This window comes from Serratia sp. CY40230 (assembly GCF_052168835.1).
Taxonomy (GTDB): domain Bacteria; phylum Pseudomonadota; class Gammaproteobacteria; order Enterobacterales; family Enterobacteriaceae; genus Serratia; species Serratia nematodiphila.
The window spans coordinates 285,046-341,326 of sequence record NZ_JBJNLX010000002.1; the positions used below are offsets into that span (position 1 = coordinate 285,046).

53 protein-coding genes and 1 pseudogene (2 of these 54 running past the window's edge) are annotated in these 56,281 nt (G+C 60.4%); 27 read left to right on the forward strand and 27 right to left on the reverse strand.

Features of this window, described 5'->3' with window-relative positions; all coding sequences use genetic code 11:
- Positions 1–1,293: the 3' portion of a TerC family protein gene (locus tag ACJ8IJ_RS08475; protein WP_004938908.1), read on the forward strand. Its footprint begins 291 nt before the window's first position; only the last 1,293 of its 1,584 coding nucleotides appear in the window; its start codon lies off the left edge, out of view; its stop codon occupies positions 1,291–1,293.
- 31 nt (positions 1,294–1,324) lie between these two features.
- On the opposite strand, the gene dcuC is transcribed toward ACJ8IJ_RS08475, so the two are convergent.
- The 5 genes from dcuC to udk form a co-directional block, all read right to left on the reverse strand.
- Positions 1,325–2,677, reverse strand: a complete 1,353-nt coding sequence (dcuC, locus tag ACJ8IJ_RS08480; RefSeq protein ID WP_015377222.1) for an anaerobic C4-dicarboxylate transporter DcuC — start codon at positions 2,675–2,677, stop codon at positions 1,325–1,327.
- A 215-nt stretch (positions 2,678–2,892) separates the two neighbouring features.
- Complete coding sequence (locus ACJ8IJ_RS08485) at positions 2,893–3,999, reverse strand: acyltransferase family protein (RefSeq protein ID WP_234721190.1); 1,107 nt, start codon at positions 3,997–3,999, stop codon at positions 2,893–2,895.
- Between the two features lie 357 nt (positions 4,000–4,356).
- Positions 4,357–6,189: an outer membrane assembly protein AsmA gene (asmA, locus tag ACJ8IJ_RS08490; RefSeq protein ID WP_033633707.1), complete on the reverse strand. Its 1,833-nt coding sequence runs from the start codon at positions 6,187–6,189 to the stop codon at positions 4,357–4,359.
- A gap of 44 nt (positions 6,190–6,233) precedes the next feature.
- Positions 6,234–6,815, reverse strand: a complete 582-nt coding sequence (gene dcd, locus ACJ8IJ_RS08495; protein WP_004938917.1) for a dCTP deaminase — start codon at positions 6,813–6,815, stop codon at positions 6,234–6,236.
- A 125-nt stretch (positions 6,816–6,940) separates the two neighbouring features.
- Positions 6,941–7,582: a uridine kinase gene (gene udk / locus ACJ8IJ_RS08500; RefSeq protein WP_004938922.1), complete on the reverse strand. Its 642-nt coding sequence runs from the start codon at positions 7,580–7,582 to the stop codon at positions 6,941–6,943.
- 233 nt (positions 7,583–7,815) lie between these two features.
- Here udk and ACJ8IJ_RS08505 point away from each other — a divergent pair, with 233 nt between their 5' ends.
- Positions 7,816–8,445: a phosphatase PAP2 family protein gene (locus tag ACJ8IJ_RS08505; protein WP_049187364.1), complete on the forward strand. Its 630-nt coding sequence runs from the start codon at positions 7,816–7,818 to the stop codon at positions 8,443–8,445.
- A gap of 45 nt (positions 8,446–8,490) precedes the next feature.
- On the opposite strand, the gene apbC is transcribed toward ACJ8IJ_RS08505, so the two are convergent.
- Entirely contained in the window at positions 8,491–9,603 is a 1,113-nt protein-coding gene (apbC, locus tag ACJ8IJ_RS08510) for an iron-sulfur cluster carrier protein ApbC (RefSeq protein WP_004938926.1), read from the reverse strand.
- Positions 9,604–9,762: 159 nt separating this feature from the next.
- Here apbC and metG point away from each other — a divergent pair, with 159 nt between their 5' ends.
- The 8 genes from metG to sanA all read left to right on the forward strand — a co-directional run bounded on the left by metG (position 9,763) and on the right by sanA (position 19,520).
- Positions 9,763–11,790, forward strand: coding sequence for a methionine--tRNA ligase (gene metG, locus ACJ8IJ_RS08515; RefSeq protein ID WP_325962105.1), 2,028 nt, complete (start codon positions 9,763–9,765; stop codon positions 11,788–11,790).
- Between the two features lie 224 nt (positions 11,791–12,014).
- On the forward strand, positions 12,015–13,082 hold the full coding sequence (locus ACJ8IJ_RS08520) for a sugar ABC transporter substrate-binding protein (RefSeq protein WP_015377218.1): 1,068 nt from the start codon (positions 12,015–12,017) through the stop codon (positions 13,080–13,082).
- 131 nt (positions 13,083–13,213) lie between these two features.
- Positions 13,214–14,428 carry an MFS transporter gene (locus ACJ8IJ_RS08525; RefSeq protein WP_004938935.1) on the forward strand — a complete coding sequence of 405 codons (1,215 nt, stop codon included), beginning with the start codon at positions 13,214–13,216 and terminating at the stop codon, positions 14,426–14,428.
- Between the two features lie 138 nt (positions 14,429–14,566).
- A complete protein-coding gene (locus tag ACJ8IJ_RS08530; protein ID WP_004938939.1) occupies positions 14,567–14,974 on the forward strand; it encodes a CidA/LrgA family protein in 408 nt (135 codons plus the stop codon).
- Positions 14,971–15,666, forward strand: a complete 696-nt coding sequence (locus ACJ8IJ_RS08535; RefSeq protein WP_004938941.1) for a CidB/LrgB family autolysis modulator — start codon at positions 14,971–14,973, stop codon at positions 15,664–15,666. The genes ACJ8IJ_RS08530 and ACJ8IJ_RS08535 overlap by 4 nt, the downstream gene beginning before the upstream one ends.
- Positions 15,667–15,803: 137 nt before the next feature.
- Complete coding sequence (cdd, locus tag ACJ8IJ_RS08540; protein ID WP_044031601.1) at positions 15,804–16,688, forward strand: cytidine deaminase; 885 nt, start codon at positions 15,804–15,806, stop codon at positions 16,686–16,688.
- Between the two features lie 221 nt (positions 16,689–16,909).
- Positions 16,910–18,607 (forward strand): NAD-dependent malic enzyme, encoded by a 1,698-nt coding sequence (locus ACJ8IJ_RS08545; protein WP_004938945.1) that lies wholly within the window; start codon positions 16,910–16,912, stop codon positions 18,605–18,607.
- 169 nt (positions 18,608–18,776) lie between these two features.
- Positions 18,777–19,520, forward strand: a complete 744-nt coding sequence (gene sanA / locus ACJ8IJ_RS08550; RefSeq protein WP_004938948.1) for an outer membrane permeability protein SanA — start codon at positions 18,777–18,779, stop codon at positions 19,518–19,520.
- 66 nt (positions 19,521–19,586) lie between these two features.
- Here the strand turns inward: sanA and mglC are convergent, their stop codons facing one another.
- From mglC to ACJ8IJ_RS08585, 7 genes are all read right to left on the reverse strand, one after another.
- Positions 19,587–20,597 carry a galactose/methyl galactoside ABC transporter permease MglC gene (gene mglC, locus ACJ8IJ_RS08555; protein ID WP_004938953.1) on the reverse strand — a complete coding sequence of 337 codons (1,011 nt, stop codon included), beginning with the start codon at positions 20,595–20,597 and terminating at the stop codon, positions 19,587–19,589.
- Positions 20,598–20,608: 11 nt separating this feature from the next.
- Entirely contained in the window at positions 20,609–22,117 is a 1,509-nt protein-coding gene (gene mglA, locus ACJ8IJ_RS08560) for a galactose/methyl galactoside ABC transporter ATP-binding protein MglA (protein ID WP_004938959.1), read from the reverse strand.
- Between the two features lie 99 nt (positions 22,118–22,216).
- Positions 22,217–23,209 carry a galactose/glucose ABC transporter substrate-binding protein MglB gene (mglB, locus tag ACJ8IJ_RS08565; protein WP_004938962.1) on the reverse strand — a complete coding sequence of 331 codons (993 nt, stop codon included), beginning with the start codon at positions 23,207–23,209 and terminating at the stop codon, positions 22,217–22,219.
- Between the two features lie 264 nt (positions 23,210–23,473).
- A complete protein-coding gene (galS, locus tag ACJ8IJ_RS08570; protein ID WP_004938964.1) occupies positions 23,474–24,511 on the reverse strand; it encodes an HTH-type transcriptional regulator GalS in 1,038 nt (345 codons plus the stop codon).
- 127 nt (positions 24,512–24,638) lie between these two features.
- Complete coding sequence (gene yeiB / locus ACJ8IJ_RS08575) at positions 24,639–25,811, reverse strand: DUF418 domain-containing protein YeiB (protein WP_004938966.1); 1,173 nt, start codon at positions 25,809–25,811, stop codon at positions 24,639–24,641.
- A 79-nt stretch (positions 25,812–25,890) separates the two neighbouring features.
- Complete coding sequence (folE, locus tag ACJ8IJ_RS08580; RefSeq protein ID WP_004938969.1) at positions 25,891–26,556, reverse strand: GTP cyclohydrolase I FolE; 666 nt, start codon at positions 26,554–26,556, stop codon at positions 25,891–25,893.
- Positions 26,557–26,800: 244 nt separating this feature from the next.
- Positions 26,801–27,958 carry a YbfB/YjiJ family MFS transporter gene (locus tag ACJ8IJ_RS08585; RefSeq protein WP_442518528.1) on the reverse strand — a complete coding sequence of 386 codons (1,158 nt, stop codon included), beginning with the start codon at positions 27,956–27,958 and terminating at the stop codon, positions 26,801–26,803.
- Positions 27,959–28,063: 105 nt separating this feature from the next.
- Between ACJ8IJ_RS08585 and ptrR the strand changes: the two genes are divergently transcribed.
- Genes ptrR through fghA form a run of 3 tightly spaced genes read left to right on the forward strand, consistent with a single transcriptional unit; the run spans position 28,064 to position 30,995 of the window.
- Positions 28,064–28,984: a putrescine utilization regulator PtrR gene (gene ptrR, locus ACJ8IJ_RS08590; RefSeq protein ID WP_004938975.1), complete on the forward strand. Its 921-nt coding sequence runs from the start codon at positions 28,064–28,066 to the stop codon at positions 28,982–28,984.
- A gap of 29 nt (positions 28,985–29,013) precedes the next feature.
- On the forward strand, positions 29,014–30,138 hold the full coding sequence (locus ACJ8IJ_RS08595) for an S-(hydroxymethyl)glutathione dehydrogenase/class III alcohol dehydrogenase (RefSeq protein WP_004938977.1): 1,125 nt from the start codon (positions 29,014–29,016) through the stop codon (positions 30,136–30,138).
- Positions 30,139–30,152: 14 nt separating this feature from the next.
- Positions 30,153–30,995, forward strand: a complete 843-nt coding sequence (gene fghA, locus ACJ8IJ_RS08600; RefSeq protein WP_015377214.1) for an S-formylglutathione hydrolase — start codon at positions 30,153–30,155, stop codon at positions 30,993–30,995.
- A gap of 36 nt (positions 30,996–31,031) precedes the next feature.
- On the opposite strand, the pseudogene ACJ8IJ_RS08605 reads toward fghA, so the two are convergent.
- The 8 genes and pseudogenes from ACJ8IJ_RS08605 to ACJ8IJ_RS08640 form a co-directional block, all read right to left on the reverse strand.
- Positions 31,032–31,354: pseudogene (locus ACJ8IJ_RS08605) on the reverse strand (CcdB family protein).
- 2 nt (positions 31,355–31,356) lie between these two features.
- Positions 31,357–31,599, reverse strand: a complete 243-nt coding sequence (locus tag ACJ8IJ_RS08610; protein WP_080116084.1) for a type II toxin-antitoxin system CcdA family antitoxin — start codon at positions 31,597–31,599, stop codon at positions 31,357–31,359.
- Positions 31,600–31,680: 81 nt separating this feature from the next.
- Positions 31,681–32,589, reverse strand: coding sequence for a glutathione ABC transporter permease GsiD (gene gsiD / locus ACJ8IJ_RS08615; protein ID WP_004938994.1), 909 nt, complete (start codon positions 32,587–32,589; stop codon positions 31,681–31,683).
- Positions 32,590–32,598: 9 nt separating this feature from the next.
- Positions 32,599–33,519 carry a glutathione ABC transporter permease GsiC gene (gene gsiC, locus ACJ8IJ_RS08620; RefSeq protein ID WP_004938995.1) on the reverse strand — a complete coding sequence of 307 codons (921 nt, stop codon included), beginning with the start codon at positions 33,517–33,519 and terminating at the stop codon, positions 32,599–32,601.
- A gap of 52 nt (positions 33,520–33,571) precedes the next feature.
- The gene (gsiB, locus tag ACJ8IJ_RS08625) at positions 33,572–35,107 is read right to left on the reverse strand and encodes a glutathione ABC transporter substrate-binding protein GsiB (RefSeq protein ID WP_265261207.1); all 1,536 of its coding nucleotides are present in this window, start codon (positions 35,105–35,107) and stop codon (positions 33,572–33,574) included.
- 23 nt (positions 35,108–35,130) lie between these two features.
- Positions 35,131–37,005 carry a dipeptide ABC transporter ATP-binding protein gene (locus tag ACJ8IJ_RS08630; RefSeq protein WP_442518529.1) on the reverse strand — a complete coding sequence of 625 codons (1,875 nt, stop codon included), beginning with the start codon at positions 37,003–37,005 and terminating at the stop codon, positions 35,131–35,133.
- Positions 37,006–37,024: 19 nt separating this feature from the next.
- The gene (locus ACJ8IJ_RS08635; protein WP_197752886.1) at positions 37,025–37,981 is read right to left on the reverse strand and encodes an isoaspartyl peptidase/L-asparaginase; all 957 of its coding nucleotides are present in this window, start codon (positions 37,979–37,981) and stop codon (positions 37,025–37,027) included.
- 358 nt (positions 37,982–38,339) lie between these two features.
- On the reverse strand, positions 38,340–38,876 hold the full coding sequence (locus ACJ8IJ_RS08640; protein ID WP_442518645.1) for a DUF924 family protein: 537 nt from the start codon (positions 38,874–38,876) through the stop codon (positions 38,340–38,342).
- Positions 38,877–39,033: 157 nt separating this feature from the next.
- On the opposite strand from ACJ8IJ_RS08640, the gene moeA reads away from it, so the two are divergent.
- Both moeA and moeB read left to right on the forward strand, forming a co-directional pair.
- Positions 39,034–40,272: a molybdopterin molybdotransferase MoeA gene (moeA, locus tag ACJ8IJ_RS08645; protein ID WP_197752887.1), complete on the forward strand. Its 1,239-nt coding sequence runs from the start codon at positions 39,034–39,036 to the stop codon at positions 40,270–40,272.
- 2 nt (positions 40,273–40,274) lie between these two features.
- Positions 40,275–41,030 carry a molybdopterin-synthase adenylyltransferase MoeB gene (gene moeB / locus ACJ8IJ_RS08650; protein WP_004939002.1) on the forward strand — a complete coding sequence of 252 codons (756 nt, stop codon included), beginning with the start codon at positions 40,275–40,277 and terminating at the stop codon, positions 41,028–41,030.
- Between the two features lie 51 nt (positions 41,031–41,081).
- On the opposite strand, the gene ACJ8IJ_RS08655 is transcribed toward moeB, so the two are convergent.
- Both ACJ8IJ_RS08655 and ACJ8IJ_RS08660 read right to left on the reverse strand, forming a co-directional pair.
- Complete coding sequence (locus ACJ8IJ_RS08655; RefSeq protein ID WP_004939011.1) at positions 41,082–42,674, reverse strand: ABC-F family ATPase; 1,593 nt, start codon at positions 42,672–42,674, stop codon at positions 41,082–41,084.
- A 136-nt stretch (positions 42,675–42,810) separates the two neighbouring features.
- A complete protein-coding gene (locus tag ACJ8IJ_RS08660; RefSeq protein WP_004939015.1) occupies positions 42,811–43,038 on the reverse strand; it encodes a tautomerase family protein in 228 nt (75 codons plus the stop codon).
- Positions 43,039–43,101: 63 nt separating this feature from the next.
- Here ACJ8IJ_RS08660 and ACJ8IJ_RS08665 point away from each other — a divergent pair, with 63 nt between their 5' ends.
- Positions 43,102–43,569: a winged helix-turn-helix transcriptional regulator gene (locus tag ACJ8IJ_RS08665; RefSeq protein ID WP_156865363.1), complete on the forward strand. Its 468-nt coding sequence runs from the start codon at positions 43,102–43,104 to the stop codon at positions 43,567–43,569.
- Between the two features lie 58 nt (positions 43,570–43,627).
- Positions 43,628–44,059, forward strand: a complete 432-nt coding sequence (locus ACJ8IJ_RS08670; protein WP_033640893.1) for a hypothetical protein — start codon at positions 43,628–43,630, stop codon at positions 44,057–44,059.
- Here ACJ8IJ_RS08670 and cynR read toward each other — a convergent pair.
- Complete coding sequence (gene cynR / locus ACJ8IJ_RS08675; RefSeq protein WP_442518530.1) at positions 43,983–44,933, reverse strand: transcriptional regulator CynR; 951 nt, start codon at positions 44,931–44,933, stop codon at positions 43,983–43,985. The genes ACJ8IJ_RS08670 and cynR overlap by 77 nt on opposite strands.
- Before the next feature lie 111 nt (positions 44,934–45,044).
- Here cynR and ACJ8IJ_RS08680 point away from each other — a divergent pair, with 111 nt between their 5' ends.
- The 4 genes from ACJ8IJ_RS08680 to ACJ8IJ_RS08695 all read left to right on the forward strand — a co-directional run bounded on the left by ACJ8IJ_RS08680 (position 45,045) and on the right by ACJ8IJ_RS08695 (position 47,248).
- A complete protein-coding gene (locus tag ACJ8IJ_RS08680; protein ID WP_197752890.1) occupies positions 45,045–45,698 on the forward strand; it encodes a carbonic anhydrase in 654 nt (217 codons plus the stop codon).
- A gap of 19 nt (positions 45,699–45,717) precedes the next feature.
- Positions 45,718–46,188, forward strand: a complete 471-nt coding sequence (gene cynS / locus ACJ8IJ_RS08685; RefSeq protein ID WP_004939029.1) for a cyanase — start codon at positions 45,718–45,720, stop codon at positions 46,186–46,188.
- A gap of 233 nt (positions 46,189–46,421) precedes the next feature.
- On the forward strand, positions 46,422–46,679 hold the full coding sequence (locus tag ACJ8IJ_RS08690; RefSeq protein WP_004939031.1) for a YjhX family toxin: 258 nt from the start codon (positions 46,422–46,424) through the stop codon (positions 46,677–46,679).
- Positions 46,680–46,741: 62 nt separating this feature from the next.
- A complete protein-coding gene (locus ACJ8IJ_RS08695; RefSeq protein WP_442518531.1) occupies positions 46,742–47,248 on the forward strand; it encodes a GNAT family N-acetyltransferase in 507 nt (168 codons plus the stop codon).
- Positions 47,249–47,572: 324 nt separating this feature from the next.
- On the opposite strand, the gene ACJ8IJ_RS08700 is transcribed toward ACJ8IJ_RS08695, so the two are convergent.
- A complete protein-coding gene (locus ACJ8IJ_RS08700) occupies positions 47,573–48,469 on the reverse strand; it encodes a LysR substrate-binding domain-containing protein (RefSeq protein ID WP_442518532.1) in 897 nt (298 codons plus the stop codon).
- Positions 48,470–48,601: 132 nt separating this feature from the next.
- On the opposite strand from ACJ8IJ_RS08700, the gene ACJ8IJ_RS08705 reads away from it, so the two are divergent.
- Complete coding sequence (locus tag ACJ8IJ_RS08705; RefSeq protein WP_442518533.1) at positions 48,602–49,333, forward strand: isochorismatase family protein; 732 nt, start codon at positions 48,602–48,604, stop codon at positions 49,331–49,333.
- Between the two features lie 32 nt (positions 49,334–49,365).
- On the opposite strand, the gene ACJ8IJ_RS08710 is transcribed toward ACJ8IJ_RS08705, so the two are convergent.
- Complete coding sequence (locus tag ACJ8IJ_RS08710) at positions 49,366–49,713, reverse strand: antibiotic biosynthesis monooxygenase family protein (RefSeq protein ID WP_442518534.1); 348 nt, start codon at positions 49,711–49,713, stop codon at positions 49,366–49,368.
- A 175-nt stretch (positions 49,714–49,888) separates the two neighbouring features.
- Here ACJ8IJ_RS08710 and ACJ8IJ_RS08715 point away from each other — a divergent pair, with 175 nt between their 5' ends.
- From ACJ8IJ_RS08715 to ACJ8IJ_RS08735, 5 genes are all read left to right on the forward strand, one after another.
- Positions 49,889–50,572 carry an ArsR/SmtB family transcription factor gene (locus ACJ8IJ_RS08715; protein ID WP_442518535.1) on the forward strand — a complete coding sequence of 228 codons (684 nt, stop codon included), beginning with the start codon at positions 49,889–49,891 and terminating at the stop codon, positions 50,570–50,572.
- A gap of 74 nt (positions 50,573–50,646) precedes the next feature.
- Positions 50,647–51,354: a glutathione S-transferase N-terminal domain-containing protein gene (locus ACJ8IJ_RS08720; protein WP_280630762.1), complete on the forward strand. Its 708-nt coding sequence runs from the start codon at positions 50,647–50,649 to the stop codon at positions 51,352–51,354.
- 131 nt (positions 51,355–51,485) lie between these two features.
- Positions 51,486–52,913: an alkaline phosphatase gene (gene phoA, locus ACJ8IJ_RS08725; RefSeq protein ID WP_442518536.1), complete on the forward strand. Its 1,428-nt coding sequence runs from the start codon at positions 51,486–51,488 to the stop codon at positions 52,911–52,913.
- Between the two features lie 460 nt (positions 52,914–53,373).
- The gene (locus tag ACJ8IJ_RS08730; RefSeq protein WP_280630763.1) at positions 53,374–54,954 is read left to right on the forward strand and encodes a malate:quinone oxidoreductase; all 1,581 of its coding nucleotides are present in this window, start codon (positions 53,374–53,376) and stop codon (positions 54,952–54,954) included.
- 205 nt (positions 54,955–55,159) lie between these two features.
- Positions 55,160–55,618 (forward strand): helix-turn-helix domain-containing protein, encoded by a 459-nt coding sequence (locus ACJ8IJ_RS08735; protein WP_280630764.1) that lies wholly within the window; start codon positions 55,160–55,162, stop codon positions 55,616–55,618.
- Positions 55,619–55,693: 75 nt separating this feature from the next.
- Here the strand turns inward: ACJ8IJ_RS08735 and ACJ8IJ_RS08740 are convergent, their stop codons facing one another.
- Positions 55,694–56,281, reverse strand: the 3' portion of a protein-coding gene (locus ACJ8IJ_RS08740; RefSeq protein WP_048322570.1) for a fimbrial protein. Its footprint extends 453 nt past the window's final position; the window shows 588 of its 1,041 coding nt (coding positions 454–1,041); its start codon lies off the right edge, out of view; the stop codon is at positions 55,694–55,696.

Below are 56,281 nucleotides of genomic sequence, written 5' to 3' on the forward strand. Positions count from 1 at the left end.
CTGTTCAAAGCCACCATGGAGCTCAATGAGCGGCTGGAGGGCAAGGACGAAGAGCAGCACGGCGCGCGCAAAGGCGCACGTTTCTGGCCGGTCGTGGCGCAGATCGTGGTGCTGGACGCCGTTTTCTCGCTCGACTCGGTGATCACCGCGGTGGGGATGGTCGATCACCTGGCGGTGATGATGATCGCGGTCTGTATCGCCATCGGTCTGATGCTGCTGGCCAGCAAACCGCTGACGCGCTTCGTCAACGCGCACCCGACTATCGTTATCCTGTGCCTGAGCTTCCTGCTGATGATTGGCTTTAGCCTGGTGGCGGAGGGCTTCGGCTATCACATTCCTAAAGGCTACCTCTACGCGGCGATCGGCTTCTCAGTCATGATCGAGGCGCTGAACCAGCTGGCGCAGTTCAACCGCCGTCGCTTCCTGTCGAAGGTGCGGCCACTACGTGAACGCACCGCCGAAGCGGTGCTGCGCATGCTGAGCGGCAAACATGAAGAAGCGGAGGTCGACAGCCATTCCGCCAACCTGCTGGCGGACAGCGACAGCGAAAACGGCGAGATCTTCAATCAGCAAGAGCGGCGCATGATCGAACGCGTACTCGGCATGGCGCAGCGTACGGTCAGTAGCATCATGACCTCGCGTCACGACGTCGAATACCTTGAGCTGAACGATCCGCAGGAAAAGCTGACGCAGTTGCTGGAACGTAATCAGCACACGCGCATCGTGGTGGTGGAAAGCAGTGCCAGCGACGAACCGCTGGGCGTGATCCACACCATCGACGTCCTCAAACAGCAACTGGCGCAGGCGCCGCTGGATCTGCGTGCGCTGATACGCCAACCGTTGATCTTCCCGGAGCAGCTCACGCTGTTAAGCGCCCTGGAGCAATTCCGCCAGGCGCAGACGCATTTTGCCTTTGTGGTCGATGAGTTCGGCTCGGTCGAAGGTATCGTTACCCTGACAGACGTGATGGAAACCATCGCAGGCAACCTGCCGGAGGCCGGCGAAGAGGTGGACGCACGCCATGACATTCAGCAAAACGAAGACGGCAGCTGGATCGCCAACGGCTATATGCCGCTGGAAGATCTGGTGCTGTACCTGCCGATGCCGCTGGAAGACAAGCGCGAATACCACACGCTGGCGGGGCTGTTGATGGAACACAGTCAGCGCGTGCCGCAAGAAGGCGAACAAATCAAGATCGGTGACTACCTGTTCGAACCATTGGAGGTCAACAGCCACCGCATCCTGAAAGTGAAGATCACCCCGCCTCCTCCACCGGAGGAGTACGAGGTTTAACATCGAGGCCGGGCATCGCCCGGCCTTCCTTTTACTGGGGAACCAGCAGCTCCGTCGCCACGATCACCACCACCAACCCGACAATTACCGGCACTGAAGTACGCTTCACCACATCAAACGGCGAGATTTTCGCCATGCCGGAAACCGCCACCACCACGCCGGAGACCGGCGACAGCGTGCGGCCGAGATTCGAGGCCTGCAGCATCGGGATCACCAGATAGGCAGGATTCACGCCCATCTGTGCCGCCAGTTTCGGGATCAGTTCGACAAACGCATAGAACGGCGCATTGCCGGAGCCGGTGGTCATGGCCGCCAGCATGGTGATCACCACCAACACCAGCATCATGATCAAACCGCCGGTACCGAACGACTGCGCCAACCCGATCAAGCCGCTGATAAAGCCGACGGTGCTCAACCCTTGCGCGAAGACACCCGCGGCCACCAACAGCATCACCACGCTGGCGAAAGCGTCCGCCATACCGCGATACGCCACTTCCAGACCGCTGAATACCTGTTTGGCGCTGAAGCTGCGTACAAACTCGATCGCTGCCGCCAACAGTATGCACCCTACCAGCACGGTAATAATGTGCAGCTCCGGCCCCCATTTGCCGTCGAAGATCAGCACGCCGAGGATCGGCGTAAACGGCAAAATCGCATAGAACCCCGGCGCATGCGTTTTTATTTCACTGACGTCCATAATGTGGTGCTGTTCATCACTCTTCTTATCGAGATAACGCTGCCAGAAAAAGTGCGCCACGGCCATGCAGACGATGGCGGCAATCGAGATAGGCAGCGTGGTTTTGAACGCGAAGTCCACCAGCGGCATTTCCGCCGCCTTGGCTGCCAGTACCACGTCGCCGGAAGTCGGCGCCAGGATAATCGCCGCCGGCGAAGCGCAAATGGCCGCCGCGGCGCCGCGGCTAATGCCAACGTTCACCATCAATGGGAACAGCGTCGCCATCAGCAATACGCCGAGCCCGGTAGCGGAAGAGACCGCCAATGACATCAGGCAAGCAACAAAATAGGCCGCCACCATCAGCAGATAAGGCGAATTGATCATCTGCAATGGGCGCGAGGCCAGCTTGACGACCACGTCGTTGGCGCCGATATGCGTCATATAGGCGGCGAAACCGCACAGCATCATGATCATCATGCCCAGATCGCCGCCGCGGCTCATCAGCAAAATCTTGACGTACTCGATCATATCGGTCGCGCGCCAGCCGGTAGATGCGGCGCCGGACGGCAACAGCGTTTTCCCCATCAGGGCGCTGATACCAAGCAGCAGCAGCCCTCCCACCATCAAGACGCCCGTGGCGGAATACCCTTTGATGATGTAACGGCCCACGCCCGCCGCCACCGCCGCGCCAATAAGAAGCTCTATCATGTTTCCTCAATCTATTTTTCATGTTGTGGAAGTCTGCCACGAACGCAGAATTTGCGGTTGACTCTGCCTAAACATCGCACGAAAGGACATGACATTCATCAAGTTGCGGCGGGAAATGATTCAGGGAAGTCAAAAAATTGCGGCGTTCACTATCTTGCCCGATGGGCAAGATAGTTTTCTCTGCGAGCGCAGAAACCTCAGCCAGAAGCGCGCTGTTAGGTCAGCGCGGAGGAGGCCTGACGCTCTTTGCTTGCTGTCAGGCGTTTACCTAAAGCAATAAACGGTTTTTCGATGACGGTATATGTCATGTATGACAGCACGATCGAAATGATGACGGTGGCGCCTGGCACAACGACGTAACTCAGCCAACCCTCAATCCCGAGTTGATTTGCCACATAGAGAACGAAATACAATACGATCATATGAATCATATATACAGAGTAAGAGATCCGGCCCAAGAACAGAATAGGCTTACTATCAAGAATTCGAGTAAATAGGGAATCAGAGAAATACTGCTGTTTAGAAATCGCCACGTTAAAGGCGACAAGCCAAATAACGACAGGGATCGCATCTTTTTTCAACATCAACACCGCGATAATCGACGTCGCGACAAAAATGGCACGACTCTTCCCTTTTGATAAACCGGGTTGAACATCTCGATAATAGAAGAATGAGATAAAGCCGATACAGAAGGCCAGCAAGTTATTACCCACGTAGCCACCAGTTAATATAAACCCACCGGCAATCAAGATGACAAATATAGCGACTAATGCGATCAGGTTTTTCTTCTCTTGCATTCCATTTATCAAGATAAAAAGCAAAGGTGCGATAAGGTAAAATTGCCATTCCACTGAAACGCTCCAGGCTTGCCCGATGATGGTATATGGCGCATCCTGCAAGATGGAACCGGGAATCAGCCCCTGAAGAAGTGAATAGTGGGCAAGGCTGTGCCATACGGGTTGCTGCAGGAAAGCATCAATGAGCTCAAGACGGTGAGCCGTCGAGGGGGATTCAGGAGAGCTGATAAGAACGCTTTGGGAGAAATGGATTAATAAGATAGAGACCGTCAACGCAAAAATATATACTGGGAATATTCTAAAGAAACGCTGAGTCAAATAAACACCGTAGCTTTGCTTTTTATTATTTATCATAAAGAAAATAACAAAGCCGCTCAGGATAATAAAAACATCTACGGCATATGAGTTTAGTATAGCCGGAGGGATTTTGTGCGAAATAAGAGGTAAAGCAGCCAATGCATGCCCCAGTACAACCCACAAGGCCATGCAACCTCGCAATCCCTCCAGTTCTTTAATATAGCGCATATAACCTACACAAATGAGAGTTGATAATCTTCAATGTTATATCGACATAAAGGAATTAACAATGACGTCATTAAAAATAAGAATTAACCTAGTTAACCCCGCCCATTCATCAAAAGCCCCCCCTGGACAGTCGGCACCGGCCGGTCGCTATGGAGATTTGCTGCATCATCAAAGTTTGGTGTCGAACGGCTTAATAGATTAAAAATATCGCTAAGCTTTGATTCCCACTGTTGGTAAGAAAACTGAAGTATTCCGTGGCAATTGTCCTCGCGGTTATAACCTCAAGGACAATTACCACCACCCCGAAAAATAATTTAGGCTTACAATAAAAACGACAAAAGCCCATTCTCGATAATATTACAGCTTGTCGAGCAGCTTTTTCAGATCCTGACCCTCGCGTGAATCCTTGTTCTTTTCAGCCCATTTGTTCAGCGCATCTTTGGCCCGATCGTGCAGCGTTTTACGCAGCACCTGATCGACCTGCAGTTGGTAATTCAGCTGTTGCCAGGGCCCATAGACCCGCAGCGGGATCGGCGTTTTTTGCAGTTGCTCGATCAGTTCGCCGCGCCCTTGCCAACCGCCAGTGACGCGCACATTAAGCGCCATATCGCACTGTTTTCCCGGCATATCGATACTGCCGGCGCCGGTCAGCGCCAGCAACGGCGAATCCGCCGTCAGGCTGCTGAGCTTGACAGTGCCTTGGCTCAGGCTGGCCCGCGCCGAGACGCTTTTGACTTCGGTATAGCGCTGATAGCTGTCTTGCCCGCGCACGCTGTTATCGTTGCGCGCCACCGCCTGTTGGATCAATTGCTGAATGTTCAGGCCGTGCAGCTGCGCATCCTGCATCGCCAGCTGCGCCGTACCGCTCCAACGGTGCTCAAATGACTCTGAAGAAAGACGATCGCCGGTCAAATCCCCTTTCATGCTGAATTTTCCGGTCAGCATCTGCGGCATCTCGAAGGCTTTGAGCACCGCGCCGAGCTCAACCTGGTTCAGGGTCGGCTGCACGTTTATCACCGGTTTATTGCCGCGTGCGTCGAGCGATCCCGGCAAGGAGAAATCACCGCCGGCCAATTGCCCGGCAAGTTTATGCAGCGTCAGCAGGCCGCGTTGATTATCTGCCGCGACGGCTAATTGGGTAACGTTCATACCGCGGTAGGTCAACTGCGCCGCCTGCAGATTCAACTGTGCATTGAAATCGCGCAGCGCTTCCAGGTTCTGCTGCCGATCGTCGACCTGGCTGGCGATCACCGGCGCGGCGGTCACGGCGGGCTGTTCGGCGGTATTGGTGCTGGATTGCCAACCGGAAAGCGCGTCGAGATCGAGATTAGCCGAATTCAGGTTCACCACATAGCCGGGCACCGCTCCCAGGCTGGCGCTGATATCGCCAGTCAACTGGCTGTTGTTGGCGCTGACGTTCAGCTGGGTGACGGCAATGTGCGCCGGCGTCTGTTGATAGACCACCTGAGCATTCCCCTCGCCTTGAATACCGCCGTTCGGAATATCTGCTCCCACCAATTGGTAATTGAACTGGGTCACCTTGGCGCCGATCTGGTGCGGGAACTGCTGCAGATCGATATCGGCCGCCATGCTGAAGGCCAGGTCGCGCTGATCGCGGTTGACCCGGCTGGAAATGTCCAGCTGCGCCTGCCGTTTCTCCGTTTGCTGCAGGGTAAGATTGATGTCCCGGACATTGATTTGCGCGTTGTCGGCGCGCTGCCAAATCAGCAGGCTGTCCACGACGCGCAAGTTATCGATGTCGAACTTCCAGGCCGTGTCTGCCGCATCAGCGCCGCTGCCGGCCGGCGCAATCGGGGCGTCCACTTGCGAGTGCTCTTCACTGTCGGGCGTGAGGCGAATGACGGCATTTTTCAACATCACCTGTTTCACAAACAGCTGATGCGACAGCAGCGGCAACAGTTTGACGTCAAGGCGCATGTTTTCCGCGCTCACCACCGGCGCCTTGGCGCCCGGCGCGGTCAGCGTCATGCGCCCGGCCAAAATACTGAGCTGTGGCCAGATATGCCAACGCAGGTCGCCTTCAAGCGTTAGCTGGTAGCCGCTCTTCTGCTCGACCTTTTTGACCATGTAACCGCGAAAATCATTCGGATTGACCAGCAGTACCAGCGCGGACATTCCCGCCACCACGACCACCAGTAAAATCGCCAATGTCGTCAGTAATCTTCTCATGCCACCCTCTTGTCAGCGCCACACCGACGGTGCATCTCGCGCCGTTAGTCCTTGTCGATTCGACTGGCTACTGCGCCCTGCTGATCGCGATATTTTGCGTCCTGCCGGCTGTTATATGGCCGGGCCGCCGGGCCGGACAACGGCTCAAAGCTCAAGGCGCCAATCAGCATCCCCGGCCGCAGCGCCAGCGGCAGCTTGCCGGAGTTGTAAAACTCCAGCACGATGCGCCCGTGCCAGCCCGGATCGATCCGGTGCGCGGTCACGTGCACCATCAGCCCCAGACGCGCCAGAGAAGAACGGCCGTCGAGCCAACCCACCAGATCGTTCGGCAGCGTCACGGATTCGAATGTCACCGCCAGGGCCAGTTCGCCGGGATGAAGGAAGAACGCCTCGCCTTCCGGCAGGACAATCTCGTCGCTCATCACGCGATCCAGCGCGGCGCTGACTTCATCTTTCGGCCCGCTGAGATCGATAAACGGCGCGGTATGGCCGCGGAACACGCGGAACTGATTGCCCAAACGGACATCTACTGTGGCCCCGTTGATGCGTTCGAGCGGCGGGCGCGGCGAAATCACCAGTTTCTCGCTATCCAGCCAGGCTTCTATATCGCGGTCGCACAGTCTCATGTCTTTCTTCTCCATCAAAACGCGTAACTAAACAAAAATTGCCACACAACGGGCGAAAGGTCTACGCCGGGGTGCAAATAGTTGGCCGTCGGCCGGAAATGCGCCTTTCCGGCCATTAAGCGGCATTATTCAAAGAATTGGCTGATTTTGGCTTTCAGAATATCGATCGCGATGCGGTTTTTGCCGCCGCGCGGAACGATGATATCGGCGTATTGTTTGGAAGGTTCGATAAACTGCAGGAACATCGGGCGCACGGTCTTCTGGTATTGCGCCATCACCGAATCCATCGAGCGGCCGCGCTCGTTGACGTCGCGCTTCATGCGGCGCATCAGGCAGATATCCAGCGGCGTGTCGACGAAGATCGAGAAGTTCATCTCCTGGCGCAAACGGATATCCGTCAGCAGCAAGATCCCTTCCAGAATGATCACTTTTTTAGGTTCCAGGTGGACGGTTTCTTTCTTGCGCGTATGTTCGGTGTAACTGTACAGCGGCAGCTCGATCGCCTTACCGGCCTTCAGCATCTGCAGGTGCTGGAACAGCAGGTTGTGATCCATGGCGCTCGGGTGGTCATAGTTGGTTTTGACCCGTTCTTCCATGGTCAGGTGAGTCTGGTCTTTATAGTAACTGTCTTCTGGAATAACGCCGATGTGCTCATCGCCGACTTGCTCGCGGAGTTCGCGGTACAACGTGCTGGCGATAAGGCTTTTTCCGGAGGCAGATGCGCCAGCTATACCAATAATGACGCACTGATGCGGATTGTCAGTCATAAAATTAAAGACCTGATTTCATAGTGTGAAGGGGGGGAACTAAAACGCGACAATTATAGGGAGTCGCCGGGGATTGCGCCACTGTATATTGCGCGGCGGCGGGCGAATTCGGGTTGCCACGCCACGGGCACGCGGCATTTTAAGAATCTCGCGGCTAGGGCAACGCACCGTAACGGGTTACACTCCCCGGCGCTGACTTTTGCTCCCCCGCCCCCCTTTCATCGGAGATTGATGTGCTGGATTGGTATTTTCTGACTTTTTTCGGCGACAGCATGTTGCTGCTGCCCTGCGCGCTGATTCTGTTTTTATTGCTGCTCATGTCTCCCGCCACCCGCGCGGCGGGTTGGCAGTGGGCGCTGATCTTCGGGTTCACCGGCGGGGTGGTCTGCCTGTCCAAACTGGCCTTTATGGGCTGGGGCATCGGCAGCGAGCGCTATGATTTCACCGGATTCAGCGGTCATTCCGCCCTCGCGGCCAGCATCTGGCCGCCACTGCTCTGGACGTTGACCGGCCGATTTTCCCACCCGGTACGTAGCATCGCTTTGCTGACCGGGTGGATATTGCCTTTCGCCATCGGCGTTTCGCGGCTGGAAATTCGCGTGCACTCGGTATCCGAGGTGATCAGCGGGCTGATTTTAGGCTACCTGGCCAGCGCCCTGTTCCTGCGGTTGCAGCGGAGCAAAACGCGCCCGCATCTCTCCTGGCCACACTTCGCCATCGCGCTGGCCTTGCCGTTGGCGCTGATGGGGCAGCGGCAGCCGGCCCCCACCCAGGGATTGCTGGAGCATATCGCCAAAACGCTGGCGCAGATCGAACGCCCTTATACCCGTGCCGACCTGCACAAGCCTACCCCTATCCGATAAAAAAACCCGGCGCTTAAGCCGGGTTCTTTCACTGCCGCAAACAGATTACAGCGCGCGGAAGGCAATCTCCGTCGGGATCGCCTCGCCCTGCCAATACATCTGCGCCGCCACACGGCCGGCCAGTTGACGATACATGTCGGCGAATTCGCTCTCCGGACGGCTGATCACCGTCGGCGTACCGCGATCCAGATCTTCGCGCAGCGAGATATGCAGCGGCATCTGCCCCAGCAGACGGCTGTTATATTTCTGCACCAACTTCTCGGCGCCGCCGGTGCCAAAGATCGGCTCATGGTGGCCGCAGTTACTGCAGATGTGCACGCTCATGTTTTCCACGATGCCCAGCACCGGCACATGCACTTTCTCGAACATCACGATGCCCTTGGCGGCATCCAGCAGGGCGATATCCTGCGGCGTGGTAACTACCAGCGCGCCGGTCACCGGAATGTTCTGCGACAGCGTCAGCTGGATGTCGCCGGTGCCCGGCGGCATGTCCAGCACCAGGTAATCCAGATCCGGCCACAGCGTATCCTGCAGCAGCTGCATCAGCGCCTTGCTGGCCATCGGGCCGCGCCACACCATGGCGTTGTCGTCGGTCACCAGATAACCGATGGAGTTGGTCGCCAGGCCGTGCGCCATGATCGGCGCCATGTGCTGCCCGTCCGGCGAAGTCGGCCGCTCATGTTCGGTGCCCAGCATATTGGGGATCGACGGGCCGTAAATGTCGGCGTCCAGAATGCCGACCTTGGCGCCTTCGGCGGCCAGCGCCAGCGCCAGATTGACGGCGGTGCTGGATTTCCCCACCCCGCCTTTGCCGGAGCTGACGGCGATGATGTTGCGCACGCCTTTGATCCCGGCTTGACCGTTGGCGCGTTTCAGCGTCGTGATATCGTGTTTCAGCTTCCAGTCGATGGCGGCGGCGCCGGTCACGCGCAACAGCTCAGGGCCGACGCTCGCCTGCAGCGCTTCAAAACCGCTCTGCCAGGCAAACGGCATCGTCAGTTCGATATGCAGTACGTCGTCCAATAATGCGCAGTGATGAATAGCCTTCAGCGCAGTCAGGTTGTTTTTCAACGTCGGGTGTTCAAAGGCGGCCAGTACACCGGTCACCAGGGCGCGCAGAACTTCGGGGTTGGTCTGCTCAGGGGATTTTGCGTTCATCCCGGCTCCTTGATTTTGAATGAGTCGCTTCCGGCTAAGCATATCAGAACTGCCCGGTAGCTGGCGCGTATAACCTGTAAGAAACCGCCCTAGCAGCGAAGGGCGCGATCGGTTAACATCGAAGGCCCTTTTATTCATTACAGAAAGCAAGTTCTCACTATGGCTCAAGTCGCGAAAAAATTATTGGTGACGTGCGCGCTACCGTACGCAAATGGTTCCATCCATCTCGGCCACATGCTCGAGCACATCCAGGCGGATATCTGGGTGCGTTACCAACGAATGCGCGGCCACGAAGTGCATTTCATCTGCGCGGACGACGCGCACGGCACGCCGATCATGCTGAAAGCGCAGCAACTGGGCGTCAAACCGGAAGAAATGATCGCGGAGATGAGCCAGGAGCACCAACAGGATTTCGCCGGCTTTGGCATCAGCTATGACAACTATCATTCGACCCATAGCGATGAAAACCGTGAGCTGTCCACCCTGATTTACAGCCGCCTGAAAGAAAACGGGTTTATCAAGAACCGCACCATTTCTCAGCTGTACGATCCGGAGAAAGGCATGTTCCTGCCGGACCGTTTCGTGAAAGGCTCCTGCCCGAAATGCAAATCGCCGGATCAGTACGGCGACAACTGCGAAGTGTGCGGCGCCACCTACAGCCCGACGGAACTGATCGATCCGAAGTCCGTCGTTTCCGGCGCGACGCCGGTGATGCGCGACTCCGAACACTTCTTCTTCGATCTGCCGGCCTTCAGCGAAATGCTGCAGGCGTGGACGCGCTCCGGCGCGCTGCAAGAGCAGGTGGCAAACAAGATGCAGGAGTGGTTCGAATCCGGCCTGCAGCAGTGGGATATCTCCCGCGATGCGCCTTACTTCGGCTTCGAAATCCCGGATGCGCCGGGCAAATACTTCTACGTCTGGCTGGATGCGCCGATCGGTTATATGGGCTCCTTCAAGAACCTGTGCGACAAGCGCGGCGATCTGGACTTCGACGAGTTCTGGCGCAAAGACTCCACCACCGAGCTGTATCACTTTATCGGCAAGGACATCGTCTACTTCCACAGCCTGTTCTGGCCGGCGATGCTGGAAGGCAGCAACTTCCGCAAACCGACCAACCTGTTCGTGCACGGCTACGTGACGGTGAACGGCGCCAAGATGTCCAAGTCGCGCGGCACCTTCATCAAGGCCGGCACCTACCTGCAGCATCTGGACGCCGACTGCCTGCGTTATTACTACGCCGCCAAGCTCTCTTCACGCATTGATGACATCGATCTCAATCTGGAAGACTTCGTGCAGCGCGTGAACGCCGACATCGTCAACAAGGTGGTGAACCTGGCGTCACGCAACGCCGGCTTTATCAACAAGCGCTTCGGCGGCAAGCTGGCCGACAGCCTGGCCGATCCGGCGCTGTACCAGACCTTCGTCGACGCGGCGCAGAGCATCGCCGAAGCCTACGCCGGCCGCGAGTTCAGCCGCGCGATCCGCGAAATCATGGCGCTGGCCGATCTGGCCAACCGTTATGTGGATGAGCAGGCACCGTGGGTAGTGGCGAAGGAAGAAGGCCGCGACGCCGATCTGCAGGCCATTTGCTCGATGGGCATCAACCTGTTCCGCGTGCTGATGACTTACCTGAAGCCTGTGCTGCCTTCGCTGACCGAGCGCGCCGAAGCGTTCCTCAACGCCGAGCTGAGCTGGGACGCGATCCCGCAGCCGCTGCTGGGTCACCAGGTAAACGCGTTCAAAGCGCTGTTCAACCGCATCGATCTGGACAAGGTCAACGAGATGGTCAGCGCCTCGAAGGAAGACATGGCCGCCGCCAAACCGGTGACCGGCCCGCTGGCTGACGATCCGATCCAGGAAACCATCACCTTCGACGACTTCGCCAAGGTAGACATGCGCATCGCGCTGATCAAGAGCGCCGACTTTGTCGAGGGCTCCGACAAGCTGCTGAAGCTGCAGCTGGATCTGGGCGGCGAATCGCGCCAGATCTTCTCCGGCATTCGCTCCGCTTACCCGGATCCGAAAGCGCTGGAAGGCCGTCTGACCATCATGGTCGCCAACCTGGCGCCGCGTAAAATGCGCTTCGGCGTGTCAGAAGGCATGGTGATGGCGGCGGGCCCTGGCGGGAAAGAGATCTTCCTGCTGAGCCCGGACAGCGGCGCGCAGCCTGGCATGCAGGTCAAGTAACCGCGCAGATGCGTGGCATAGGGAGGGTCGAGCTTGCTCGGCCCTTTTTTTATGCCCCAATCCCCACGTTATAAGCATGAAGAAAAAGTCATAACCGCCCTGATTCCCCTGCCCGCCGCATCCGGCTATGATGCTCCGAAACCCAAAATAGACGTCCAGACAGAAAGACTGCTATAACAGACCTTCACCGGGATCGTTTCCCTGCTTTTTTGGAGCCTATAATAATGAAAAACCTCAAGACTTCGCTGCTCGCCCTCAGTCTGCTGGCTGCCCTGCCGCTGCAGGCGGCGGAAAACGCCGCCGTGCCGGCCGCCATCGCTCAACATCAGGGGCCGGTGCGCATCGCGGTGATCCGCAACCTCGGATCCGACGACAACACCACGCAATTTTTGGCGGGCGCCATTCAGGAAGGGCGCAAGCTGGGCTTCAAGGTGGACACCTTCCTCAGCAACGGCGACGACGCGCGTTTTCAGGACTTCGTCAACCAGGCTATCAGCCAGAAATATGACGGCATCATTCTCTCGCAGGGGCGGGCTCCCTATTCCACCGACCTGGTCAAGCGCATCGCGGCGGCCGGCATCGCCGTCGCGGCTTTCGATACCGACGTCAGCGGCCGCGTTCCCGGCGTCACCGTCTCGCAGCAGGACGACGCTTCGCTGGCTAACGCCTCGTTCGGCCAGTTGGTGAAGGATTTCAACGGCCAGGCCAACATCATCAAACTCTGGGTGGCAGGCTTCCCGCCGATGGAGCGCCGCCAGGCCGCTTACCAGCAGTTGCTGAAACAGCATCCGGGCATTCACGAGCTGGAATCGATTGGCGCGGTTTCATCCGACGTGCAGGGAGATACCGCCAATAAAGTGGGTGCGGTGCTGGCGAAATACCCGAAAGGCAAGATTGACGCCATCTGGGGCACCTGGGACGCTTTCACCCAGGGCGCTTACAAGGCGTTGAAAGAGAACGGCCGCACCGAAATCAAACTGTACAGTATCGATATCTCCAACCAGGATCTGCAGCTGATGCGCGAGGCCGGCAGCCCATGGCAGGTCAGCGTGGCGGTGGATCCGAAGCTGATCGGCGCGGTCAACCTGCGCCTGGTGGCCAACAAGATCGCCGGGGAAAGCACGCCGGACAGCTATCAGTTCAAAGCGGCGGTCATTCCGCAGGCGCTGCTGCTGGCGCAGCCGGGGCCGGTTAACGTCGCCGGGCTGGCGAAGATCATCCCCGGCTGGGGCACCAGCAGCGATTTCGTTCAGCCGTGGTTCGCCACGCTGCAGGCCGAACACGGTAAATAATGCTGTTTTTGACGAGGCTGCCGACGCAGCCTCTGTTTTTAAACTAATTATCGGCTTTCCCCTTCCGTCCCCGCCAAAATGCGCTATGTTATCTGCATCGCCCAATAACTGTATGCATAAACAGGCCTCAAATGAAGGGATTCCCCTCGCTGATCAACGTACTGCTGGCCAGTTCGCTGGTGTTGACCATCGGCCGCGGCGTTACGCTGCCGTTCATCACCATCTACCTCACCGAACATTTCCATCTGCTGCCGAAGAGCGTGGGCGTGATCCTGGGCGTCAGCCTGACCCTCGGCATCCTTGCCAGCCTGTACGGCGGCTATCTGGTGGACAAATTCAGCAAAAACCGCCTGATCCTGCTGTCGATTTTATTGTTCGCGCTGAGTTTCTTCGCCATTCCCTGGATCCCGCGCCCCGGCGGTGTGATCGTGGTGCTGGCGATCCTGCATACCTGTTATTCGGTGTTAAGCATCACCATAAAGGCCTGCTTCGCCGACTGGCTGCCGGTCGAGCAGCGCATCAAGGCTTTCTCAATCAACTACACGCTGGTCAACGTCGGCTGGGCGATCGGCTCTGCGCTCGGCGTTCTGGTGGCCGGGCTGAGTCCGCTGCTGCCGTTCTACCTGTCAGGCGGCCTGGCGCTGGCGACGGTGACGGCGCTAAGCCTGCGCTTGCGCGGCCGGGAACAGCGCCCGACAACAACCGCCGCCGCACCGGCGGCACTCCCCAACTTCCGTCAGACACTGACCATCTTGCGAAACGATCGGCGGCTTATCTACTTCACCCTCGGCAGCACCCTGGGCGCCGTGGTGTTCGGTCAGTTCACCGGCTATCTGTCGCAGTACCTGATCACCGTCTCCAGCGCCGAGTTCGCCTACAAAATCATTGGGTTGGTGATGATCGTCAACGCCGGCATCGTCATCGCCCTGCAATACCTGCTCAGCCGCGGCATGCGCCAGGAAAACATGCTGCGCTGGCTGGTGCTGGGCACGCTGTTTTTCATCGTCGGGCTGCTCGGTTTCATGGCGGCCGGCCAGGCGGTCTGGCTGTGGCTGGCGGCGATGGCGGTGTTTACCCTCGGTGAAATCATCGTTATCCCGGTGGAATACATGTTCATCGACTTTATTGCGCCGCCGCATCTGAAAGGCAGCTACTATGGAGTACAAAACCTCAGCGCGCTGGGCGGCGCCATCAACCCGGTGCTGTGCGGGGTGCTGCTCAGCTATGCCGCGCCGCCGTTGATGTTCGTGATGCTGATCGTCGCCGCCCTGCTCAGCCTGCTGTTTTTCTTCCTCGGCCACCGGCTGGCAGAACATACGGCGGCAGCCGCCGAAGACGTACGCTGATCCCGCAGGCAGCGGCCTATACGGGCTGTCAACCCGCCGCTCGGGCATAGCACCCATAGCGAGAATTCATGGTGCGATCTGTGGCATGGCTCACAGTTTAATTGTATGATGAATACATCAGTTAAACGGGAAAAGACAATGGCCAACGTGCTCACACTGTGCTGGAAATACCTGAGGGCCCTGCTCCTTATCTACCTGTGTCTGTTCGTCGGCAACGCGGTGGCGGCGCTGCTGCCGTTCGCCATTCCCGGCAGCATCATTGGCATGCTGCTGCTGTTCGCCCTGCTCTCTACCCAGATTATGCCGGCCAAATGGGTCAAACCCGGCTGCCATTTGCTGATCCGCTATATGGTGCTGCTGTTCGTGCCGATCGGCGTCGGGGTGATGAAATACTACGACCAGATCGTCGCGCATCTGGGCCCGCTGGTTATCTCTTGCCTCATCAGCACGCTGATGGTGTTGGTGGTGGTCGGCTATACCTCACACTATTTTCATCGCGAGCGCCGCATCGCCGGCAAGCCCGACGACACGGAGGGCAATTCATGATCCATGAAATCTGGTGGTCGTTGCCGCTGACGCTGGCGGTCTATTTCGCCGCGCGCTGGCTGGCGCGCAAGCTGAATATGCCGCTGCTCAACCCGCTGCTGGTGTCCATGGCGGTGATCATCCCGCTGCTGCTGCTCACCGGTATTCCCTATGAACGCTACTTTCAGGGCAGCAAAATCCTCAACGATCTGCTGCAGCCGGCGGTCGTCGCGCTGGCTTTCCCGCTCTATGAGCAGCTGCACCAGATCCGCGCGCGCTGGAAGTCGATTATCGCGGTGTGCTTCATCGGCAGCCTGACCGCCATGATCAGCGGCGGCGCCATCGCCCTGTGGCTGGGCGCCACGCCGGAAATCGCCGCCTCTATCCTGCCGAAATCGGTCACTACGCCGATCGCCATGGCCGTCGCGGACTCGCTCGGCGGCATTCCGGCGATCAGCGCAGTCTGCGTCATTTTCGTCGGTATCCTCGGCGCCGTGTTCGGCCATACGCTGTTCAACCTGCTGAAAATCACCACCCACTCGGCGCGCGGCCTGGCGATGGGCACGGCATCCCACGCGCTGGGCACCGCACGCTGCGCCGAGATGGACTACCAGGAAGGCGCTTTCGGCTCGCTGGCGTTGGTGATCTGCGGCATCATCACCTCGCTGCTGGCACCGTTCCTGTTCCCGGTGCTGCTGCGCCTGTTCGGCTGAACAGGGTGAAACTTGCGATACATCTCGCATTTATGTATTTCATTGCATTAATTTCATCAATTAAGAGACATTAATCACACTTTAATGTCTCTGGCCTGCCTAGAATGTTATCCCGTTAACCCGTAGAGAGACTTTCTATGCACCCGCGTTTTCACACCGCTTTCAGCGCACTGCCCGCGACACTGCAATCCGCCCTGCGGCCCTATCTGGACGCGCCAGACTTTCCGGCGATGTTCACGGCCGAGCAAGCGGCGGCGATCCGCACAGGCTGCGGGCTGGACGATGATGCGCTGGCATTCGCGCTGCTGCCGCTGGCGGCGGCCTGCTCGTTAACCCCGATATCGCACTTTCACGTCGGCGCCATCGCGCGCGGGCAAAGCGGCAACCTCTATTTCGGCGCCAATATGGAGTTCAGCGGCGCGCCGCTGCAGCAAACCGTGCATGCAGAGCAGTGCGCGGTTACCCATGCCTGGCTGCGCGGCGAGCCGGCGCTGGCCTCGGTCACCGTCAACTACACGCCGTGCGGCCATTGCCGCCAGTTTATGAATGAACTGAACAGCGGTGGCGAGCTGCAGATCCGTCTGCCGGGCCGCGCGCCGGCCACGCTGGCGGACTATCTGCCGGACGCCTTCGGCCCGAAAGATCTGGATATCGCTTCGCTGCTGATGGACAAGGTCGATCACGGCCACCGGCTGGCGCTGGACGATGCGCTGGCGCAGGCGGCGCTGGCGGCGGCCAATCAGAGCCATGCTCCGTACAGCAACGCCCACAGCGGCGTAGCGCTGGAAACGCAGGACGGCAGCCTCTACGCCGGCCGCTATGCGGAAAATGCCGCCTTCAACCCTAGCCTGCCGCCGCTGCAGGCTGCGCTGATCCTGCTGAACCTCTCCGGCGGCGATTGCCTGAACATCCGCCGCGCCGTGTTGGCCGAGCCGCAGAAGGCGATCCTCAGCCAGTGGGACGCCACCCGCGCCACCCTGGCGGCGCTGGGCTGCCAAAACGTCAGCCGCGCCGCCTTCTAAGCGCGTCACGGCGGAGCCATCCGGTTCCGCCGTTAACAGCCCTGCCCGCCAAATACAATGCCCCGACGCCGCCAGAGACACTTTCTTTAGTTAAAAAATCATTTGATTGTCGATAATTACGCCAACCTGGTTCATCATCTGGCAACAAATGCTGTACATCTTCTCTTTATCTCTTAGGATCGTCGGCAATAAAGTTATCTGATACGTGAAGAGTAAAACTGATGGAACTAGAATACGAAAGCAAACGCCCGCTCTATATCCCTTACGCCGGCCCGATTCTGCTGGAATTTCCGCTGCTGAACAAAGGCAGCGCTTTCACCGAGGAAGAACGTAGCCACTTCAACCTGCACGGCCTGCTGCCGGAAGCGGTGGAGACCATCGAAGAACAGGTGGAACGCGCCTACCGTCAGTATCAGGATTTCAAGAACGATAACGATAAGCACATCTATCTGCGCAACATCCAGGACACCAACGAAACCCTGTTCTATCGCCTGCTGGACTCGCACCTGAGCGAGATGATGCCGATCATCTACACCCCGACCGTCGGCGAGGCCTGCGAACACTTCTCCGATATCTACCGCCGCGCGCGCGGGCTGTTCATCTCCTACCCGAACCGCGATCGCATCGATGACATGCTGCAAAACGCCACCAAGCAGAACGTCAAGGTGATCGTGGTCACCGACGGTGAGCGCATTCTCGGCCTGGGCGATCAGGGCATCGGTGGCATGGGGATTCCAATTGGCAAGCTGTCGCTGTACACCGCCTGCGGCGGCATCAGCCCGGCCTACACCCTACCGGTGGTGCTGGACGTCGGCACCAACAACCCGCAGCGCCTCAACGATCCGCTGTACATGGGCTGGCGCCATCCACGCATCTCCGGCGAGGAGTACCACGCCTTCGTCGAAGAGTTTATTCAGGCGGTCAAACGCCGCTGGCCGAACGTCCTGCTGCAGTTCGAAGACTTCGCGCAGAACAACGCCACCCCGCTGCTGAACCGCTACCGCGACGAGATCTGCTGCTTTAACGACGACATCCAGGGCACCGCCGCGGTCACCCTCGGCAGCCTGATCGCCGCCAGCCGCGCCGCCGGCAGCCAGCTGCGCGATCAGACCGTCACCTTCCTCGGCGCCGGTTCCGCCGGCTGCGGCATCGCCGAGCAGATCATCGCGCAGATGAAGTCCGAGGGGTTGAGCGAAGACGAAGCGCGCGCCCGCGTATTCATGGTTGACCGCTTCGGCCTGCTGACCGACAAGCTGCCGAACCTGCTCGACTTCCAGAGCAAGCTGGTGCAGAAGAGCGACAACCTGGCCGGCTGGGAAACCGCCAGCGACGCCATCTCGCTGCTGGACGTAGTGCGCAACGCCAAGCCAACCATTCTGATCGGTGTGTCCGGCCAGCCGGGGCTGTTTACCGAAGAGCTGATCCGCGAGATGCACAAGCACTGCGAGCGCCCTATCGTGATGCCGCTGTCCAACCCGACCTCGCGCGTGGAAGCCCGTCCGGAAGACATCATCAACTGGACCGACGGCGCCGCCCTGGTGGCGACCGGCAGCCCGTTCGCGCCGGTAAGCTACAAAGAGCAGCTGTACCCGATCGCCCAGTGCAATAACTCCTACATCTTCCCGGGGATCGGTCTGGGCGTGCTGGCCTCCGGCGCCACTCGCGTCACCGATGCCATGCTGATGGCCGCCAGCCGCGCACTGGCGGACTGTTCGCCGCTGGCTACCGACGGCCACGGCGCGCTGCTGCCGAATATCGACGATATTCAGGGCGTGTCGAAGTGCATCGCCATGGAAGTGGGTAAAGCCGCCCAGCTGCAGGGGGTGGCGATCGTCACCTCCGAAGATGCGCTGTCGAAAGCCATCGAGCACAACTTCTGGCGGCCGCAGTACCGCAGCTACAAGCGCACCTCGTTCTGAATGGTGAGCTGAAATGACCCAGCCCGGCTCCGCCGGGCTTTTTTGTGCGGCAAAACCGCCGAAAAATGCGGCGGCGCGCGTGCTTCAGGCGGTTCGCGTCTTGCGTCGGTCGGTCAGGTAAAGTAGCCTTGATCCATCTTTTTCAGCCCGGCGCGCGTAAGGCAACAACATGTGGAAACGCCTGATCATCAGCCTGTTCATCATCATTGCGGTGTTGATGGGTTCGGCTATTGCGCTCGATCGCTGGATCAGTTGGAAAACCGCGCCTTACGTCTACGACGAACTGCAGGAATTGCCGCATCGCCAGGTCGGCGTGGTGCTCGGCACCGCCAAGTATTACCGCACCGGGGTGATCAACCAGTATTACCGTTACCGCATTCAGGGAGCGATCAACGCTTATAATAGCGGCAAGGTAAAATACCTGCTGCTGAGCGGCGACAACGCCCAGCAAAGCTATAACGAACCGATGACCATGCGCCGCGATCTGATCGCCGCCGGCGTGGCGCCGAGCGATATCGTGCTGGACTACGCCGGCTTCCGCACCCTGGATTCCATCGTGCGCACCCGCAAGGTGTTCGACACCAACGATTTCATCATCATCACCCAGCGCTTCCACTGCGAGCGCGCGCTGTTCATCGCCCTGCACATGGGCATTCAGGCGCAGTGTTACGCGGTGCCGTCGCCGAAGGACATGATGACGGTGCGCGCCCGCGAGATCTTCGCCCGCCTGGGCGCGCTGACCGATCTGTATATCCTCAAGCGTGAACCGCGCTTCCTCGGCCCGCTGATCCCGATCTCCGCCATGCACACCGTGCCGGAAGACGCCCAGGGCTATCCCGCCGTCTCGCCGGAACAGTTGGTTGAGCTGGAGCACAAGCTGAAAGAAGAGAAGCAGAAAGCCAAGCAGCCCTGACGAGTAATGCCCCAAAAAGAAAGGCCGGCATATTTTGCCGGCCTTGTCGTCTGTTCTGCGGTAGCTCTACTTCTTCTTGGCGTATTTCAACGAGTCCAGCGCCACGGCGAAGATGATGATGCTGCCCTTGATGATGTACTGCCAGTACGGGTTGATGCCGATATAGGTCAGGCCGTAGTTGATGACGGTAAAGATGATCACCCCGGTCACCACGCCCCACACCGTACCCACGCCGCCGGCGAAGGAGACGCCCCCCACCACGCAGGCGGCGATGGCGTCCAGCTCATACATAAAGCCAAGGTTATTGGTGGCGCTGCCGATACGCCCCGCTTCCAGCAGGCCGCCGAAGGCGTAGAACACGCCGGACAGCGCATAGATCATGATCAGGTTCAGCGGTACGTTAACGCCGGAGACCTTGGCCGCTTCCGGGTTGCCGCCGATGGCGAAGATGTTCTTGCCGAAGCGGGTCTTGGTCCACAGGATCCAGACGAAAATGATGGCAATCAGCGCGTAGAAGGTAATATACGACAGCTTAAAATCGCCGAAGCGCAAGAAGCCTTGGGCAAAGGTGGAAAACTTCGGATCAAAGCCCGCGACCGGCGACGCGCCGACCGAATCGTAATACAGCGAGTTGATGCCGTAGACGATGATCATGGTGCCCAAGGTGGTGATGAACGGCGTCACGTTGAGATAGGCAATAATCAGGCCGTTAACCAGGCCGATCACCGCGCCGACCGCACACACCAGCAGGATGACCAGGGGAATCGACCAGGTTTCCATGTGAGGGAACACCTTGTTGACGTTATCCATCGATTGCAGCAGCGTGGCCGCCACCACCGCCGCCAACCCCACCTGCCGCCCGGCGGACAGGTCGGTGCCCTGGGTGACGATCAGCCCCGCCACGCCCAGCGCGATGATGATGCGCACCGAAGACTGCGTCAGGATGTTGCTCAGGTTCATCAGGCTGAGGAAGGTAGGATCCTGAATGATGATGATGGCCAACAGCACCAGCAACACCACGTAAATGCCGCCTTCCTTGAAATAGGTAAATAAGGTTTTTTTATTTAGCGCGTTCATAATTCCGATCCTTAAAGGTGCAGGGAGGCGAGACGTAAGATTTCATTTTGCGAGGTCTGTTTGGTGTTAACGATGCCCGCAACCTGACCATTGCTCATCACCAAAATACGGTCGGTGATCCCCAACAGCTCCGGCATTTCAGACGAGACGATAATGATCCCCTTGCCCTTCTTCGCCAGCTCGGTCATCAGCTGATAGATCTCGAACTTGGCGCCCACGTCGATGCCGCGCGTCGGTTCATCCAGCATCAGGATCTCCGGCTGCGTCAGCAGCCAGCGGCCGATGATCACCTTCTGCTGATTGCCGCCGGACAGCGAGCCGATATGGGTGTGATGCCCCGGCGTTTTCACCCGCATGGCGTCGATCACCCACTGGGTGTCGCTCTTCATCCGCGCGTTATCCAGCAGGCCGAGCTTGTTTTTATAATTGCGGATATTGGAGATCAGCGAGTTGAAACCCACGTCGAGGTAGGCGTAAATCCCGGTGGATCGCCGCTCTTCGGTCACCAGCGCAAAGCCGTGGTTGATCGCTTCATTGGCGCTGTGGTTGTCGATCGCCTTGCCGTGCAGCTTGATGGTGCCCGCCACCTTCTCGCGAATGCCGAACAGCGTCTCGACGATATCGGTGCGTTTGGCGCCCACCAGCCCGGCGATGCCGAGGATCTCGCCCTGATGCAGATCGAAGGAAACATCGCGGATCGAAGGCTGGCGCAGCGACGTCAGGTTCTTCACCTCGAGGATCACCTCACCCGGCGTATTCTGCCTGTCGGGGAAACGCTGGCTCAGCGAGCGGCCGACCATCATGGCGATGATCTTGTCCATATCCAGCCCTTCCAGCGGCTGGGTGGCGATCCACTGGCCGTCGCGCAGCACCGTTATCTCATCGCACAGCTGGAAGATCTCTTCCATCTTGTGCGAGATATAGACGATGCCGCAGCCGCGCTCTTTCAGCTTGCGGATGATGGTGAACAGGTGATTGACCTCTTTCTCCGTCAGCGAAGAGGTCGGTTCATCCATGATGACGATCTTGGCGTCGTAGGAGAACGCCTTGGCGATCTCGATCATCTGCATCTGCGACACCGACAGGTTGCCCACCTTTTCGCGCGGGTTGATGTCAATATCCAGCTCGTCGAAGATCGCCTGAGTGTCTTTGAACATCTTGTCCTGATCGACGAACAGGCCTTTGGTCGGGTAGCGCCCCAGCCACATGTTGTCCATCACGGTGCGTTGCAGCACCAGGTTCAGCTCCTGATGCACCATCGAAACGCCGTGTTCCAGCGCTTCCTTCGAGCTCTTGAAATCGATTTCCCGGCCCTGAAATACAATGCTGCCGCTGTCTTTTTTGTAAATGCCGAACAGGCATTTCAACAACGTCGATTTCCCCGCGCCGTTCTCCCCCATCAGGGCGTGAATCGAGTGCGGACGGACGCGTAAATTGACATTGTCCAAGGCTTTGACGCCGGGAAATGACTTACAGATATCCGTCATTTCCAGCAAAAATTCGCGTGAGCTATCGGCCATAAATACACCTGGCTTAACGATCTTGCAGTCGTAAACATCCCCGCCGGCGGTATCCCTGGTGTTGGCGCCGCAGGCGGGGTCTTAGCGGGATCTCAATTCTTATTTAACAAACTGAGACAGGTTGTCTTTATCTACGCCGACGTAAGGAATACGCACGACTTTATTTTCGATTTTATATTGGGTGCCTTCGGTGGCCGGCTTGCCCGCCGCCAGGTTTTTCGCCAGCTCGAAGGTGGCCTTCGCCTGGTTGTCGGCATCGTTCAGCACCGTGCCCGCCATCGCGCCGGATTTCACCAGCGCCAGCGCTTCAGGCAGCGCATCGACGCCGAACACCGGAATACTGGTCTTGTTGTGCGCTTTCAGCGCTTCCACCGCGCCCATCGCCATGGCGTCGTTGTTGGCGATCACCACTTCGATCTTGTTGGCGTTCGGGCCGGAGAGCCAGGCATCCATCTTGTCTTTCGCCTGCGCGGTATCCCACATCGCGGTATCCATCTGCAGCTGCTGGGTCTTGATGCCTTTTTCGTTCAGCGTTTTCACCACGTAAGTGGTGCGCGCTTCGGCATCCGGGTGGCCCGGCTCGCCCTTCAGCAGCACGAACTGGATCTGGCCGTCTTTATTCAGATCCCAGGCCGGGTTGGCTTGCCAGTGTTTGGCGATCAGTTCGCCCTGGATCACGCCGGATTCTTTGGAGTCGGTGCCGACGTAATATGCCTTGTCATAGCTGTCCAGCGCCTTGCGGGAAGGTTCTTTGTTGTAGAACACCACCGGGATATCGTTTGCGCGCGCCTTATCAATAACCACCGGCGCAGCGGCCGGGTCGACCAGGTTGATCGCCAGCGCTTTCACGCCCTTGGCCAGCAGCACGTCGATCTGATCGTTCTGCTTGGACTGGTCGTTCTGCGAGTCATTCATCAACAGGGTAACGTCCGGTGAAGCCTTGGCGTCTTTCTCGATCGCCTTACGCACCACCGACATGAAGTTGTCGTCGTATTTGTAAATTGTGACGCCAATACGGGTATCAGCATGGGCTGCGGCGCCAAACATCATGGCAGCGGCCATGGCGGCCAGGGTGAAAACCTTCTTATTCATTGTCAGTCTCCGGTTCTGTGTAGGGTATTACTCGTCTTTGAGCCAATGGTCACCGGCAGTGCGTACACCCCAGGCCTGGCGATTTCCACTCAACACCTGTCGTCCGTGGATCTTGTTATTTCCGAGAAATGCTGTGTCAGCGCGAGATAAAGGTTGCAGCGGCAAGGGCCTTTGCGCCGGAAAACGCCTAGAGCATAGACGGCGCGATGTTAATATTCTGTGAATTTTCTCACAGATTGAAAACGGTTACACAAGATTAAATCGTCAGAGAGTGACCGTCGCCTCACTTTGCCAGGGAGCGACAGAATGGCGCCGCACCAGCGTCGGCATGAACAGATGAGCGGCCTGCGGCTCCGCCAGGCCTGCTGCGCCCTGCAATGCCAGCTCGGTCGCCAGCGTGGCCATCGAGACGATCGGGTAGCGCACCGTGGTGAGTTTGGGGCTGGTGTAACGCGCGATGGGGATGTCGTCGAAGCCGATCAGCGAGAAATGCTGCGGCACCGTGATACCGTTTTCTTTCAGCACCGCCATAGCGCCGGCGGCCATGGCGTCATTGTAGGCGAACACCGCGCTCAGCTGTAAGTTGCGCCCCAGCAGCTCGACCATCGCCGCCTCGCCGCCCTGCAGATCCGGCGAACCGTAGGCACGCCAGTTGTCTGGCGTGGCCAGCCCGGCGGCGGCCATCGCCTGCGCATAGCCCTGCTGGCGCAGCGGCCCGTCTTCGATCGGGTGATTGGAGCCCAGATAGCCGATGCGCCGGTGGCCCTGCGACAGCAAAAGACGCATCGCCATTTCTGCGCCGCAGACGTTATCCAGCCCGACGCAGCGCGGCTCATAGCCGGGGATAATCCGGTTGATCAGCACCATGCCCGGCACCTGCTCCAGAAAACCGATCAGCTCGGCGTCGCTCAGGGCTTTGGCGTGAACAATCAGGGCGTTACAGCGCTGGCGGATCAGCACTTCGATCGCGTGGCGCTCTTTGTCCGCCTGATGATAGCTGTTGCCGATCAGCAGATACTTGTGGTGTTTCTGCGCCACCGTGTCTACCGCTTTCACCAGCGCGCCGAAGAACGGATCGGAGACGTCCATCACCACCACGCCCAGGGTATCGCTGCTTTGGGTCGCCAACGCCTGCGCGTTGGCATTGGGGCGATAGCCCAGATCCGCCACCGCCTGCAGCACCTGCTCGCGCGTCTCTTTGCTGGTCAGCGCGCTGTGGTTCAGCACGCGGGAGACGGTCGCCACGGAGACCCCGGCGCGTTTCGCCACGTCGCGAATGGTGATCGGATGAACTGGAGGCATGCGGGATCCTGAAATCGGGGTAGTGGCCGGTGGCGCTATCCTACCCCGATTGGCCCGCTGCTCTGCGTGAATTACGTCACAGGAAAGAAAACGTTTACATACATTTTTTTAACCTGCCGACGGGCGCTCACTTCAGCGCTTTGGATTCCGCTTCGCCGGCGGCCATCTGCGTCAATTTGCGCCACAGCCATTCCATCGGCCCCTGTTCGAAGTAACGCAGCCACAGTGCGGAAAAGACCAGGTTGACCAACCAGACCAGCGGCACAAACGCCAACAGCTGCAGCCGGTCAAACTGCTCATAGAGGCCAAAGCGATAAAACAGCGTGGTGCAGATCAGCGTTTGCAGCAGGTAGTTGCTTAACGCCATACGCCCCACCTGGCTCAGCCAGCGGGCGATGCGCAGGCGCGACAGCGCGGGCCAGAAACCGTAACACAGCGCCAGATAGCCCATCGCCTGCAGCGGCGCGCCCAGCTCACGCGGCACCTGAAGCAGGAAACCGCTCCAGCGATAATCCCAATGCACCTGCCATTGCAGCGCCACCGCCGGCAGCTGGATCAGCACCGAAAGCGGCAGCAGCCACGCCGCCTGCCGCAGGTAATAGCCGGAGGAATAGCTGCCGCGCAGCCAACCGCTGCGCATCAGCCCGGCGCCGAACAGCATCAGCCCCGCCAGCTCCCAGCCATACTGCGCGCCGATGGCCAGCAGGCTGGACGAGAGCAGATCGGCGCGGCTGCGCCAGGCTTCGAAACCGCCCTGCAGCTTCCAGAACTTCTCGTACTGCAACTCCGCCACGCCCGGCTGCCAGAAGCTGCCCGGCTCACCGTGCGAGACAAAACCGAGCAGCAGCAGCACCGCCACGCCGATCAGGTACAGCACGACGCCGGTTTTCAGCAGTTGGAAGGTTTCTTTGGCCTCGCGGATCATGCGCCAGCACACCAGGCCGATCAGCCCGTAGGCCAGCAGAATGTCACCGTCCCACAGGAAGATGGCGTGCGCGAGGCCGAACAACACCAGCCACGACAGCCGCGCGCGGATCCAGCTTTTGCCGCGCCGCAGCAGCATTTGCAGCCCGGCACCGAACAGCAGCGCGAACATCGCCAGGAACTTGGCCTGGGCGAAGAGATCGAGCAGCGCCCAGGTCCAGGCGTCGCGCGATGACGGCATCCCCAGATAGGCCGGATTGAGGTAGGCGGCCTTCGGCAAGCCGAAGGCGCTGATGTTCAGCAATAAAATGCCGAGGATGGCGATGCCGCGCACGCAGTCCAGCGTGGCAATGCGCGGCAGAGGATGACTGTTCATTTTTTATCGCTGTCTTCCGCTCATGAAAAAGGCGCCCGCAGGCGCCTGTTGTCGTCTTGCGGGTCGCCCCGCAACGCCATCACCCCTGGTGGTGACGCACCGCACGCAGGAACTCCTGGCGGGTATTCTGGCTGGACTTGAACAGCCCCCCCAGCGAGGTAGTGGTGGTGGCGCTGGTCGCGTCGCGGATACCGCGCGCCTTGACACAATAATGGACCGCATCGATCGATACCGCCACGTTATTGGTGCCGAGCAGGGTCTGCAGTGCCACCAGGATCTGCTGGGTCAGGCGCTCTTGCACCTGCGGACGCTGGGAGAAGAACTGCACGATGCGGTTGATCTTCGACAGGCCGATCACCGAGTCTTTCGGGATATAGGCCACGGTAGCCTTGCCGTCGATGGTCACGAAGTGGTGTTCACAGGTGCTGGTCAGCGTGATATCGCGCACCGTCACCATCTCATCCACCTTCATCTTGTTCTCGATGACGGTGATTTTCGGGAAGTTGGCGTAGTCCAGCCCGGAGAAGATCTCGTCGACATACATTTTGGCGATGCGATGCGGCGTTTCCGCCAGGCTGTCATCGGACAGATCGAGATTCAGCAGTTGCATGATTTCGGTCATGTGCTCTTTGATGCGACGCTTGCGCGTTTCGCGATCCAGCACTTCCCCGCGCAGCGGTGTCTCCAGACCACGCTCTTCCAGTGCCGCATGCACCAGCGCGGCTTCTTTACTTAATGATGTCATGTATTTGTTCTCCTGCGGACGGAACCCGCCGGCGGCCCGATAGGGCGTGCGGCCGGCGAATTGCTTGCTCTCGTGACGGCAGAGTTTTCGTGGTGGATAACGTGAACCCGGTCAAGATTTTGCCCCCACTGTAGATGAGAGCGCGGCGATTATCCAGCGATAGTGCTTCATCCGCAGGTGAAATATTCGCATTTAGCACAATCAGGCCGGCTGCGGGTTTCCATGCGTTTTGTATGGATTTTAATCACCGAGTCGCCGTTTTTTGCGCCAACCGCCGCGCCGGGGTATTCACCACCAGCCCTCCGGCCGCCAACAGCGCCGCCACCGCCACATACAGCGCCGGCTCCAGCCGATGGGTCAAGGCGGTCGACAGCGCCGACAGCATCGGCCCGACCAGTTGGCCGATCGCATAACCGGTGGTCAGCAATCCGGCCATGTAACGCGCATGACGCGGCGCCAGCTCACGCCCGTGCTGAAGAGCAAGCTGCACCACGCAGAGGAAACCGCCGCCGGTCAGCAACGCCCCGAGCGCCAGGCCGGCCACGCCCGGCACCACTTCGGCGCTCAGTACGCCGAGCGCCTGTATCCACAGCGTGATCGCCAGCCGGGTCTGGGTGGTCAGCCGATGGCGGGTCAGAATGCCGATGACAATCCCCAGCACCGCCGCACCGCCGAACACCGGCCAGACGAACTGTGCGAACAGGCTGTCGGGAAAACGCGCCGCCGCCATCTGCGACAAAAAGGTCGCCGGCAGGATATAGCCGAAGCCGGCCAGGCTGTAGCTCCACACCAGGCGTTTGAGCGCCGGCGTCAGCAGCAGCGGCTCCGGAGCCACGTCCGGGCGATGCAGCTCGCCGCTGCGCGGCAGAAAGGCGCTAATCCCCCCGACCAGCACCAGCGCCAGCCCGCCATACACCAGCCAGGCCTGCGCTGCCGTCAGCCCCAGCGTGTTGATGCCCACCGCCAGCATGCCGCTGAGGAAGATACCGGCGCCCGGCCCGGCGAACACCGCCGCGCTCAGCGCCGGCCGGCCGTAGTGCGCCAACCGCTCGTTGGTCCAGGCCGCCACCAGCACCATCGCCCAGCCGCTGGCCCAGCCGATGACGAAGCGCAGCGCGCCGTGGGTCCATTCATCCTGCGCCAACGCCGACAGCAGCGTCAGCGCCATCGCGCCCCATACGCCCAGCCACAGGCGCCGCTCGACGTGGCGCGTAGCGCGCATCGCGTCGTAGGCGCCGCACAGGTAGCCCAAATAGTTGATCGCCGCCACCAGCCCGGCACCGGTCAGGCTGAACTGATGTTCCGCGATCATCAGCGGCACCTGAGGGGTGAAAGCGAAGCGGCCGATGCCCATCGCCACGATCAGCGCGGCAAACCCGCTCAAGGCAATACGTATAGCCATATCGGCATCCAAAAGGTTAAAAGAAAGTTGCCAGTATCATGCCGCAGTATTAAACTCACAAAAACTGAATAATACTAATCAAGTTCATCACGAAACGAGAACATTATGGATCTGACCCAGCTTCGCATGTTCTGCTGCGTAGCGGAAACCGGCTCGGTCGCCCGCGCCGCCGAGCAGCTGCACCGCGTGCCGTCGAATCTGACCACCCGGCTGCGCCAGCTCGAGCAGGAGCTGGGCGCCGATCTGTTTATCCGCGAAAAACAGCGCCTGCGCCTGTCGCCGATGGGCCATAACTTTCTGTGCTACGCCAATCGCATCCTGGCGCTGAGCGACGAGGCGATGAGCATCACCCATGCCGGCGAACCGGCGGGCAACTTCGCTCTCGGCTCGATGGAGAGCACTGCCGCCACCCGCCTGCCCTCGCTGCTGGCGGCTTACCACCAGCGTTTCTCGCAGGTGTCTCTGTCGCTGACTACCGGCACCTCCGGCGAAATCGCCGATCGGGTGCGCGCCGGCACGCTGGCGGCGGCGCTGGTCGACGGCCCGGTGCCCTATGACGAGCTGAACGGCTGCATCGCCTATCCTGAACATATGGTGGTGATCTCCTGTCTCGATCACGCGCCGATCCACAGCGCCAAAGACGCCAACGGCGAGACGCTGTTCGCCTTTCGCGCCAGCTGCTCCTACCGCCTGCGGCTGGAGGCCTGGTTCAAGCGCGAAGGCGCGCGGCCGGGGCAGATCATGGAGATCCAGTCCTATCACGCCATGCTGGCCTGCGTCGCCAGCGGCGCCGGGCTGGCGATGATCCCACATTCGGTGCTCAGCCTGCTGCCGGGCCATGAGCGGGTCCGGGTTCACACCCTGCCGCCGGACGTGGCCGACACCGCCACCTGGCTGCTGTGGCGCCGCGACGCGTTCGGGCCGAACGTGCGCGCGCTGAAAGAATTGATTATTGAACAGACGGAAACCGCCGCTGTTGATGAAAGCACCCCCAACGATTTATCAGACGTTAGCGATATCGCCTGATTTAAAAGAAAACCACTGAGGAGACTATGATGGAGATGATCAAAACCCGCGCCGCCGTTGCCTGGGGCCCGAACCAGCCGCTGAAGATCGAAGAAGTCGATCTGATGCCACCACAAAAAGGCGAAGTGCTGGTGCGGATCGTCGCCACCGGCGTTTGTCACACCGACGCCTACACCCTGTCCGGCAAAGATCCGGAAGGTGTGTTCCCGGCGATCCTCGGCCATGAGGGCGGCGGCGTGGTGGAAGCGGTCGGTGAAGGCGTCACCAGCGTGGCGGTCGGCGACCACGTGATCCCGCTCTACACCCCGGAGTGCGGCGAGTGCAAATTCTGTAAATCCGGCAAGACCAACCTGTGCCAGGCGATCCGCGCCACTCAGGGTAAAGGGCTGATGCCGGACGGCACCACCCGCTTCTTCAAGGACGGCAAGCCGATCTTCCACTACATGGGCACGTCCACCTTCTCCGAATACACCGTGGTGCCGGAGATTTCACTGGCGAAAATCAACAAGGAAGCGCCGCTGGAAGAGGTGTGCCTGCTGGGCTGCGGCGTCACCACCGGCATGGGCGCGGTGATCAACACCGCCAAGGTGCAGCCGGGCGATACCGTGGCGATCTTCGGCCTGGGCGGCATCGGCCTGTCGGCGATCATCGGCGCGCAGATGGCCGGCGCGGGCCGCATCATCGGCATCGACATCAACACCAGCAAGTTCGATCTGGCGCGCAAGCTGGGGGCCACCGATCTGATCAACCCGAAAGACTATGACAAACCGATTCAGGAGGTGATCGTCGAGCTGACCGACGGCGGCGTCGATTTCTCCTTCGAGTGCATCGGCAACGTCAACGTGATGCGCTCCGCGCTGGAATGCTGCCACAAGGGCTGGGGCGAGTCGGTGATCATCGGCGTCGCGGGCGCCGGTGAAGAGATCTCCACCCGTCCGTTCCAGCTGGTCACCGGCCGCGTCTGGCGCGGTTCGGCGTTCGGCGGCGTCAAGGGCCGTTCACAGCTGCCGGGCATCGTCGAGCGTTATCTGAACGGCGAGTTTGCGCTGAACGACTTTATCACCCACACCATGGGGCTGGAGCAGATCAACGAAGCGTTCGATTTGATGCACGAAGGCAAATCGATCCGCACCGTTATCCACTTCGACCAATAAGCCAGGAGGCAGAGATGACGTTGTCATTGGAACTTCTCGAAGAGCACCGCATGTTCGGCGGCTGGCAACAGCGTTATCGCCACGCGGCGCAGAGCCTGAATTGCAACATGACATTCAGCATCTACCTGCCGCCGCCGCGCGATGATAACCCGCCGCCGGTGCTGTACTGGCTGTCGGGGCTGACCTGCAACGACGAGAACTTCACGTTGAAAGCCGGCGCGCAGCGCATCGCCGCCGAGCTGGGCCTGGTGCTGGTGATGCCGGACACCAGCCCGCGCGGCGACGAGGTGCCGAACGATGAAGGCTACGATCTGGGCCAGGGCGCCGGGTTCTACCTGAACGCCACCCAGGCGCCGTGGGATCGTCACTTCCGCATGTACGACTACATCAGCGCCGAACTGCCGGCGCTGATCGAACAGCACTTCAGCGTCAGCGATCGTCAGTCGATCTTCGGCCACTCGATGGGCGGCCACGGCGCGCTGATGATGGCGTTTCGCAATCCGCAGCGCTTCCGTTCGGTATCGGCCTTCGCGCCGATCGTCAACCCGTGCCAGGTGCCGTGGGGCCGCAAGGCCTTCACCGCCTATCTGGGCAGCGACGAGAGCCAGTGGCTGCAGTACGACAGCTGCCATCTGCTGGCCAGCGGCGCGGAGAAAATGCCGGTGCTTATCGACCAGGGCGACGACGACCAGTTCCTTGCCGATCAGCTGCAGCCGGCGCGGCTGGCCGAACTGGCGCGCCAGCGCGACTGGCCGCTGACGCTGCGCATTCAGCCGGGGTACGATCACAGCTACTTCACCATCGCCACCTTCGTGGAAGATCACCTGCGCTTCCACGCCGAGCACCTGTTCCGCTGATAAAAAAATCCGGGCGGTTAAACCGCCCGGATTTCTTCAAAAGCCATCAATCAAAAAATCGATGGCAGCTTTAATTTGATTCCTGTGCTCATTGGCATTACCAACGGCCTTCCCGAGCTGTGAAATACGTACGGCAGCCATCTCATGCGTCATAACGAGAAACTTTTCGCCGTTTACCTCAATCTCCGGGCATAAACGTGCAGAAATTTTAACCCTGACGTTATCCAAAGCATAAAGCATAAAGCATAAAGAGGGATCATTAACCGGGTCGAGAGGACATCAATAAGATCGCTTTGAACGTCCAGTAAGTAGGGATAGGCTGATGCCGGATACGTATTGTCATATACGGTAAACTGCATATTCAAAATGTCCGATATTCATCAGACAACAAACCATTTTCTTCAGTGATACGATTAAGTTCTTCTAACGCCGCGCGATTTTGCTCGCGCCACTGTTGAATCTCAATGTCCCTGACACGAACGCTCAATGCGTCTGTCAATACGGATGACTCATTGACGCCCAAGGATTTTGCGCGCTGGAAAAGATCGCGATCGATGGTTACGTTGACTGTCTTTTTCGTCACATTGTTATTTGCCATATCCATTCCTCATCCCTGTAATATACACGGCTCAAATTTTCATCAATTGTACTCGTGAAACAGGGGTATGCCAATTCAGCGATACCCTCACCCCTTCAGCTTCGGATCGAGCGCGTCGCGCAATCCGTCGCCCAACAGGTTGAACGCCAGCACGGTGATGAATATCGCCAGACTGGGGAAAATCGCCACGTGCGGCGCGATCACCATATCGGCGCGCGCCTCGTTGAGCATCGCCCCCCACTCCGGCGTCGGCGGCTGGGCGCCCAGGCCCAGAAACGACAGGCTGGCGGCGGTGATGATCGAGGTGCCGATGCGCAGGGTGAAATAGACTACGATCGACGACAACGTACCCGGCAGAATGTGCCGCAGGATGATGGTCCAGTCCGAGGCGCCGATGCTGCGCGCCGACTCGATATAGGTCAGGTGCTTCAGCACCAGCGTGTTGCCGCGCACCAGGCGAGCAAAGGCCGGAATGCTGAAGATCGCCACCGCGACGATCACGTTGGCCATGCCGCTGCCCATGATCGCCACCACGCCGATCGCCAGCAGAATGCCGGGAAACGCGAACAGCACGTCGCAGACGCGCATGGTAAGGCGATCCCACCAGCCCTCATAGTAGCCGGCCAGCAGCCCCAGCAAGGTGCCGATCGCCCCGCCCGCCAGCACTGAGAACACCCCGGCCGCCAGCGAAATGCGCGTGCCCATGAGGATGCGGCTGAAGATATCGCGCCCGAGGGAATCGACACCCAGCCAGTGCATCAGCGAAGGCCCTTCGTTCAGCCGGTCGTAATCGAAATAGTTTTCCGCATCGAACGGTGCCAGATAAGGCGCCAGCAGCGCCGCCGCGATCAGCAGCAGCACCAACAGACCGGCGACCAGCGCCGCCCGCTGGCGGCGAAAACGCCGCCAAAACTCGCCCCACGGCGTGCGTACCGCGTCAGGGTCGATAAGCGGCATCGCCTTCAGTGCAGCGTTACGCCGCCAATGCTTAATCATGCCGCATCCTCATTGGTAACGAATCGCCGGGTTGATCGCCGCGTACAGCATATCCACCAGCAGGTTGATCAGGATGAACTCCAGCGAGAACAGCAGCACCTCGGCCTGGATCACCGGGTAATCGCGCATCTCCACCGAGTCCACCAGCAAGCGCCCCAGCCCCGGCCAGTTGAACACCTTCTCCACCACGATCGAACCGCCGAGCAGGAAGCCGAACTGCAGCCCCATCATGGTCACCACCGGGATCATCGCGTTGCGCAGGCCGTGTTTCATCACCACCACGCTTTCCCGCACGCCCTTGGCGCGGGCGGTGCGCATGTAGTCCTCCTGCAGCACCTCGACGAACGAAGCGCGGGTGAAGCGCGCCATCACCGCCGCCACCGCCGCCCCCAGGGTTACCGAAGGCAGAATGTAGTGCCGCCAGCTGTCGGCGCCCACCGTCGGCAGCCACCCCAGCTCGACCGAGAACACCTGCATCAGCAGCATGCCGAGCGCAAAGGCCGGGAACGAGATCCCCGACACCGCCAGCGTCATGCCGAGGCGATCCGGCCAGCGATTGCGCCACACCGCCGACACCACGCCGATCGCCAGACCGAACGCCACCGCCCACAGCATGCTGGTGACGGTCAGCCAGAAGGTCGGCAGAAAGCGCGAGGCGATCTCTTCGCTCACCGGGCGCTTGGACACCATCGAGATGCCGAAGTCGCCCCGCAGCGCGTTGACGAAAAAGTGCGCGAACTGCTGCGGCAGCGGCTTATCCAGCCCCAAATCCTTGCGCACCAGCTGCACCACCGCCTCGTCGGCCTCCGGCCCCGCCGCCAGCCGCGCCGGATCGCCCGGCAGCAGGTGGACGAACAGGAACACCAGCACCGCCACGATCAGCAGCGTCGGGATCAGGCCCAGCAGTCGTTTCAGAAAATAATTGAGCATCTCATTCCTTCCCCCGCCCGCAGCCGCGTGGCCACGGGCGGGGATGGGCGCCTTATTTCAGATCGGCGTTATCAAAGTTGAACGAGGTATCCGGCATCACGTAGAAACCGCTCAGCTGTTTGCTGTTGGCCGACAACAGACGTTCGGTCGCCAGGAAGATCCAGGGCGCGTCGGCCCAGATGCGATCCTGCGCGTCCTGGTACAGTTTCTGTTTCTCGGCGCGATCGGTGGTCGCCAGCGCGTCGGTCAGATCCTTGTCCACCTGCGGGTTGCTGTAGAACGCGGTGTTGAACTGCTTCGGTGGCGCCGCCTGAGTGGAGAACAGCGGCGACAGCGCCCAGTCCGCTTCCCCGGTCGAGGCCGACCAGCCGGTATAGAACAGCCGCACGCCGGTGTCTTTCACCCCGACACTTTCCACCTGCGCCGCGCGCTGCCCGGCGTCCATCGCCGTCACCGTCACTTTCACCCCGACCTGCGCCAGCTGCTGCTGGGTAAACTGCAGCACCTTCTGCGCGGTACTGTGGTTGTGGGACGACCACAGCGTGGTGGTGAAGCCGTTCGGGTAGCCGGCCTCTTTCAGCAGCTCGCGCGCCTTGGCCGGATCGTACGGCCACGGCTTATAGCGGGCGGCGAAATCGATCGCCGGCGGCACCGGCCCTTCCGCCGGCACTGCGTAACCGGCGAACGCCACCTTGATCAGCGCGTCCTTGTTGATGGCGTAGTTCAGCGCCTGGCGCACCTTCGGGTTGTCGAACGGCTTTTGGGTGACGTTCATGCTGATGTAACGCTGCAGGATCGACGGCGCGGCCACCACGTCCAGCTTGGCGTTGCCCTCCAGCACCTTGGCCTGCTCGTAAGGGATCGGGAAGGCGAAGGTCGCCTCGCCGGTCTGCAGCATCGCCGCGCGGGTGTTGTTATCCACCACCGGGCGCCAGGTGATGCTGTCGAGCTTCGGCAGCCCCGGCTGCCAGTAGCCGTCGAACTTCTTCACCTTGACGAAATCGGTCTGGTTCCAGGTTACGAACTGATACGGCCCGGTGCCGACCGGGTGGAAACCGATCTCCTTGCCGTATTGCTTCAGCGCCGCCGGCGAGATGATCGCCGCCGCCGGGTGCGCCAGATTGTTGACGAACGCCGAGAACGGCGCCTTCAGCACGATCTTCACCGTATTCGCGTCCACCGCTTCGGTTTTGTCGATCATCTTGAACAGGTTGTAGCGCTTGAGGTGGCTGTCCGGGTTGCTGGCGCGATCGAGGTTGACCTTCACCGCCTCGGCGTTGAACGCGGTGCCGTCGTGGAATTTAATGCCCTGGCGCAGTTTGACGGTGTAGGTCAGGCCGTCTTTGCTGACCTCATAGCTGTCCGCCAGTACGTTCACCAGCTTCATGTCCTTATCAAAGCCGAACAGCCCCTGATAGAAAGACTTGGCCACCGCCTGCGACAGCGTGTCGTTGGCATCGTAAGGATCGAGGGTGGTGAAGTTGGAGGCCACGGCGATCACCGCGTCCTTCGCCGCCCAGACCGGGCCGGTTCCCGTCGCCAGCAGTACGGCGGCCAACAGCGCATTGCGTTTGAATGTGTGCTTCATGTCGCTTGTCTCTCCTGAGGTCTTTAAAAAGCACCGGCGATCGGGTGGCGGGCGACAAAGTGCCCGGCGCCAACCTGCACCAGCGGTGCGGTAACGGGTTCATCGCCCAGCGCGCGCACCGGGCTGGGGATCTCATCGGCCGGCAGCGGCTGCCGTTTGTGGGCGTGAGCGGGATCGGCCACCGGCACCGCCGCCATCAGCTTGCGGGTGTAGGGATGCTGCGGATTGTCGAACACCGCCTGCCGCGGGCCGATCTCGACGATCTGCCCGAGATACATCACCGCCACCCGGTGGCTGATGCGCTCCACCACCGCCATGTCGTGCGAAATGAACAAAAAAGCGATGCCGAATTCGCGCTGCAGATCGAGCAACAGATTGACGATCTGCGCCTGAATCGACACGTCCAGCGCCGAGACCGCCTCGTCGGCGATCACCACTTTCGGGTTCAGCGCCAGCGCGCGCGCGATACAGATGCGCTGGCGCTGGCCGCCGGAAAATTCGTGCGGGTAGCGGCGCGCATGTTCCGGCAACAGGCCGACGCGTTCCAGCAGCCAGGCCACCCGCCGTTCCGCCTCGCGGCCGCGCATCACGTTGTGCACCAGCAGCGGCTCCATGATGGAGAAACCGACCGTCAGGCGCGGATCGAGTGAGGCATAAGGATCTTGAAAAATGAACTGAATATCGCGCCGCAGGTGCTGCAGCGCCGATCCCTTCAACCGATCGATTCGCCGCCCGGCGAAGGTAATGGTGCCGCTTTGGCTGTCCACCAGCTTCAGCAAAGAGCGCCCGGTGGTGGACTTGCCGCAGCCGGACTCGCCCACCAGCCCCAGCGTCTCGCCGGGGTAAAGATCGAAACTGACATTTTCCACCGCGTGCACCCGGCGAGTGACCCGATTGAACAGCCCGCCGCGCAGATCAAAACGCGTGACCAGATGCTCCACCCGCAGGATCGGCGCGGCGCCTGGCGGCACGGTATCCTGCGGCGCTTCATCGCCCTCGTCACCCGGCAGTGGAAACTTTGCCGGCAGCGGCCGATCGGCCATCGCCCCCAGCTTCGGCACCGCCGCCAACAGCGCCCGGGTATAGGCCTGCTGCGGCGTGGCAAACAGCTCTCGCACCCGATTTTGTTCCACCTGCTCACCGCGGCGCATCACCAGCACCCGGTCAGCGATCTCCGCCACCACGCCCATGTCGTGAGTGATGAAGATCACCCCCATCTGCATCTCCTGTTGCAGCACGCGGATCAGCTGCAGGATCTGCGCCTGAATGGTGACGTCGAGGGCGGTGGTGGGCTCATCGGCGATCAACAGCGCCGGCTTGCAGGAGAGCGCCATGGCGATCATCACCCGCTGGCGCATGCCGCCGGAAAGCTGGTGCGGGTAGCGCCCCAGCACCTCTTTAGCCTCCGGAATACGCACCAGATCGAGCATGCGCAGCGCCTCCTGGCGCGCGCTGCGGTGATCCATGCCCTGATGCAAACGCAGCGATTCGGCGATCTGCTCGCCGACCGGAAACACCGGGTTGAGCGAGGTCATCGGTTCCTGGAAGATCATCGCCATGTCGGCACCGCGCACCGTTCTCAGCGTGCTCTGCGAGGCGCGCGCCAGATCGAGCAGCGTGCCGTCGCGCCGGCGCAGCGTCATGGCGCCGCCGACGATGCGCCCGCCGCCCTGCTCCACCAGCCGCATCAGCCCCAGTGAAGTCACCGATTTGCCGGAGCCGGACTCACCGACGATCGCCAGCGTCTCGCCGCGATCGAGCTCGAACGACAGGTTGCGCACCGCTTCCACGGCGCCTTCCGATTGAGGAAAACTGATGCTCAGAGCGCGCACCGACAGCACACGCTGCGGCGGCAATGACAACCCGTCGCCGGCGGGCCGGAATGAAACGTCGGTCATACACCCTCCCGGTGAACGCTTAGCGATAAATCCCGACGGACGGCGCATCGCCGACATAGCCAAAACCGCGGTACATCCCCTCGCTGTTGAACGGTAGCGCGATATTGCCGTGGCGATCGACGGCGATCATGCCGCCGCTGCCGCCCAGCGCCGGCAGCTTCTCCATCACCACCCGATCGCTGGCCTCTTGCAGGCTGAGGCCGCCGTATTCGATCAGGGCGGAGACGTCATAGGCCGCCACGCCGCGCATGAAGATTTCGCCGGTGCCGGTGCTGGAGACCGCCACCGTGGCGTTGTTGGCATAGCAACCGGCGCCGATGATCGGCGTGTCGCCTACCCGCCCGGCCTGCTTGTTGGTCATGCCGCCGGTGGAAGTGGCGGCGGCGAGGTTGCCCAGCGCATCCAGTGCCACCGCGCCGACGGTGCCGAATTTGCGATCGGGATCGAGCGGTTCGCCGGCCTGCGCCGCGCCGTCGTGATCGAGCAAGACCCGCCCCTGCTCCGCCTGGGCGCGGTGCAACTGATCAAAGCGTTCCTGGGTAAAGAAGAAGTCGGGAGTAACCATTTCCAGGCCGTGGGCGGCGGCAAACTTCTCGGCGCCTTCGGCGGCAAACAGCACGTGCTCACTGTTTTCCAGCACCGCGCGCGCCGCCAGCACCGGGTTGCGGATATGGCTGACGCCGGCGACAGCGCCGGCGTCGCAGGTGCGGCCGTCCATCACGCAGGCGTCCAGTTCGTGGGTGCCCTGATGGGTAAACACCGAGCCTTTGCCGGCGTTGAACAGCGGGCATTCCTCCAGCAGCCGCACCACTTCGGTCACCGCGTCCAGCGCGCTGCCGCCCTGCGCCAGTACCGCCTGCCCGGCGGCCACGATCTCGGACAGCGCCTGGATATACTGCCGTTCTTTTTCCGCACTCAGCGCCGCCCGGGTAATTGCGCCCGCGCCGCCATGAATGGCAATCACTGGTTTGCTCATTTGCCTGACACCCTGTGTTAATCCCGCCGTTGCGCAGCGAATAAGCTGAGCGCGGTATCATTATTATTCAGTCTTTTTCGACTCTATTTAGTCCTACAGTGGAAGTACAGCATAACGTCCACGTCCCGCTTTTAGCGTAGCGCGCTTAGACCATTTCGCACCTTGAAATAGCTTATTGGAATAAAAACAGCAGGTTATAAAAAGCGGCAAACCGCTGACAGTGCGGCTGGGATTATTGGTAATTTCGCGAGAGGAAATAGCGGCATGGCGTAATGAAATAAACGTTCGCGCTGAGTCACGCTTATTGTGGCGCCCGGCCTGCTGTTTTTTCCCCAGCCGGGCGCAGATGATCCGACGATTAAAAACCCGAGCCGGGCTGCCGTAAAAAGGCCTCTTCTTCCGGCGTGCTGACGCGCCCCAATATTGCGTTGCGATGCGGGTAGCGGCCGAAACGATCGATGATCGCCTTATGCCGTAGCTCGAACTCCAGCTGGTCGCCGTTATTAAGCTCGGTATATAACACCAGCGCCTGCTGGTGGATCAGCGGCGATTCCGAATGCATGAACGGCAGATAAAGGAAGCCGCGCTGCTCACGGCTCAGCCGTTCGCACTCGCCGCTGCGGATCGCCTCCTGCGCCAGGACCAGCGACATGCCGTCGCAGGCGAACGACTGCGGCGTGCCGCGAAACAGGTTGCGGCTGAACTGATCGAGCACGATCACCTCCGCCAGGCGCCCTTCGATGGTGTCGCGCCAGTGCGCCAGTTCCCCCGCCGCCGCCGCCCGCCAGATTTCGCCGAAGCGGCTATGCAGCAGACGATCGAAATCATCGTCCTTTTTGAACCACATCACCGGTTCGATCTCGTCGAACCAGAACTCGATAACCTGTTTATGCATCATGATCCTCCTGTGTTTTAGGCAGTTTATACCCGTTCGCGCTTCCGGCGCAGTGCGAAAGATGGCGGGCATAACCCGTTCTCCCCCCCGGCGTTCTCTGCCATAATAGCCGCACTTTGTCGCTATCATTGCGCACCCTGATTACGGAGTTCCCCTTATGGATCATTGCCATACTTCCGATCTCATCTCCCTGGAGCAAGCGCTGGAAAAAATGCTCGGGCAGATCGCACCGCTGCAACAGACCGAATCCGTCGCGCTGACCGCCGCCGCCGGCCGCATCACCGCCGCGCCGGTGGTCTCACCGCTCGACGTGCCGCCATTCGCCAACTCGGCGATGGACGGTTATGCGGTACGCCTCGCCGATCTGGCGGCCAATGCGCCATTGCCGATCGCCGGGAAAGCCTTCGCCGGCGCGCCGTTCGACGGCCAATGGCCGGCCAACAGCTGCGTGCGCATCATGACTGGCGCGCCGATCCCGGCCGGGGCGGAAGCGGTTGTCATGCAAGAGCAGGCAGAAGTGAGCGACCAGGGCGTGCGTTTTACCGCCCCGGTAGAAGCCGGCCAGAATATCCGTCTGGCGGGCGAAGACATTCGCCGGGGCGCGAGCGTGTTGCCGGCCGGCGTGAAGCTGGGCGCCGCGCAGCTGCCGCTGCTGGCTTCGCTCGGCGTCGCCGAAGTGCAGGTGATGCGTAAGCTGAAGGTTGCGGTGTTCTCCACCGGCGACGAACTGCAGCCGGTCGGCCAGCCGCTGCAGGCAGGCCAGATCTACGACACCAACCGCTTCGCGGTGCGCCTGATGCTGGAGCAGATGGGCTGTGAAGTGCTCGATCTCGGCATTATCCGCGACGATCGCGATGCGCTGCGCGCCGCCTTCGAACAAGCGGACAGCCAGGCCGACGTAGTGATCAGCAGCGGCGGCGTCTCGGTCGGCGAGGCCGACTACACCAAACAGATGCTCGACGAACTGGGCCAGGTCAGCTTCTGGAAGCTGGCGATCAAACCCGGCAAACCGTTCGCCTTCGGCAAACTGGGCCACGCCTGGTTCTGCGGCCTGCCGGGCAACCCGGTTTCCGCCGCCCTGACCTTCTACCAGCTGGTGCAACCGCTGCTGGCGAAGCTGGCCGGCCACAGCGACTGGCGCCTGCCGCCGCGCCTGCGCGCCCGCGCGCTGACGCCGCTGAAGAAATCGCCGGGGCGCCTCGATTTTCAGCGCGGCGTGTTCAGCAGCAACGCCGCGGGCGAACTGGAGGTCAGCACCACCGGCCACCAGGGCTCGCACGTCTTCAGCTCCTACAGCCAGGGCAACTGTTTCATCGTGCTGGAGCGCGAACGCGGTTCGGTGGCGGTAGGCGAAACGGTGGAGATCGAGCCGTTCAACGCCCTGCTGAGGAGCTGAGCATGCTGCCGGAATTGACCGACGCCGAAGCGCTGCGCTACAACCGTCAGATCGTGCTGCGCGGCTTTGACTTCGACGGCCAGGAGAAGCTGAAGGCCGCCCGCGTGCTGATCGCCGGGCTGGGCGGGCTGGGCTGCGCCGCCGCGCCTTATCTGGCGGCGGCCGGCGTCGGCCATCTGGTGCTGGTGGATTTCGACACCGTCTCGCTCTCCAATCTGCAGCGCCAGATCCTGCACCGCGACGATCGCATCGGCCAGAGCAAAGTCAGCTCCGCCAGGCAGGAGCTGAGCGCCATCAATCCGCATATCCGCATCGATGCCATCGACGGCCGTCTGGAAGATGACGCGGTCGCGGCAGAGATCGCCGCCTGCGATCTGGTGCTGGACTGCACCGACAACGTGGCGGCGCGCGACGCGCTGAACCGCCTGTGCCACGCGCAGCGCAAACCGCTGGTTTCCGGCGCGGCGATCCGCATGGAAGGCCAGCTCAGCGTGTTCACCTATCAGCCGGGCGAGCCCTGCTACCGCTGCCTGAGCCGGCTGTTCGGCGACAGCGCCCTCACCTGCGTCGAAGCGGGCGTGATGGCGCCGCTGGTCGGCACCATCGGCACTCTGCAGGCGATGGAAGCCATCAAGCTGCTGGCCGACTACGGTCAGCCGCTGCGCGGCAAGCTGTTGATGTTCGATGCAATGAGCATGCAGTTCCGCGAGATGAAGCTGCCGAAGGATCCGCACTGCGAGGTGTGCGGCGGGGAATGACGGATAAAAAAAGGGCGGGATAATTCCCGCCCTGATGCGTTGCCGCGAGGGTTACACGATACCCTGGCTGCGCAGATAGTCTTCGTAGTTGCCGGTAAAGTCGATCACCTTGTTCGGGGTGATTTCCAGAATGCGCGTCGCCAGCGAGCTGACGAACTCACGGTCGTGGGAGACGAAGATCAGCGTGCCTTCGTACATCTCCAGCGCCATGTTCAGCGATTCGATGGATTCCATATCCAGGTGGTTGGTCGGTTCGTCCATCACCAGAATATTCGGGCGCTGCATCATCAGCTTGCCGAACAGCATGCGCCCCTTCTCACCACCGGACAGCACCTTCACTTTCTTCTTGATGTCGTCCTGGCTGAACAGCAGACGGCCCAGCACGCTGCGCACCGCCTGCTCGTCGTCTTTTTCCTGCTTCCACTGGCTCATCCAGTCGAACACGCTCAGGGTGTCGTCGAACTCGTATTCGTGATCCTGCGCGTAGTAACCGATACGGGCGTTTTCTGACCACTTGACGGTGCCGCTGTCCGGCTGCGCGTCGCCCACCAGCGTTTTCAGCAGGGTGGTTTTACCGATGCCGTTGGCGCCCAGCACCGCGACCTTCTCGCCCACTTCCACCATCAGGTTCAGCTTGCTGAACAGCGGGCCTTCATCGAAGCCCTTGGTGAGCGCTTCCACTTCCAGCGCGTTACGGAACAGCTTCTTGTCCTGCTCGAAGCGGATGAACGGGTTCTGGCGGCTGGAGGCTTTCACCTCTTCCAGTTGGATCTTGTCGATCTGACGAGCGCGCGAGGTGGCCTGCTTGGATTTGGAGGCGTTGGCGCTGAAGCGGCTGACGAACGATTGCAGCTCATTGATCTGCGCCTTCTTCTTGGCGTTGTCCGCCAGCAGACGCTCACGCGCCTGGGTGGCGGCGGTCATGTATTCGTCGTAGTTGCCCGGATAAACGCGCAGTTCGCCGTAGTCCAGATCCGCCATGTGGGTGCAGACCATGTTCAGGAAGTGACGGTCGTGCGAAATGATGATCATGGTGCTGTTGCGCTCGTTGAGCACGTTTTCCAGCCAGCGAATGGTGTCGATGTCCAGGTTGTTGGTCGGTTCGTCGAGCAGCAGGATTTCCGGATCGGAGAACAGCGCCTGCGCCAGCAGCACGCGCAGTTTCCAGCCCGGCGCGATTTCGCTCATCGGGCCGTAGTGCTGCTCAACCGGAATACCCACGCCGAGCAACAGTTCGCCGGCGCGCGCTTCGGCGCTGTAGCCGTCCATTTCGCCGTAGGCCACTTCCAGATCGGCCACTTTATAGCCGTCTTCTTCGCTCATCTCCGCCAATGCGTAGATGCGGTCGCGCTCTTCCTTCACCGCCCACAGTTCGGTGTGGCCCATGATCACGGTATCCAGCACGCTGTACTGCTCGAAGGCGAACTGATCCTGACGCAGTTTACCCAGGCGCTCGTTCGGATCGAGGAACACGTTGCCGCCGCTCGGCGCCAGATCGCCGCCGAGGATTTTCATAAAGGTGGACTTGCCGCAGCCGTTGGCGCCGATCAGGCCGTAACGGTTGCCGCCGCCGAATTTGACAGAGATGTTTTCAAACAACGGCTTACTGCCGAACTGCATGGTGATGTTGTTAGTGCTTAACACAGCGCTCGCTCTTTATACATAGGGAATGTGATTTGGCGCGCATTATGCCACAACGGGGTGCAGAGATCGCGGGAAGTTTCGGTGACATTTTGAGCGCCTGCGGCATCCTATCCTTTTCGCAGGCGGCATAGTTGAATTAACGCGGCGGGAACTTCGCGGCAATCATCGCCGCCGTCGGCTGCACACCGCCCAGGCTCCATTGTTCGGGCGCATGTTCATCGATTCTGACCCAAACCGACTGCCTGAACGCCGGATCGCCTCGCCCTTCTATCTCCACCAACAGATCGGTAATGCGGGACAGCAATTCGCTTTTTTGCCGTTCATCCAGCATGCCTTTCACCGTTTGCACATTAACAAATGGCATTATACTCTCCTTGAATATAATTAAGTCTAAAAACAAGACTTAGATTAGCGAAGGAAAATGCCCATGTCAAAATCTCCCGATCTCCCTACCGTTTCTCTTGCCCTGTGCGGGCTGGCGCAGGCCGCGGACCTGCTTGGCGATCGCTGGACGTTGCTGATCCTGCGCGAATCATTCTACGGCGTTCGCCGTTTTGAAGAGCTGCGCGAGAATATCGGCGCTTCGCGCCAGGCGTTGAGCAACCGTCTGAATGCCATGGTAGAACAAGAACTGTTGGCCAAACGCGCTTACCGGGAGCCGGGCGAGCGTGAGCGACATGAATATGTCTTGACGGACAAGGGACGCAGCCTGGGGCCCATCCTGGTTGCGCTGATGGCATGGGGCCACCGGCATATTCTGCATGACACCCCCCACGTTCAACTGGTGGATAAACACAGCGGGCTGCCGGTGCAGCTGGCATTTATCGATGCGCAGGCCCGCGTGGTGCCTGAAGACGCGCTGCAAATGTCGGCCGTTGAGCTCCCCCGGGCCTGACTTACCCATTCTGGTCTACGCTTGATACCAGACTGATTTAGGACAAGGATGCTGAACCATGCCACACCTCTATAACACCGCGCTGCTGATCGGCGCTGCGCTGAGCGCCATCGCCGCCCTGCTGCATATTTGGGTGATCGCCGCCGGGCCGCGCGGCTATCGGCTGTGCGGCGCCGGCGATCGCTTCATTAAGGCGGCGGAAGCGGGTAAAAAGTTCCCGGCCGTCGTCACCGCGGGTATCGCGCTGGTGCTGTTTATTTGGGCGCTGTACGCACTGTCCGGCGCCGGGCTGATCGCGCCGCTGCCGCTGCTGCGGCCCGCGCTGTTTATCATCACCTTTATCTACCTGCTGCGCGGCGTCGCCGGCCCTTTCGCCCTGCGCGATACCGGCCGCAGCCAACGCTTCATCGTCGTCAGCTCGCTGATTTGCCTCGGCTTCGGGCTGGTGCATCTGCTGGGGATGACGCAGCGCTGGGGGGCGTTGGCGTAACGCCCTGTTGCTGCAAAACGGCGATAAACGCCTGCGCGGCGGCGCTGCGGTAAGCGCCTTGGCGCTGCAGCAACACCGCCTGCCGGGCCGGCATGGCGTTGGCCAGCGCCACTTTTTTCAACTGCCGGTTCTCGCGCGCAATCGCGGCCGGCAACAGCGTGGCGAGCTGCCCCCGCCGCACGATCTCGACGATAGCGCCCAGCGCATTGGCCTCCACCGCCACCAGCGGCCGAAACCCCAACTGTGTGCAGTAGCGATCGATAAACTGACGCGTGGCGAAGTCGCCGCTCAGCAAGGCCAGCGGCAGATGTCGCCACTCCGCCAGCGTCAGCGGCCGACGCCGCGCCGCCAGGGGATGATCGGCGCCGACCATCAGCTCCAGCGTCTCACTGAACAACGGCGTCGCTTCCACCTCCACCGACTGCGCCATCTCAAAGGCGATGCCCAGATCCAGCCGATCCTGCGCCAACAGCGCCTCGATCCGCTCTTGCGCCATCTCCTCAATGCTCAGCGTAATCCCCGGGTAGCGGCGATAGAACGCATCGATCGTCGGCCCCACCAGATAGGCGGTGAACGTCGGCGTCATCGCCAGCCGCAAATGGCCGCGCGCCAGCGTCGCCACGTCATGGATCGCCCGCGCGCCGGCGTCCAGATCCTGCAGCGCCAGGCGCGCATAGCGCATCCAGGCCTCACCGGCGTCGGTCAGCTGCACCCTTCTGCCACTGCGATCGAACAGCGGCGCTCCCAGCGCATCCTCCAGCTGTTTGATCTGCTGCGACAAGGTCGGTTGCGAGACGTGCAGCGCTTCGGCGGCACGGGTGAAATTGCCCTGTTCGGCCACGGCCAGAAAATAACGGATATGTCGCAGCAGCATAGCGCCCCAACTATTAGTAATACCTATAGCCATCATTATAAATGGGTCTTAGACCCTATAGCCAGAAGCGTTCATCATGCCGTCATCGCTTACCCCCCAGGGAGAAAAACAATGAAAGAGGTAATTGAGGGCTTCCTGAAGTTCCAGCGCGAAGCCTTTGTTGAACGCACGGCGCTGTTTCAACGGCTGGCGACCCGCCAAAATCCGCGCACCCTGTTTATCTCGTGTTCCGACAGCCGCCTGGTGCCGGAGCTGGTCACCCAGCGCGAGCCGGGCGATCTGTTCGTTATCCGCAATGCCGGTAACATCGTGCCTTCTTTCGGCCCCGAACCCGGCGGGGTCACCGCCTCGGTCGAGTACGCGGTCGCCGCGCTGGGCGTGGAAGATATCGTGATCTGCGGCCATTCCGACTGCGGCGCGATGACCGCCATCGCCACCTGTCAGTGTCTGGATCACCTGCCGACGGTCGCCGGCTGGCTGCGTTACGCCGATTCCGCCAAGGCGGTCAATCAGGCTTATCCACATGTCTCCAACGAGGCCCGGGTCGCGTCGATGGTGCGCGAGAACGTCATAGCCCAACTCAACAACATCAAAACGCACCCTTCCGTCGCCCTGGCGCTGGATCAGGGCCGCCTGGCGTTGCACGGCTGGGTCTATGACATCGCCAGTGGCGCTATCGAGGCGCTGGACGGCGAAACCCGCCGCTTCGTGCCGCTCGCCACCCATCCCGAGGTGACCGCCACGCCGGCGATCGCCCGTTTTTAAGCCAACAAAAGGAGCCAACATGACACACTCTCTGCATAACGCCGCCCCGCGCGAAGCGCTCACCGACACCATCATGGCCGCCAAGATCCGCCATAACCTGACGTTCGAAGCGCTGGCCGAGGGCACCGGCCTCAGCCTGGCGTTTGTCACCGCCGCCCTGCTGGGGCAGCATGCGCTGCCGGAACCGGCAGCGCGCACCGTGGCGGCCAAGCTGGGGCTGGATGAAGAAGCGGTGCAGCTGCTGCAAACCATCCCGCTGCGCGGCAGCATTCCCGGCGGCGTGCCGACCGACCCGACCATTTATCGTTTCTATGAAATGCTGCAGGTCTACGGCTCCACGCTGAAAGCGCTGGTGCACGAGCAGTTTGGCGACGGCATCATCAGCGCCATCAACTTCAAGCTGGATATCAAGAAGGTCGCCGATCCGGATGGCGGCGAACGCGCGGTGATCACCCTGGACGGCAAATACCTGCCGACCAAGCCTTTCTGATTGGCCTTGCGCCGGCGGCCCGCGTCGCCGGCAAATTGACAGCCAACCGGCCATTGGCTACATTAACTGCGCTGAAACGCCGCCCTGGCGTTTTTCACTGCCCGAGGCCTGTATGTTGGAGATTGTAACCACCCGATAGTCGCTTCCTTGCCGCATGGCGAGGGACTCTGACGTATCCGACGCGCGTTTGCGCGGGGATGCGCGTATCTGGGGTTATTACAGGATCTCCCAACATGAACATTTCCAAAGCGGAACAACGCGTGCTGCACGTGTTGGCCAAAGGCGGCTATATCGCCTTCACCCGCAACGACGCCGGTCGCGTCACCCACGTCGAATGCTACACCCGCGAAGGGCTCGGCCTGGCCGACTGCTCGCTGGCCGTTTTTACCAAGCTCAAAACCAAACGCCTGATCCTCTCTCGCCAGGGGCGCCCTTATCGCGTCACCTTCGCCGGGCTCAAGGCCGTGCGTGCGCAGCTGGATAACCGTTAATCATCGATACCGGCCGGGCAGGCAGCCCGGTCGGCTCAGCCTTATTGAATCAGGATACAACCATGAACATCACGTTACGCCACGAAACGCCGGCCGACGTCGGCGCCATCACCACCCTGACCGCCGCCGCATTCCTGCACGCCGAACACAGCAGCCACACCGAGCAGTTTATCGTCAATGCGCTGCGCGCGGCGGGAGCCCTCACCCTGTCGCTGGTCGCCGAGCACAATGGCACACCGCTCGGGCACGCGTCCGTCTCACCGGTCGTGCTCAGCAACGGCGCCGTTGGTTGGTACGGGCTGGCGCCGGTATCGGTGCTACCGGCCTGTCAGAACCAGGGGATCGGCAGCCGGCTTATTCGCCGGCTGCTGGCCGAGCTGCAGGAACGCGGCGCCGCAGGCTGCGTGGTGCTGGGCGAGCCGAACTATTACGGCCGTTTCGGCTTCCAGGCGCAAGACGCGCTGACCCTGGCGGGCGTGCCGCAAGACTACTTCCGCGCCGTCGCCTTCCAGGGCGCGCTGCCGTGCGCGGAGGTCACCTTCCACAACGCGTTTAACGCCGAAGCCTAACCCTGTTGCCGGCGCCGTCATGGCGCCGGTTTTCAGTCCCGCTCGCCATAACGCAAGATAGTCATCCCTTCTTCTTCCGCCGGGAAAAAAAGTACTGTGCCAGGCGCTCAAACTCCGTTTCGCTCAGTGCAAACGGGTTGCAGGGTAGGTTTTCATGACGTTCTCCGCTCGTTGCCGGAAGGGGATAAAAAAACCCGCCTGCCGGCGGGTTTTTATTGGCGACACACGCGCTATCCCACCCTCTGGAGAAGGGTGATAATAATTTGCGCGAATGGGCGGTAGGATTTTTTCATAGCTAATGAATATGACAACCGTACGCCGTTGTCAATTCGCCGTCATCAATCCCTGTTCTCGCACAAACTCGGTGAATAAACTCACTTTCTGCTGCACATGCCGGCGCGTCGGGTAAACCGCGAAGACCTGATGCACGTCGGCAATCTGTTCAGGGAACAGCCGCACCAGCCTGCCGGCGGCGAGCTCGGGATCCGCCACGAACGACGGCAGCGAACCGATGCCCAATCCCGCCACCAACATATCCCGCAACATCAGGCTGTTGTTGGCGATCAACCGGGGAGTGAACGCCACGCTCAGGCTCTCCTCGCCGGCGGTGAACTGCCACTGCCCCGGCCTTTCCGCCAGGGAATAGGCCAGACAGCTGTGTCGCTGTAATTCATTCGGCGTTTGCGGCATGCCGTGCTGCGCCAAATAGCCGGGAGCGGCGCAAATTCGCTGGTGCACTTCACCCAGCGCCCGGGCGCTGAGGGAAGAGTCCGGCAGCCCTCGGCGAATGCGCAAGGAAATATCGAAACCAGCCGCCACTACGTCCAATACCCTGTCGTCCAGCGTCAGTTCCACCTGCAACTGCGGGTAACGTTGCATAAACAGCGGCAACAGCGGCGACAGCACCGTCAGGCCGAATGAGAGCGGCGCATTGACCCGCAGCGTGCCGGAAACCTGCTGCGCGCTGGCGGCAACCGTCTGTTCCAGCGCGTCGAACTCGCCGAGCAACCGACAGGCTTCCTGGTAATAGATCTGCCCGGCTTCGGTCAGGCTCATGCTGCGGGTGGTGCGCACGAGCAACAGCGTCCCCAGCCGGCTTTCCAACTGCTTAATCTGCTTGCTCAACGCCGCCGGCGTGATCGCCAGATCCTCCGCCGCCTTATAGAAACTGTTGCGCTCAACCACGCGGCGAAAGGCGCGCATCGTCAGTAGCACGTCCATATTATGTCCTGATAGTTAATTATAAATTCAATAAAACACAGATTATTAACCCCAACAACCTAAGTAGACTTTATCCAACCGCTTCCCTGAGTGGTAAGTGAATTTAATCTACTGATAATAATGGAGTTAATAATGAAAAAGACCCTGTTCGCCCTGATGCTCGGCCTGAGCGCCGCCACCGCCCCCGTCGCCGCGCTGGCGCAATCCCCCGCCGCCGATAGCCGCCAGGCGGGTTATGTGCAGCCGCTGACCGCCGACAACAGCCTGTTGCTGTTGGTCGATCTGCAGGACATGTTCGGCATGACCATTTCCTCTATCGATCAAACCAATCTGGTGAATAACGCCGCCGGCATCGCCAAGGCCGCCAAAGTGTTCAACGTGCCGACCATTCTGGCCTCGGCCAACGCCAAAAGCTTCGCCGGGCCGGTATTCCAGCAGGTGACGCAGGCGCGCCCGGACCTGCAGGTGTACGACCGCACCGCCATCAACGTCTGGCAGGATCGGCGCGTGGTGGATCTGATCAAACAATCCGGCCGCAAGAAAATCATCATCGGCGGGCTGTGGACCGCCAACTGCGTGATGCTGCCGGCGCTGTCCGCCCTGGGCGAGGGTTATGAGGTTTATATCCTGTCGGACGTCACCGGCGACATTACGCCAGACAGCCAAAACAACGCCATGCAGCGTCTGGTTCAGGCGGGCGCCACGCCCATCAACTGGGTAGCGTTGATGCTGGAATGGCAGCAGGACTGGAGCCGTAAAACCACGGCGGGGGGCGTATTGCAGATCGCTCGCGACCACGGCGCCGCCTGGGGAATGGGCGCCAGCTACGCCGGAGCGATGAAGGTGGGCAGCGAGGCGAAATAGCGGGTGAAAGCCCGCCGGCGGCGGGCTTTTTCTCAGGTACGGTGATAACAACGGCTATCCTGCGGCGCCTGGTCGCGACTTTTCAGCCCGTAGTCCCGCACCACCTCCGCCACCCGCAGGCGATACTGCGCCAGCACCTCGCCACGGCCGCGCGCCTGCGCCGCCCGGTGCTGTTCGAGATTGCGCCACTGCTGCACCGCCGTTTCGTCGCGCCAGAAGGAGAGCGACAGCAGGCGTGCAGGATCGGCCAGGCTTTGAAAGCGCTCGATGGAAATGAATCCGTCGATCTGCGCCAGCAGCGGCTTCAGCTCCGCCGCCAACGTCAGGTAGGTATCGCGCTGCCCGTCGGCAGCCTGCAGTTCAAACATCACGGCAATCATCCTCGTCTCCTCTCAACGGTAAAATTCCGGCACGCGCGCATTGAGCGAACGGCGCCACTGCACCGATTTCAGCGCCCGCTCATCAATATCCAGCGGACACGGGCGCACAGCACCAGAATGCGATAGCCACAGGCTAGCGATGGACGCGCCGTCATACTTCGTCTAACCTCGAAGTATGCATAACATCGAGATAGAAGATCGTTTAGCGGCGCTCAGCGCCGCCATCGCCGACCGCACCCGGGCGCGCATGCTGTGCCTGTTGATGGACGGGCGCGCCTACACCGCCACCGAGCTCAGCGCGGCGGTCGAGGTCGCCCCGTCTACCGCCAGCGCACATCTGGCGAAGCTGCTGGAGCAGCGGCTGATTGCCTGCCTCAAACAGGGGCGCTATCGCTATTTTCGGCTGGCCGGGCAACCGGTGGCCGCAGCGCTGGAGGGTCTGATGGCGCTGGCGGGCGTGCCGCGCCCGTCGGTGAAAAGCAGCACGCCCACCTCGCTGCAATATGCTCGCACCTGTTACGACCATATGGCGGGCGAGGTGGCGGTGAAGCTGCACGATCGGCTGCATGCGCTGAACTGGCTGACCGGCGAAGAAGACTACCGGTTAAGCGACGTCGGTCAGGCCGCGCTGGCGCGGCTGGGCGTCGATTGCTCCCCCGCTCCCCCCCGCCGCCGCTTCGCCTGCGGCTGCCTGGACTGGAGCGAACGTCGCTCTCACCTCGGTGGCGCGCTGGGCGCCGCGCTGTTAGCCGCCTTTATCCAACGCGGCTGGATCGTCCGCCGGCTCGACAGCCGCGAACTACAGCTGACCCCTGCCGGTAAAAAAGCGCTGGCCGCACATTTTGACCTCACGGTGTAACCCGGCGGCGGGGTAGTTTTACTGCAATACTCAAGGGGTACGCTTAAACGACCCCGCCAACCCGAGGAGTTTCCATGCTCGATTCCACCCAATTCCCGATCGTCAAACGCTGGCCGGCTCAGCACCCGGAACGGCTGCAGCTCTACTCTCTGCCGACGCCGAACGGCGTCAAAGTGTCCATCATGCTGGAAGAGATCGGCCTGCCTTATGAAGCGCACCTGATCGACATCGGCAACAACGAGACCTGGACGCCGGAATTCCTGGCGCTGAACCCGAACGGCAAGATCCCGGCGATCATCGATCCCGACGGCCCCGGCGGCCGGCCGCTGCCGCTGTTCGAATCCGGCGCCATTCTGCTCTACCTGGCGGAAAAGAGCGGCCGTTTCCTGCCGCAGGATCCGGCGCAGCGTTATGAGACCATTCAGTGGGTGTTCTTCCAGATGGCCGCCGTCGGCCCAATGTTCGGCCAGCTCGGTTTCTTCCACAAGTTTGCCGGACGCGAATATGAAGACAAGCGGCCGCTGGAGCGTTACAAAAACGAATCGAAACGTCTGCTCGGCGTATTGGAAACGCGCCTTGAAGGCCGCGACTGGATCATGGGTGCGGACTACACCATCGCCGATATTTCGCTGCTGGGCTGGGTGCGTAACCTGATCGGCTTCTATGAGGCGCGCGAACTGGTGGAGTTTGACAATTTCCCGCGCGTCGCGCAGTGGCTGGAGCGCGGTTTGGCGCGGCCGGCGGTGCAGCGCGGGCTGGCTATTCCGGCGCGCGCGGCCTGATTGTCAAACGGGGTGGCCGCCGGGCCATCCCGTCTTTCATTGTCATAAAATTGTCATCCCTCTGCTCTACTCTCCTTTCGTAACAATTTGATGTTATTTACATTGTTGTATTACGACAAGGAGCTTACCCCATGCAACCTGCTGTATCCCTGATCGCCGGCGCCGTGCTGTCCGCCCTGCTCTGTTCCTCCGCCATCGCGGCGGAAACCTCGGCCAATGCCGATGGCCTGACCGAACGCGCCGCGCGCGGCAACCTCGCCGAACCGGGCGGCGCCCGTCGTCTGGCCGGCGATCAGACCGCCGCGCTGAAGGCGTCACTGTCGGACAAAACGGCGAAAAACGTGATTCTGCTGATCGGCGACGGCATGGGGGATTCCGAGATCACCGCCGCGCGCAATTACGCTGAAGGCGCAGGCGGTTACTTCAAGGGCATCGACGCCCTGCCGCTGACCGGGCAATACACCCACTACTCGCTGGACAAGAAAACCCACAAGCCGGATTACGTGACCGATTCCGCCGCCTCCGCCACCGCCTGGACCACCGGGGTGAAAACCTATAACGGCGCGCTCGGCGTGGACGTGAACGGCAAAGATCAGCCGACGCTGCTGGAGATCGCCAAGGCGGCCGGCAAGGCCACCGGCAACGTCTCCACCGCCGAGTTGCAAGACGCTACGCCGGCGGCGCTGGTGTCGCACGTCACCTCGCGCAAATGCTACGGCCCGGAGGAAACCAGCGAGAAATGCGCCGCTAACGCGCTGGAAAACGGCGGCCGCGGCTCCATCACCGAGCAGTTGCTGAAAACCCGCGCCGACGTCACGCTGGGCGGCGGCGCGAAGTCCTTCAACCAGCTGGCGAAAAGCGGCGAATGGCAAGGAAAATCGCTGAAAGATCAGGCGGCAGCCCAGGGTTACCAGTGGGTGAGCAACGCGGATGAGCTGCAGGCCGTTACGTTGGCCAACCAGCAAAAACCGCTGCTGGGTCTGTTCGCCGACGGCAACATGCCGGTGCGCTGGCTGGGGCCGAAAGCCAGCTACCACGGCAACCTCGACAAGCCGGCGGTAACCTGCGAAAACAATCCGGCGCGCACCGCGGCCACGCCAACGCTGGCGGCGATGACCGAAAAAGCGATCGCACTGTTGAAAGATAACCCGAACGGCTTCTTCCTGCAGGTAGAGGGCGCGTCGATCGATAAGCAGGATCACGCCGCTAACCCGTGCGGGCAGATTGGTGAAACCGTCGATCTGGACGAAGCGGTGCAAAAAGCGCTGGCCTTCGCCCGCGCCGACGGCAACACGCTGGTGATCGTCACCGCCGACCATGCGCACTCCAGCCAGATCGTCGCCGACGACGCCAAAGCGCCGGGCCTGACCCAGATGCTGACCACCAAAGACGGCGCGCCGATGACCCTCAGCTACGGCAACTCGGAAGAAGAGTCGCAGGGGCACACCGGCACCCAATTGCGCGTCGCGGCCTACGGCCCGCACGCCGCCAACGTGGTGGGATTGACCGATCAGACCGATCTGTTCTTCACCATGCGCGATGCGATGGGTATCAAGTAACCGCCTTCTGCACGATGGCCGCCCGCAACGGTGGCCATTTATTATTGGTTACCGATAGGCATTTGCAATTTAACCGCAATTATTGTGTGATAACGAAATAACGTTTAATTACGCGACAATTAACCCCCGAAAATAACGCGGTTATACGGCATCTCCTCCCTCTTTGTTTATTACTGCGACAGCAACCGGCCTATTTTTGCTTATATTCATTTTTTTTAGTTACAAAAGTAGTTTTTAACATTCTCGCAAACAATAATACCCCGCCAGTAACGTGAACCGATCAATTTGCATCCGGACGGCCTGCAATAGTTCACTTTTCGTTAAAAACCCTATTAACAAAAAGGCATTATTGCTGCCTATCGGCTCACGCCGGGCGGTCGGCTTCATTATTTCCAGGGTAACTCCCGCTAAATTCTTTCACCTGCAATGAGTAGAATTTACACACAAGAGATTTAATTCAATGAGAAAATTACTCGTCCTGATTTTCAGTCTCAGCCTGTTTGGCGTTACGCAACAGGCGACGGCTGAAGAGAAGAATAAAACCGTCGACGTGGTGTTGATCGGCGGCGGCATCATGAGCGCCACCTTGGGTACCTATCTGCATGAGCTGGAGCCGACCTGGACCATCGACATGTACGAGCGCATGAACGGCGTGGCGGAAGAGAGCTCCAACGGCTGGAACAACGCCGGTACCGGCCACTCCGCCTTCAGCGAAATGAACTACACGCCGGAAAAAGCCGATGGCACCATCGACATCAGCAAGGCGGTGAAGGTTAACGAGTCTTTCGAAATCTCCCGTCAGTTCTGGTCTTATCAGGTGAAAAACAATGTCCTGAAAGATCCGAAATCCTTCATTAACAGCGTGCCGCACATGAGCTTCGTGTGGGGCGACGACAACGTCAACTTCCTGCGTAAACGCTACGCGGCGCTGCAGCACAGCACCCTGTTCCGCGGTATGGAATACTCCGAAGACCCTGCGCAAATCAAACAGTGGGCGCCGCTGGTGATGAACGGCCGCGATCCGGCGCAGAAAATCGCCGCCACCCGCATGCCGTTGGGTACCGACGTTAACTTCGGCGTGATCACCCACCAGCTGGTTGACGCACTGAGCGCCAGCGACAAGTTCAAGCTGAACCTGAGCCACGAAGTGCGCGACATCAAGCGCAACGCCGACCAGACCTGGAGCGTAACCGTTGCCGATCTGAACCGCGACGGTAAAGAAACCACCGTTAACGCCAAGTTCGTGTTCATCGGTGCAGGCGGCGCGTCCCTGACCCTGCTGCAGAAATCCGGCATCCCTGAGGCCGACGGTTACGGCGGCTTCCCGGTCGGCGGCCAGTTCCTGGTCACGACCAACCCGGAGATCGCCAACCAGCACCTGGCCAAAGTGTATGGCCTGGCCAGCGTAGGTTCGCCGCCGATGTCCGTGCCGCACCTGGATACCCGCATGCTGGACGGCAAGCGCGTGCTGCTGTTCGGGCCGTTCGCCACCTTCTCCAGCAAGTTCCTGAAGAACGGTTCGCTGTTTGATCTGCTGCACTCGCTGAGCACCTCGAACCTGATGCCGATGACCCACGTCGGTCTGGATAACTTCGATCTGGTGAAATACCTGGTCGGCCAGCTGATGATGAACGACGACGATCGCTTCGCCGCATTGAAAGAGTACTTCCCGGACGCCAAGCAGGAAGACTGGAAGCTGTGGACCGCAGGCCAGCGCGTACAGATCATCAAGAAAGACGCGGATAAAGGCGGCGTGCTGCAGTTCGGCACCGAAGTCGTCAGCTCTGAAGACGGCAGCATCGCCGCTCTGCTGGGCGCTTCGCCGGGCGCTTCCACCGCTGCGCCAATCATGCTGCACCTGATGGAAACCGTGTTCAAAGACAAAGTGGCGACGCCGGAATGGCAGAGCAAGCTGAAAGAGATCATCCCGTCCTACGGCCACAAGCTGAACGGCGATATCGAGATGACCAACAAGATCCGCGGTTACACCAGCAGCGTGCTGGGTCTGAACTACATTGAAGTGAAACCGGAAACTAACTGATTTTCCGTCACTTCCTACTGAAAAGGCCGCTTTATGCGGCCTTTCTTTTATTCCCCTGCCGTTCAAAGAGCATTTTTGGCCACCTTTTTATCCCCGGCTTACCCTTGCGTAACGGCGTAGTCACGCCTATTATCAAAGCATATTCTTGGATAATTAAGCTAAGTCACTGTGACCTGAATGTCGTTTTTGCGGGAGAACTAAAACCATGGATCGCGTCAATATCATTCACGATTTACTAGACTGGATTGAAACTCATCTGGATCAGCCGCTGCTGCTGGACAACGTCGCCGCCAAGTCGGGCTACTCCAAATGGCACCTGCAGCGCATGTTCCGCAGCACCACCGGCCACGCGCTCGGCAGCTATATCCGCGAGCGGCGCCTGTCGCAGGCGGCGCAGGCGCTGCGCTCCACTCCACGACCGATCCTGGATATCGCCCTGCAATACCATTTCGACTCTCAGCCTTCGTTCTCGCGTGCCTTCAAGAAACAGTTCGGCAAAACCCCGGCGGTGTATCGCCGCACCACCCGCTGGGACGTCGCGGAATGGCCGGCGCAGCCGATAGAAATGCAGGCCGAACCGCGCCATGATGCCCCCGCGTTACCCCGCTGGTACGCCGGCAAGCCGCCGGAAGGTGTTTGTACCAGCTGGATGGGGCTGCGTTAATCAGCGCGGTATAAGGCACAAAAAAGGGTTCAGTTCGCGAAAACTGAACCCTTTCTCTATTGACGAGACACCGAATTATTTGAAGGTGACGTCAATATTCGCCGATGCGCTGAACGGCCCCACTTTCGGGTTGGTGCTCAACCATTTCAGGCTGGCCATAAAGTTCTTTTCAACGATGGTGCCGTTGACCAGGCCCAGATCGACCGGGCTGTTCATCATGATCGGCGTATTTGGCGTCGCCGCCTGCGAGATCAAAATACCGAAGCCGCTGTCGCTGGTCGGCAGGATCACGCTGTTATCCTGCAGCGGATAAGTGCTGCTGAAGCTGGCCTGCAGCGTCTCCCCCTGGCAGTCCTGTCCGGTCGTCGGATCGGACATATTGGCGGCAACCGAGAATGGCACCTGTTTCTCGATTTTGCCTACCACCGCATTCTGACGCGGGATAGTGCCGAAATTCACCGTCGAACCGTTGTTGGCCACCACGGTGATTTTCGGGTTGCAGGAAATAAACTGAATATTGCCCAGCCCGGAAATGTAGGCGTTAAAGTTGCTGTTCGGACGGCTGTTCAAACCGCCGACGCCATCAACCTGGAACACCGAGTACGAGTTGTTATCGTTGATCTTGCCGCCGGCCGGCGGCGCCTTGCCGGTCGCTTTGATATA

What these genes read in the sequence shown, in the direction of transcription:
- dcuC (WP_015377222.1), bottom strand. Translation starts at nt 2,677, where the DNA reads ATGATAGAGCTTCTTATTGGCGCGGCGGTGGCGGCGGGCGTGGGCCGT.
- ACJ8IJ_RS08485 (WP_234721190.1), bottom strand. Translation starts at nt 3,999, where the DNA reads ATGCGCTATATTAAAGAACTGGAGGGATTGCGAGGTTGCATGGCCTTG.
- asmA (WP_033633707.1), bottom strand. Translation starts at nt 6,189, where the DNA reads ATGAGAAGATTACTGACGACATTGGCGATTTTACTGGTGGTCGTGGTG.
- dcd (WP_004938917.1), bottom strand. Translation starts at nt 6,815, where the DNA reads ATGAGACTGTGCGACCGCGATATAGAAGCCTGGCTGGATAGCGAGAAA.
- udk (WP_004938922.1), bottom strand. Translation starts at nt 7,582, where the DNA reads ATGACTGACAATCCGCATCAGTGCGTCATTATTGGTATAGCTGGCGCA.
- apbC (WP_004938926.1), bottom strand. Translation starts at nt 9,603, where the DNA reads ATGAACGCAAAATCCCCTGAGCAGACCAACCCCGAAGTTCTGCGCGCC.
- metG (WP_325962105.1), top strand. Translation starts at nt 9,763, where the DNA reads ATGGCTCAAGTCGCGAAAAAATTATTGGTGACGTGCGCGCTACCGTAC.
- ACJ8IJ_RS08520 (WP_015377218.1), top strand. Translation starts at nt 12,015, where the DNA reads ATGAAAAACCTCAAGACTTCGCTGCTCGCCCTCAGTCTGCTGGCTGCC.
- ACJ8IJ_RS08525 (WP_004938935.1), top strand. Translation starts at nt 13,214, where the DNA reads ATGAAGGGATTCCCCTCGCTGATCAACGTACTGCTGGCCAGTTCGCTG.
- ACJ8IJ_RS08530 (WP_004938939.1), top strand. Translation starts at nt 14,567, where the DNA reads ATGGCCAACGTGCTCACACTGTGCTGGAAATACCTGAGGGCCCTGCTC.
- ACJ8IJ_RS08535 (WP_004938941.1), top strand. Translation starts at nt 14,971, where the DNA reads ATGATCCATGAAATCTGGTGGTCGTTGCCGCTGACGCTGGCGGTCTAT.
- cdd (WP_044031601.1), top strand. Translation starts at nt 15,804, where the DNA reads ATGCACCCGCGTTTTCACACCGCTTTCAGCGCACTGCCCGCGACACTG.
- ACJ8IJ_RS08545 (WP_004938945.1), top strand. Translation starts at nt 16,910, where the DNA reads ATGGAACTAGAATACGAAAGCAAACGCCCGCTCTATATCCCTTACGCC.
- sanA (WP_004938948.1), top strand. Translation starts at nt 18,777, where the DNA reads ATGTGGAAACGCCTGATCATCAGCCTGTTCATCATCATTGCGGTGTTG.
- mglC (WP_004938953.1), bottom strand. Translation starts at nt 20,597, where the DNA reads ATGAACGCGCTAAATAAAAAAACCTTATTTACCTATTTCAAGGAAGGC.
- mglA (WP_004938959.1), bottom strand. Translation starts at nt 22,117, where the DNA reads ATGGCCGATAGCTCACGCGAATTTTTGCTGGAAATGACGGATATCTGT.
- mglB (WP_004938962.1), bottom strand. Translation starts at nt 23,209, where the DNA reads ATGAATAAGAAGGTTTTCACCCTGGCCGCCATGGCCGCTGCCATGATG.
- galS (WP_004938964.1), bottom strand. Translation starts at nt 24,511, where the DNA reads ATGCCTCCAGTTCATCCGATCACCATTCGCGACGTGGCGAAACGCGCC.
- yeiB (WP_004938966.1), bottom strand. Translation starts at nt 25,811, where the DNA reads ATGAACAGTCATCCTCTGCCGCGCATTGCCACGCTGGACTGCGTGCGC.
- folE (WP_004938969.1), bottom strand. Translation starts at nt 26,556, where the DNA reads ATGACATCATTAAGTAAAGAAGCCGCGCTGGTGCATGCGGCACTGGAA.
- ACJ8IJ_RS08585 (WP_442518528.1), bottom strand. Translation starts at nt 27,958, where the DNA reads ATGGCTATACGTATTGCCTTGAGCGGGTTTGCCGCGCTGATCGTGGCG.
- ptrR (WP_004938975.1), top strand. Translation starts at nt 28,064, where the DNA reads ATGGATCTGACCCAGCTTCGCATGTTCTGCTGCGTAGCGGAAACCGGC.
- ACJ8IJ_RS08595 (WP_004938977.1), top strand. Translation starts at nt 29,014, where the DNA reads ATGGAGATGATCAAAACCCGCGCCGCCGTTGCCTGGGGCCCGAACCAG.
- fghA (WP_015377214.1), top strand. Translation starts at nt 30,153, where the DNA reads ATGACGTTGTCATTGGAACTTCTCGAAGAGCACCGCATGTTCGGCGGC.
- ACJ8IJ_RS08610 (WP_080116084.1), bottom strand. Translation starts at nt 31,599, where the DNA reads ATGGATATGGCAAATAACAATGTGACGAAAAAGACAGTCAACGTAACC.
- gsiD (WP_004938994.1), bottom strand. Translation starts at nt 32,589, where the DNA reads ATGATTAAGCATTGGCGGCGTAACGCTGCACTGAAGGCGATGCCGCTT.
- gsiC (WP_004938995.1), bottom strand. Translation starts at nt 33,519, where the DNA reads ATGCTCAATTATTTTCTGAAACGACTGCTGGGCCTGATCCCGACGCTG.
- gsiB (WP_265261207.1), bottom strand. Translation starts at nt 35,107, where the DNA reads ATGAAGCACACATTCAAACGCAATGCGCTGTTGGCCGCCGTACTGCTG.
- ACJ8IJ_RS08630 (WP_442518529.1), bottom strand. Translation starts at nt 37,005, where the DNA reads ATGACCGACGTTTCATTCCGGCCCGCCGGCGACGGGTTGTCATTGCCG.
- ACJ8IJ_RS08635 (WP_197752886.1), bottom strand. Translation starts at nt 37,981, where the DNA reads ATGAGCAAACCAGTGATTGCCATTCATGGCGGCGCGGGCGCAATTACC.
- ACJ8IJ_RS08640 (WP_442518645.1), bottom strand. Translation starts at nt 38,876, where the DNA reads ATGCATAAACAGGTTATCGAGTTCTGGTTCGACGAGATCGAACCGGTG.
- moeA (WP_197752887.1), top strand. Translation starts at nt 39,034, where the DNA reads ATGGATCATTGCCATACTTCCGATCTCATCTCCCTGGAGCAAGCGCTG.
- moeB (WP_004939002.1), top strand. Translation starts at nt 40,275, where the DNA reads ATGCTGCCGGAATTGACCGACGCCGAAGCGCTGCGCTACAACCGTCAG.
- ACJ8IJ_RS08660 (WP_004939015.1), bottom strand. Translation starts at nt 43,038, where the DNA reads ATGCCATTTGTTAATGTGCAAACGGTGAAAGGCATGCTGGATGAACGG.
- ACJ8IJ_RS08665 (WP_156865363.1), top strand. Translation starts at nt 43,102, where the DNA reads ATGTCAAAATCTCCCGATCTCCCTACCGTTTCTCTTGCCCTGTGCGGG.
- ACJ8IJ_RS08670 (WP_033640893.1), top strand. Translation starts at nt 43,628, where the DNA reads ATGCCACACCTCTATAACACCGCGCTGCTGATCGGCGCTGCGCTGAGC.
- cynR (WP_442518530.1), bottom strand. Translation starts at nt 44,933, where the DNA reads ATGCTGCTGCGACATATCCGTTATTTTCTGGCCGTGGCCGAACAGGGC.
- ACJ8IJ_RS08680 (WP_197752890.1), top strand. Translation starts at nt 45,045, where the DNA reads ATGAAAGAGGTAATTGAGGGCTTCCTGAAGTTCCAGCGCGAAGCCTTT.
- cynS (WP_004939029.1), top strand. Translation starts at nt 45,718, where the DNA reads ATGACACACTCTCTGCATAACGCCGCCCCGCGCGAAGCGCTCACCGAC.
- ACJ8IJ_RS08690 (WP_004939031.1), top strand. Translation starts at nt 46,422, where the DNA reads ATGAACATTTCCAAAGCGGAACAACGCGTGCTGCACGTGTTGGCCAAA.
- ACJ8IJ_RS08695 (WP_442518531.1), top strand. Translation starts at nt 46,742, where the DNA reads ATGAACATCACGTTACGCCACGAAACGCCGGCCGACGTCGGCGCCATC.
- ACJ8IJ_RS08700 (WP_442518532.1), bottom strand. Translation starts at nt 48,469, where the DNA reads ATGGACGTGCTACTGACGATGCGCGCCTTTCGCCGCGTGGTTGAGCGC.
- ACJ8IJ_RS08705 (WP_442518533.1), top strand. Translation starts at nt 48,602, where the DNA reads ATGAAAAAGACCCTGTTCGCCCTGATGCTCGGCCTGAGCGCCGCCACC.
- ACJ8IJ_RS08710 (WP_442518534.1), bottom strand. Translation starts at nt 49,713, where the DNA reads ATGATTGCCGTGATGTTTGAACTGCAGGCTGCCGACGGGCAGCGCGAT.
- ACJ8IJ_RS08715 (WP_442518535.1), top strand. Translation starts at nt 49,889, where the DNA reads ATGCATAACATCGAGATAGAAGATCGTTTAGCGGCGCTCAGCGCCGCC.
- ACJ8IJ_RS08720 (WP_280630762.1), top strand. Translation starts at nt 50,647, where the DNA reads ATGCTCGATTCCACCCAATTCCCGATCGTCAAACGCTGGCCGGCTCAG.
- phoA (WP_442518536.1), top strand. Translation starts at nt 51,486, where the DNA reads ATGCAACCTGCTGTATCCCTGATCGCCGGCGCCGTGCTGTCCGCCCTG.
- ACJ8IJ_RS08730 (WP_280630763.1), top strand. Translation starts at nt 53,374, where the DNA reads ATGAGAAAATTACTCGTCCTGATTTTCAGTCTCAGCCTGTTTGGCGTT.
- ACJ8IJ_RS08735 (WP_280630764.1), top strand. Translation starts at nt 55,160, where the DNA reads ATGGATCGCGTCAATATCATTCACGATTTACTAGACTGGATTGAAACT.